General features: G+C 70.4%; 55 protein-coding genes (2 of these 55 running past the window's edge). 27 read left to right on the top strand and 28 right to left on the bottom strand.

Annotation, left to right across the window (positions count from 1 at the left end):
• Positions 1-407 carry the 5' end (the start) of a transposase gene (locus KYK13_RS38690; RefSeq protein WP_223640573.1) on the bottom strand. It extends 874 nt beyond the left edge of the window, so 407 of the gene's 1,281 nt are visible here — the first part of the coding sequence; its start codon is at positions 405-407; its stop codon lies off the left edge, out of view.
• A 74-nt stretch (positions 408-481) separates the two neighbouring features.
• Positions 482-892 carry a hypothetical protein gene (locus KYK13_RS38685; protein WP_223640571.1) on the bottom strand — a complete coding sequence of 137 codons (411 nt, stop codon included), beginning with the start codon at positions 890-892 and terminating at the stop codon, positions 482-484.
• Between the two features lie 232 nt (positions 893-1,124).
• On the opposite strand from KYK13_RS38685, the gene KYK13_RS38680 reads away from it, so the two are divergent.
• From KYK13_RS38680 to rsmG, 6 genes are all read left to right on the top strand, one after another.
• The gene (locus KYK13_RS38680; protein ID WP_223640569.1) at positions 1,125-3,938 is read left to right on the top strand and encodes a pitrilysin family protein; all 2,814 of its coding nucleotides are present in this window, start codon (positions 1,125-1,127) and stop codon (positions 3,936-3,938) included.
• Positions 3,939-3,980: 42 nt separating this feature from the next.
• Entirely contained in the window at positions 3,981-4,442 is a 462-nt protein-coding gene (locus tag KYK13_RS38675; protein ID WP_223640567.1) for a macro domain-containing protein, read from the top strand.
• Positions 4,443-4,478: 36 nt separating this feature from the next.
• A complete protein-coding gene (locus KYK13_RS38670; protein WP_223640565.1) occupies positions 4,479-5,156 on the top strand; it encodes a glutathione S-transferase family protein in 678 nt (225 codons plus the stop codon).
• Between the two features lie 125 nt (positions 5,157-5,281).
• On the top strand, positions 5,282-5,839 hold the full coding sequence (locus tag KYK13_RS38665; RefSeq protein WP_223640563.1) for a hypothetical protein: 558 nt from the start codon (positions 5,282-5,284) through the stop codon (positions 5,837-5,839).
• A gap of 475 nt (positions 5,840-6,314) precedes the next feature.
• Entirely contained in the window at positions 6,315-8,156 is a 1,842-nt protein-coding gene (gene mnmG, locus KYK13_RS38660; RefSeq protein ID WP_223640560.1) for a tRNA uridine-5-carboxymethylaminomethyl(34) synthesis enzyme MnmG, read from the top strand.
• 76 nt (positions 8,157-8,232) lie between these two features.
• Positions 8,233-8,886, top strand: a complete 654-nt coding sequence (gene rsmG / locus KYK13_RS38655) for a 16S rRNA (guanine(527)-N(7))-methyltransferase RsmG (RefSeq protein ID WP_370645255.1) — start codon at positions 8,233-8,235, stop codon at positions 8,884-8,886.
• A gap of 28 nt (positions 8,887-8,914) precedes the next feature.
• On the opposite strand, the gene KYK13_RS38650 is transcribed toward rsmG, so the two are convergent.
• Together KYK13_RS38650 and KYK13_RS38645 are read right to left on the bottom strand one after the other, a co-directional pair.
• Positions 8,915-10,057 (bottom strand): NAD(P)/FAD-dependent oxidoreductase, encoded by a 1,143-nt coding sequence (locus KYK13_RS38650; RefSeq protein ID WP_223640554.1) that lies wholly within the window; start codon positions 10,055-10,057, stop codon positions 8,915-8,917.
• A gap of 429 nt (positions 10,058-10,486) precedes the next feature.
• A complete protein-coding gene (locus tag KYK13_RS38645; RefSeq protein ID WP_223640552.1) occupies positions 10,487-11,440 on the bottom strand; it encodes an oxidoreductase in 954 nt (317 codons plus the stop codon).
• Between the two features lie 99 nt (positions 11,441-11,539).
• Between KYK13_RS38645 and KYK13_RS38640 the strand changes: the two genes are divergently transcribed.
• From KYK13_RS38640 to KYK13_RS38610, 7 genes are all read left to right on the top strand, one after another.
• Positions 11,540-11,932, top strand: a complete 393-nt coding sequence (locus KYK13_RS38640) for a VOC family protein (protein ID WP_223640549.1) — start codon at positions 11,540-11,542, stop codon at positions 11,930-11,932.
• 3,396 nt (positions 11,933-15,328) lie between these two features.
• The gene (locus KYK13_RS38635) at positions 15,329-16,120 is read left to right on the top strand and encodes a ParA family protein (protein WP_223640546.1); all 792 of its coding nucleotides are present in this window, start codon (positions 15,329-15,331) and stop codon (positions 16,118-16,120) included.
• A 116-nt stretch (positions 16,121-16,236) separates the two neighbouring features.
• Positions 16,237-17,145, top strand: coding sequence for a ParB/RepB/Spo0J family partition protein (locus KYK13_RS38630; RefSeq protein ID WP_223640543.1), 909 nt, complete (start codon positions 16,237-16,239; stop codon positions 17,143-17,145).
• Between the two features lie 3 nt (positions 17,146-17,148).
• Entirely contained in the window at positions 17,149-17,592 is a 444-nt protein-coding gene (locus tag KYK13_RS38625; RefSeq protein WP_223640540.1) for a polymer-forming cytoskeletal protein, read from the top strand.
• Positions 17,593-17,594: 2 nt separating this feature from the next.
• Positions 17,595-18,158 carry a hypothetical protein gene (locus KYK13_RS38620; protein WP_223640538.1) on the top strand — a complete coding sequence of 188 codons (564 nt, stop codon included), beginning with the start codon at positions 17,595-17,597 and terminating at the stop codon, positions 18,156-18,158.
• Positions 18,159-18,207: 49 nt separating this feature from the next.
• Positions 18,208-18,657, top strand: a complete 450-nt coding sequence (locus KYK13_RS38615; RefSeq protein WP_223640536.1) for a CoA-binding protein — start codon at positions 18,208-18,210, stop codon at positions 18,655-18,657.
• Positions 18,658-18,921: 264 nt separating this feature from the next.
• A complete protein-coding gene (locus KYK13_RS38610) occupies positions 18,922-19,119 on the top strand; it encodes a hypothetical protein (RefSeq protein WP_223640534.1) in 198 nt (65 codons plus the stop codon).
• A 78-nt stretch (positions 19,120-19,197) separates the two neighbouring features.
• On the opposite strand, the gene egtD is transcribed toward KYK13_RS38610, so the two are convergent.
• A complete protein-coding gene (gene egtD, locus KYK13_RS38605; RefSeq protein WP_223640532.1) occupies positions 19,198-20,220 on the bottom strand; it encodes an L-histidine N(alpha)-methyltransferase in 1,023 nt (340 codons plus the stop codon).
• 7 nt (positions 20,221-20,227) lie between these two features.
• Positions 20,228-21,562, bottom strand: a complete 1,335-nt coding sequence (gene egtB, locus KYK13_RS38600; protein WP_223640530.1) for an ergothioneine biosynthesis protein EgtB — start codon at positions 21,560-21,562, stop codon at positions 20,228-20,230.
• A gap of 347 nt (positions 21,563-21,909) precedes the next feature.
• On the opposite strand from egtB, the gene KYK13_RS38595 reads away from it, so the two are divergent.
• Positions 21,910-22,299: a response regulator gene (locus tag KYK13_RS38595; RefSeq protein ID WP_223640528.1), complete on the top strand. Its 390-nt coding sequence runs from the start codon at positions 21,910-21,912 to the stop codon at positions 22,297-22,299.
• A 53-nt stretch (positions 22,300-22,352) separates the two neighbouring features.
• Here the strand turns inward: KYK13_RS38595 and KYK13_RS38590 are convergent, their stop codons facing one another.
• A complete protein-coding gene (locus KYK13_RS38590) occupies positions 22,353-22,622 on the bottom strand; it encodes a hypothetical protein (RefSeq protein WP_223640526.1) in 270 nt (89 codons plus the stop codon).
• Positions 22,623-22,936: 314 nt separating this feature from the next.
• On the opposite strand from KYK13_RS38590, the gene KYK13_RS38585 reads away from it, so the two are divergent.
• The 3 genes from KYK13_RS38585 to KYK13_RS38575 all read left to right on the top strand — a co-directional run bounded on the left by KYK13_RS38585 (position 22,937) and on the right by KYK13_RS38575 (position 24,426).
• Positions 22,937-23,446, top strand: a complete 510-nt coding sequence (locus tag KYK13_RS38585; RefSeq protein WP_223640523.1) for a hypothetical protein — start codon at positions 22,937-22,939, stop codon at positions 23,444-23,446.
• Between the two features lie 85 nt (positions 23,447-23,531).
• Positions 23,532-23,912 carry a helix-turn-helix domain-containing protein gene (locus tag KYK13_RS38580; RefSeq protein ID WP_223640521.1) on the top strand — a complete coding sequence of 127 codons (381 nt, stop codon included), beginning with the start codon at positions 23,532-23,534 and terminating at the stop codon, positions 23,910-23,912.
• Positions 23,913-23,940: 28 nt separating this feature from the next.
• Entirely contained in the window at positions 23,941-24,426 is a 486-nt protein-coding gene (locus tag KYK13_RS38575; protein ID WP_223640518.1) for a cupin domain-containing protein, read from the top strand.
• 4 nt (positions 24,427-24,430) lie between these two features.
• Here the strand turns inward: KYK13_RS38575 and KYK13_RS38570 are convergent, their stop codons facing one another.
• From KYK13_RS38570 to KYK13_RS38535, 8 genes are all read right to left on the bottom strand, one after another.
• On the bottom strand, positions 24,431-25,144 hold the full coding sequence (locus KYK13_RS38570) for an immunity 52 family protein (RefSeq protein WP_223640515.1): 714 nt from the start codon (positions 25,142-25,144) through the stop codon (positions 24,431-24,433).
• A 12-nt stretch (positions 25,145-25,156) separates the two neighbouring features.
• Positions 25,157-26,497: a Tox-REase-5 domain-containing protein gene (locus KYK13_RS38565; RefSeq protein WP_223640512.1), complete on the bottom strand. Its 1,341-nt coding sequence runs from the start codon at positions 26,495-26,497 to the stop codon at positions 25,157-25,159.
• A gap of 99 nt (positions 26,498-26,596) precedes the next feature.
• Positions 26,597-26,941 carry an Ig-like domain-containing protein gene (locus KYK13_RS38560; RefSeq protein WP_223640509.1) on the bottom strand — a complete coding sequence of 115 codons (345 nt, stop codon included), beginning with the start codon at positions 26,939-26,941 and terminating at the stop codon, positions 26,597-26,599.
• Positions 26,942-27,042: 101 nt separating this feature from the next.
• Positions 27,043-27,840 (bottom strand): exopolysaccharide biosynthesis glycosyltransferase EpsA, encoded by a 798-nt coding sequence (gene epsA / locus KYK13_RS38555; RefSeq protein ID WP_223640506.1) that lies wholly within the window; start codon positions 27,838-27,840, stop codon positions 27,043-27,045.
• Between the two features lie 10 nt (positions 27,841-27,850).
• Positions 27,851-29,998, bottom strand: coding sequence for a GH44 family glycoside hydrolase EpsB (gene epsB, locus KYK13_RS38550; RefSeq protein ID WP_223640504.1), 2,148 nt, complete (start codon positions 29,996-29,998; stop codon positions 27,851-27,853).
• A gap of 59 nt (positions 29,999-30,057) precedes the next feature.
• Entirely contained in the window at positions 30,058-30,594 is a 537-nt protein-coding gene (epsC, locus tag KYK13_RS38545; protein ID WP_223640502.1) for a serine O-acetyltransferase EpsC, read from the bottom strand.
• Between the two features lie 5 nt (positions 30,595-30,599).
• On the bottom strand, positions 30,600-31,637 hold the full coding sequence (gene epsD, locus KYK13_RS38540; protein ID WP_223640500.1) for an exopolysaccharide biosynthesis glycosyltransferase EpsD: 1,038 nt from the start codon (positions 31,635-31,637) through the stop codon (positions 30,600-30,602).
• A complete protein-coding gene (locus KYK13_RS38535; protein WP_223640498.1) occupies positions 31,634-32,152 on the bottom strand; it encodes a hypothetical protein in 519 nt (172 codons plus the stop codon). The genes epsD and KYK13_RS38535 overlap by 4 nt, the downstream gene beginning before the upstream one ends.
• A 184-nt stretch (positions 32,153-32,336) precedes the next feature.
• Here KYK13_RS38535 and epsE point away from each other — a divergent pair, with 184 nt between their 5' ends.
• Positions 32,337-33,563, top strand: a complete 1,227-nt coding sequence (gene epsE, locus KYK13_RS38530) for an exopolysaccharide biosynthesis GT4 family glycosyltransferase EpsE (protein WP_223640496.1) — start codon at positions 32,337-32,339, stop codon at positions 33,561-33,563.
• Between the two features lies 1 nt (position 33,564).
• Here epsE and KYK13_RS38525 read toward each other — a convergent pair whose 3' ends face one another.
• The gene (locus KYK13_RS38525; protein ID WP_223640494.1) at positions 33,565-34,257 is read right to left on the bottom strand and encodes a DUF6445 family protein; all 693 of its coding nucleotides are present in this window, start codon (positions 34,255-34,257) and stop codon (positions 33,565-33,567) included.
• Between the two features lie 612 nt (positions 34,258-34,869).
• Between KYK13_RS38525 and KYK13_RS38520 the strand changes: the two genes are divergently transcribed.
• Positions 34,870-35,418, top strand: coding sequence for an RNA polymerase sigma factor (locus KYK13_RS38520; protein ID WP_223640492.1), 549 nt, complete (start codon positions 34,870-34,872; stop codon positions 35,416-35,418).
• 10 nt (positions 35,419-35,428) lie between these two features.
• On the opposite strand, the gene KYK13_RS38515 is transcribed toward KYK13_RS38520, so the two are convergent.
• Positions 35,429-36,700, bottom strand: coding sequence for a mechanosensitive ion channel family protein (locus tag KYK13_RS38515; RefSeq protein WP_304504079.1), 1,272 nt, complete (start codon positions 36,698-36,700; stop codon positions 35,429-35,431).
• A gap of 162 nt (positions 36,701-36,862) precedes the next feature.
• On the opposite strand from KYK13_RS38515, the gene KYK13_RS38510 reads away from it, so the two are divergent.
• From KYK13_RS38510 to KYK13_RS38500, 3 genes are all read left to right on the top strand, one after another.
• Positions 36,863-37,909: a cation diffusion facilitator family transporter gene (locus KYK13_RS38510; RefSeq protein WP_223640489.1), complete on the top strand. Its 1,047-nt coding sequence runs from the start codon at positions 36,863-36,865 to the stop codon at positions 37,907-37,909.
• Between the two features lie 77 nt (positions 37,910-37,986).
• On the top strand, positions 37,987-38,622 hold the full coding sequence (locus tag KYK13_RS38505; RefSeq protein WP_223640486.1) for a hypothetical protein: 636 nt from the start codon (positions 37,987-37,989) through the stop codon (positions 38,620-38,622).
• Entirely contained in the window at positions 38,623-39,078 is a 456-nt protein-coding gene (locus tag KYK13_RS38500) for a hypothetical protein (RefSeq protein ID WP_223640483.1), read from the top strand.
• On the opposite strand, the gene wzy is transcribed toward KYK13_RS38500, so the two are convergent.
• Positions 39,075-40,640: an exopolysaccharide repeat unit polymerase gene (gene wzy / locus KYK13_RS38495; RefSeq protein WP_223640480.1), complete on the bottom strand. Its 1,566-nt coding sequence runs from the start codon at positions 40,638-40,640 to the stop codon at positions 39,075-39,077. The two genes, KYK13_RS38500 and wzy, sit on opposite strands and share 4 nt — an antisense overlap.
• A gap of 56 nt (positions 40,641-40,696) precedes the next feature.
• On the opposite strand from wzy, the gene epsH reads away from it, so the two are divergent.
• Genes epsH through KYK13_RS38475 form a run of 4 tightly spaced genes read left to right on the top strand, consistent with a single transcriptional unit; the run spans position 40,697 to position 43,236 of the window.
• Entirely contained in the window at positions 40,697-42,007 is a 1,311-nt protein-coding gene (gene epsH, locus KYK13_RS38490; RefSeq protein ID WP_223640477.1) for an exopolysaccharide biosynthesis glycosyltransferase EpsH, read from the top strand.
• Between the two features lie 7 nt (positions 42,008-42,014).
• A complete protein-coding gene (locus KYK13_RS38485; RefSeq protein ID WP_223640474.1) occupies positions 42,015-42,317 on the top strand; it encodes a hypothetical protein in 303 nt (100 codons plus the stop codon).
• A 48-nt stretch (positions 42,318-42,365) separates the two neighbouring features.
• A complete protein-coding gene (locus KYK13_RS38480; RefSeq protein WP_223640471.1) occupies positions 42,366-42,806 on the top strand; it encodes a hypothetical protein in 441 nt (146 codons plus the stop codon).
• Positions 42,781-43,236 carry a MerR family DNA-binding protein gene (locus tag KYK13_RS38475; RefSeq protein WP_223640468.1) on the top strand — a complete coding sequence of 152 codons (456 nt, stop codon included), beginning with the start codon at positions 42,781-42,783 and terminating at the stop codon, positions 43,234-43,236. The genes KYK13_RS38480 and KYK13_RS38475 overlap by 26 nt, the downstream gene beginning before the upstream one ends.
• Before the next feature lie 3 nt (positions 43,237-43,239).
• Here the strand turns inward: KYK13_RS38475 and epsU are convergent, their stop codons facing one another.
• The 10 genes from epsU to glp all read right to left on the bottom strand — a co-directional run bounded on the left by epsU (position 43,240) and on the right by glp (position 54,699).
• Positions 43,240-44,451 (bottom strand): exopolysaccharide biosynthesis GT2 family glycosyltransferase EpsU, encoded by a 1,212-nt coding sequence (gene epsU, locus KYK13_RS38470; protein ID WP_223640465.1) that lies wholly within the window; start codon positions 44,449-44,451, stop codon positions 43,240-43,242.
• Positions 44,452-44,507: 56 nt separating this feature from the next.
• Positions 44,508-46,004 carry a PCP family exopolysaccharide biosynthesis protein EpsV gene (gene epsV / locus KYK13_RS38465; protein ID WP_223640462.1) on the bottom strand — a complete coding sequence of 499 codons (1,497 nt, stop codon included), beginning with the start codon at positions 46,002-46,004 and terminating at the stop codon, positions 44,508-44,510.
• On the bottom strand, positions 46,001-46,408 hold the full coding sequence (epsW, locus tag KYK13_RS38460) for an exopolysaccharide biosynthesis response regulator EpsW (RefSeq protein ID WP_223646949.1): 408 nt from the start codon (positions 46,406-46,408) through the stop codon (positions 46,001-46,003). The genes epsV and epsW overlap by 4 nt, the downstream gene beginning before the upstream one ends.
• 23 nt (positions 46,409-46,431) lie before the next feature.
• The gene (locus tag KYK13_RS38455; RefSeq protein WP_223640459.1) at positions 46,432-46,608 is read right to left on the bottom strand and encodes a hypothetical protein; all 177 of its coding nucleotides are present in this window, start codon (positions 46,606-46,608) and stop codon (positions 46,432-46,434) included.
• Positions 46,609-46,618: 10 nt separating this feature from the next.
• The gene (gene epsX / locus KYK13_RS38450) at positions 46,619-47,938 is read right to left on the bottom strand and encodes an exopolysaccharide export protein EpsX (RefSeq protein WP_223640456.1); all 1,320 of its coding nucleotides are present in this window, start codon (positions 47,936-47,938) and stop codon (positions 46,619-46,621) included.
• Positions 47,939-47,942: 4 nt separating this feature from the next.
• Complete coding sequence (epsY, locus tag KYK13_RS38445; RefSeq protein WP_223640453.1) at positions 47,943-48,578, bottom strand: exopolysaccharide export protein EpsY; 636 nt, start codon at positions 48,576-48,578, stop codon at positions 47,943-47,945.
• Positions 48,579-48,594: 16 nt separating this feature from the next.
• Positions 48,595-50,148, bottom strand: a complete 1,554-nt coding sequence (gene wzx / locus KYK13_RS38440) for an exopolysaccharide biosynthesis flippase (protein WP_223640450.1) — start codon at positions 50,146-50,148, stop codon at positions 48,595-48,597.
• A gap of 111 nt (positions 50,149-50,259) precedes the next feature.
• On the bottom strand, positions 50,260-51,726 hold the full coding sequence (gene epsZ / locus KYK13_RS38435) for an exopolysaccharide biosynthesis polyisoprenyl-phosphate hexose-1-phosphate transferase EpsZ (protein WP_223640447.1): 1,467 nt from the start codon (positions 51,724-51,726) through the stop codon (positions 50,260-50,262).
• Between the two features lie 292 nt (positions 51,727-52,018).
• Entirely contained in the window at positions 52,019-53,449 is a 1,431-nt protein-coding gene (fdhD, locus tag KYK13_RS38430) for a formate dehydrogenase accessory sulfurtransferase FdhD (protein WP_223640444.1), read from the bottom strand.
• Positions 53,446-54,699 (bottom strand): gephyrin-like molybdotransferase Glp, encoded by a 1,254-nt coding sequence (gene glp, locus KYK13_RS38425; protein ID WP_223640441.1) that lies wholly within the window; start codon positions 54,697-54,699, stop codon positions 53,446-53,448. The genes fdhD and glp overlap by 4 nt, the downstream gene beginning before the upstream one ends.
• A gap of 156 nt (positions 54,700-54,855) precedes the next feature.
• On the opposite strand from glp, the gene KYK13_RS38420 reads away from it, so the two are divergent.
• Positions 54,856-55,317: the 5' portion of a molybdenum cofactor guanylyltransferase gene (locus KYK13_RS38420; protein ID WP_223640436.1), read on the top strand. 150 nt of this gene lie beyond the right edge of the window; the window shows 462 of its 612 coding nt (coding positions 1-462); it begins with the start codon at positions 54,856-54,858; its stop codon lies off the right edge, out of view.

Below are 55,317 nucleotides of genomic sequence, written 5' to 3'. Positions count from 1 at the left end.
TACAGGTCATCCAGCAGCTTGCCCAGCAACGCCCGGAAGGCAGGGCCTGAGCGTGTCATGAAGGAGGACAACGTATGCGCCGACACACTGACGCCGCCGCACAACCACCAGTACGCAACGTCCGTACGCAGCCTGGCTGCAATGGCGTGAGCGCTGGAGAGGCCCTCCATCTGCCCATACACCCACAGCGCCAGCAACAACCGCGGGTCCACCGCCGCACGACCCGCGTGATGCGCGCGCGCACGGATGGCGCGCTCGAAGTCCGACATGTCCAGCGCTTCGACAGCCGCCCAGACAGCGCGCACTGGATGACCTCGGTCAACCAACTGCTCGTAGGTCCGAGCCGCCAGCACCTGCGTCCGTTTTGGCCGGAGCAAACGCACTCGAGGCCGTTTGCTCCTCGCCATGGCGATTCATGCTCGCACAGCAGCGCTTATGCATCCCTCGAATTCATTAGAATCGTTAAATTTTTCTCAGCCCCTCAGTTCTCCCCTGGGCCGTCCATGCGTTCTTCCAGCACGCCGATGCGCTCGCGGTCGGAGGTCTGGGCATCCGCGAGGTGATGCAGCGCGCGACCCATCTGACCGAACATCTTCGTCTGGTTGAGTTTGACGCCGTCCACCTCTTTCGCCAGCGTCGAGAGGTGCGTGACGAACTCCCCCATGTTGTCGCGGAACGCATCCATCTCCTGGGAGAAGACGCGGACCTGTTCAGAGAAGGCGCGAACCTGATGCGCGAAGACCTGGCTTCTCTTGAAGAGGACCCGACATTTCATGTCGACCACCTTCAAGGCCTTCTGGGTCCGCGCGTACTGCTCCTTCGACTCCTCCTGCATCTCGCGGAACTCCTGCAGCATCTGCAGCATCAGGTCCCCGCCCATCGCCTTCGCCATTCCGTTTCCCTCCCTGGTGACGCGCGAGTCTCCTACCAACCCATCCTGACATCGGATCCGCGCCAGGATACATGACAACCCGTGAGGTTGGAAATGCGGCGCAGGACCTGGAAAGGTCCACGGGTGTCCCGGTGTGGACGCCCGGCAGGGGGGCTTCGGGTTTCTTGGGATGGTAGGACCCCGTGGAGCGGTTAGAAGTCCCGTGCCCACTCCTTTGTCCCCCGAGGACCGCATGACGCGTCGTACCCCGCTCGCCCTGCTGGCCGCCTTGCTCGTGGTGGCTTCGCCCGCGTGGGCCCTGGCCCCGGCTCCCCTCCCGAAGCCCGCCGCCACCGCCCGCGCTGCCGCGAAGACGGCCGCCGTGGCCCCGGTCGCGAGCGTGGAGGGCATCACCGAATACCGCCTGCCCAATGGGCTGCGCGTCCTGCTCTTCCCGGACCCCACCAAGGCCACCGTCACCGTCAACGTCACCTACCTCGTGGGCAGCAAGCACGAGGGCTACGGCGAGACGGGCATGGCCCACCTGCTCGAACACCTGATGTTCAAGGGCACGCCCACCACCCCCAACGTGCCCCAGGCCCTCACCGAGCGCGGCGCGCGTCCCAACGGCACCACCTGGTTGGATCGCACCAACTACTTCGAGACCCTGCCCGCGTCGGACGACAACCTGTCCTGGGCGCTGTCCTTCGAGGCGGACCGCATGGTCCACAGCTTCATCGCCCAGAAGGACCTGGACAGCGAGATGACCGTGGTCCGCAACGAGTTCGAGTCCGGCGAGAACGACCCGCGCGGCATCCTCTTCAAGCGCACCATGAGCGCCGCGTACCTCTGGCACAACTACGGCAAGGCCACCATCGGGGCGAAGGCGGACCTGGAGCACGTGCCCATCGACCGGCTCCAGGCCTTCTACCGGCGCTACTACCGCCCCGACAACGCGATGCTCGTCATCGCCGGCCGCTTCCAGCCGGAGAAGGCCCTGGCGCTCGTGCAGTCCACCTTCGGCAAGCTCCAGAAGCCCTCGGAGCCCGTGCCCCTCACGTACACCCAGGAGCCCACCCAGGATGGTGAGCGCGAGGTGACGCTGCGCCGCGTGGGCGACAACCAGTGGATCACCAGCGTCTACCACGTGCCCGAGGGCGCCCACCCGGACTTCGCCGCCATCGACGTGCTCACCCAGGTGCTGGGCGACGTGCCGTCCGGCCGCCTCTACAAGGCGCTCGTGGAGACGAAGAAGGCCTCGCGCGCCGGCGCCTTCAACTACCAGCTGCGAGACCCGGGCGTCATCGGCTTCAGCGCGGAGGCCCGCCAGGATCAGCCCCTGGGCCCCGTGCGCGAGGCGCTGAACAAGACCGTGGAGGAGGCCTCGCGCACGCCCTTCACCGACGAAGAGGTGAACCGCGCGAAGACGAGCCTGGCGAAGCAGACGGAGCTGTTGCTCAACAACTCCGAGCGCGCCGCCATCCTCCTGTCCGAGTGGGCCGCCGTGGGCGACTGGCGCCTGCTCTTCCTGCACCGCGACCGCATCGAGGCCGTCACGCCCGCGGACGTCACCCGCGTGGCCGCCGCGTACCTCAAGAGCTCCAACCGCACCCTGGGCACCTTCGTGCCCACGCCCAAGCCGGACCGCGCGGAGCTGCCGCCCCCGATGGACGTGGCGAAGATGGTGGACGGCTACCAGGGCAAGGCCTCCGTCGCGCAGGGCGAGGCCTTCGACCCCTCCCCCGCCAACATCGAGTCGCGCGTGCAGCGCGGCGAGCTCCCCAACGGCGTGAAGTACGCGCTGCTGCCCAAGAAGACGCGCGGGGAGATGGTCAACCTGTCGCTGGACCTGCGCTGGGGCACCGCGGAGGCCGTGAGCGGCAAGCTGCCCGCGGCCTCCTTCGCCGGCGGCATGCTGATGCGCGGCACCACGAAGCACACCCGCCAGCAGTTGATGGACGCGTTCGACAAGCTCAAGGCCCGCGTGGGCGTGGACGGCGGCGCGCTGGGCGCCAGCATCTCCATCGAGTGCCCTCGCGCGAGCCTCCCGGAGGTCCTCAATCTGGTGACGGAGGTCCTGCGCGAGCCCGCCTTCGACGCGAAGGAGTTCGCGCTCCTCAAGCAGGAGCGGCTGGCCTCCATCGAGTCGCAGCGCAGCGAGCCGCAGCCCCAGGCCAGCATCGCGTTCTGGCGCGTGCTCAGCTCGCAGTACCCCAAGGGCCACCCGTACTACGTGCCCACGCTGGAGGAGCGCCTGGCGGACGCGAAGGCCGTCACGCTGGAGCAGGCGCGCGACTTCCACCGCCAGTTCTACGGCGCGTCGCGCGGCGAGCTCGCGGTGGTGGGTGACTTCGACGCGAAGGAGACTCCGTCGCTCGTGGGCAGCCTGCTCGACGGCTGGAAGAGCCCGGCCCCCTACGCGCGCGTGCCCCGCACGTACCAGGCCGTGGCCCCGAAGTCCGTGGTGCTGGAGACGCCGGACAAGGCGAACGCGTACTTCCTCGCGGGACAGCTGCTCCAGATTCGCGACGACGACGCGGACTGGCCCGGCATGCTGATGGGCAACTTCATGCTGGGCGGCGGCTTCCTCAACTCGCGGCTGGCCACGCGCGTGCGTCAGCAGGACGGCCTGTCCTATGGCGTGGGCAGCAGCCTGTCCGCCCAGGAGCTGGACACGGTGGGCTGGTTCCTCACCTACGCCATCTATGCGCCGCAGAACGCGCAGAAGCTGGAGGCCGCCATGCGCGAGGAGATCACCCGCGCCGTGCAGAAGGGCTTCACGCAGCAGGAGCTGGACAAGGCGCGCGCGGGCTTCCTGGAGTACCGCCAGTCCGCCCGTGCGCAGGACGGCACCCTGGCGAATCAGCTGGCGGACGGCCTGTACCTGGGGCGCACGCTCGCGTTCGACGCGGCCGTGGAGGCGAAGCTCCAGAAGCTGACCGCCGAGGACGTGCGCAAGGCCCTGGCCAACCACCTGGACTTCAGCAAGGCCACCCTGGTGCGCGCCGGTGACTTCGCGGGCGCGTCCAAGCAGCAGGCGCCGGCCAAGGCGAACGTGACGCCGTAAGGCCGTGTCTGTCATTGGGCATGGGCGCTAGAGTGCGCGCCCATGCCCGTGCAACTGGTGGAAGGCGACCTGCTGGAGCAGCCGGTGGACGCCGTCGTCAATGCGTGGAACCGGAACATCATCCCCTGGTGGCTGCTGCTGCCCCAGGGGGTGTCCGGGGCCATCAAGCGCCGGGGCGGCACGGCGCCGTTCCGGGAGCTGGCGCGCGCGGGGCCCATGCCCCTGGGGTCAGCGGTGGTGACCGGTCCGGGGAACCTGCCCTTCAAGGCCATCATCCACGTGGCCGGCATCAACATGCTCTGGCGCGCGTCCGAGCGGTCCATCCAGGACTCGGTGCGAAACGCGCTGGCGCGGGCGGGTGAGCATGGCTTGCGCTCCGTGGCCTTCCCCCTCATCGGCGCGGGCTCCGGCAGCTTCAACGAGGACCGCGCGCTGGAGCTGATGCGCGAGGTCCTGGGGGACGCCCCTGCTTTCGACGTGCGAGTGGTGCGCTTCCGCCGTTAGACGGAGGCGCGTCTCTTCACACGAAGCGAGGGTGACATGATCGACCTGTACACGTGGGGCACGCCGAACGGCTTCAAGGTCTCCGTGGCGCTGGAGGAGCTGGCGCTGCCGTACACCGTGCATGCGCTGGACATCTCCACCGGCGTGCAGAAGCAGCCCGCGTTCCTGGCCATCAATCCCAATGGCCGCATCCCCGCCATCGTGGACCGCGCGGAGGGCGACTTCGCCGTCTTCGAGTCCGGCGCCATCCTCATCTACCTGGCGGAGAAGACGGGCCGGCTGATGCCCACGGATGCGAAGGGCCGCTCGCGCGTCATCCAGTGGCTGATGTTCCAGATGGGCGGCGTGGGCCCCATGCAGGGGCAGGCCAACGTCTTCTTCCGCTACTTCCCGGAGAAGATCCAACCCGCCATCGACCGGTACCAGAACGAGACGCGCCGCCTCTACACGGTGCTGGAGAGCCGCCTGAAGGACCACGAGTACCTGGCCGGCGACTACAGCATCGCGGACATCGCGAACTGGGCCTGGGTGCGCTCGCACGACTGGGCCGGGGTGTCCCTGGACGGACTGCCGGGCGTGCAGCGGTGGCTGGCCTCCATCGAGAACCGGCCCGCCGCGCAGCGCGGACTGGACGTGCCCACGCCGCGCAAGCAGGAGGACGCGCGGACGGAGGCGCAGCGCATCGAGGGCGCGCGAAGCCTCATCCAGCGCTGAAGCCCCCTCCCCCGCCCCCGCATGGACCCGGACATCCTCGCCGGGCGTGCACATGATGGGGGCCGTTCATGGCTCCCCAGGCCGGGCCGCGCGGGCCCGCTTCGGGAGCACAGGGAGTGGATGACATGGAAGCGGTGCGGAGCCTGGGCCGGTGGGCCGGACTGTGTCTGGCATTGGGACTGTGGGGCGCGTGCACGCCGGGCGGCGGCGGCACCGTGCGCGCGTCGCGGGACAACGTGGCGCTGGATGGCTGCGCGCCGGCCACGTGCTCGCAGGCGATGGTGGCTTGTGGGCGGACGCCGGACGGGTGCGGCGGCTTCATCGACTGCGGCGACTGTCAGGCCGGAACATGCACCAGGGGGCGCTGCATGGCGCCGCCCGTGCCCGCGGAGCCGAAGAAGGATGGCTCGGGTCCCCTGAGCACCTGCACCCCCGGGTGCAGACCCAACGAGTCCTGCGTGGACAGCCGCTGCGTCTGCCAGCGCGCGACGTGCGCCACGCTGGGGCTGAAGTGCGGCACCGCGGACGACGGCTGCGGCGGCGTGGTGCAGTGCGGTGCGTGCGTGCCGGCGTGCCAGCCGGACGAGATGGAGTGCTGCGGCGCGTGCATCCCGAAGTCCGACGGACGCTGCCCGGAGAACGTGCACTGCCCTTCCCGGTCCAACCCCCCGGCCACCCGCTGACGCCGCGCGGTTCCGGGCCCCCGCGGTGAAGGGGCCTGGAGCCCGGAATGTCAGACCCCCTCGCTATACCCTTCCCCGTCGCGCACACGGGAGGTCCGCCGGCCTCGCTGGTTCGAGTCCGAAATCCCCATGCGCCCTCACCGCACGGGCAGGTCGGCTCCCGTGTGTGCGACGCCATGTGAAGGCACGAGACCGGGGGACTCGTGCGGGCAGGTCCCATGGATGCCATCGCCGTCGAAGGGCCAGAGACGCCACCGGTGTGTCAGGCGCGCCCGTGACGGATCCACGATGACTGGTGCGCGCGAGGCGGGCGGCGTTGTTACCCCTCCCACTGCCCGCCTCGCGCGCTCCCAAACTCGTGGGCATGTCTGTGTTTGGGGCACCACCCCGGCGGGTGAGGCACCGGCCGGGGGAACGGCATCCGCGGGCTCCGGCTTGCCACGGACGCGTCCGGGCGTGATACCCCCGGGACGCGATGGAACTCCGATACGACATCGTCGTGGTGGGCCTGGGCCACGCGGGCTGCGAGGCGGCGCTCGCGTGCGCGCGCATGGGCCTGTCCACCCTGGGCGTGACGCTCAAGCGCGAGCGCGCCGCGGTGATGAGCTGCAACCCCGCCGTGGGAGGCACCGCCAAGGGCCACCTGGTGCGTGAGCTGGATGCGCTGGGCGGACAGATGGGCCGCGCGGCGGACCTCGCGGGCACGCACGTCAAGGTGCTCAATCCCTCCAAGGGCCCCGCGGTGCAGGCCACCCGCGTCCTCTGCGACCGCGACGCCTACGCCGCCGGCATGCAGGCCGTGCTCTTCACGCAGCCGAACCTCACCGTGCGCGAGGGCGAAGTGGCGGCCGTGGTCGCGGAAGCGGGGAGGGTGAAGGGCGTGGTGCTGGGGGACGGCACGCAGGTGATGGCCCGCGCGGTGCTCCTCACCACCGGCACCTTCCTGCGCGCGCTCATGCACGTGGGCGAGCAGAAGGAGGTGGGCGGCCGGCTGGGAGATGAAGCCGCGCGAGGCCTGTCGGAGTCGCTGCACGCGCTGGGCTTCACGCTGGGCCGCTTCAAGACGGGCACGCCCGCGCGGCTGTCCCGCGACAGCATCGACTGGGACGCCGTCACGCCGCAGCCCGGAGACGCGGGCGTGCGGCCGTTCTCCTGGCGCACGCGGATGGAAGAAGGCCTGCCGTTCCCTCGTCAGCCCTCGGTGACGTGCGGGCTCACGGCGACGACGGAGGCGACGCATCAGTTGCTGCGCGACAACCTGCACCGCTCGCCGCTGTTCCAGGGGGACATCGTGGGGCGGGGCCCAAGGTACTGCCCGTCGCTGGAGGACAAGGTGGTGCGCTTCGCCGCGCGCGAACGGCACCAGGTGTTCCTCGAACCGGAGGGGCCCACGTCGCCGCTCGTCTATCCGGCGGGCCTGTCCACCAGCATGCCCGCGGACGTGCAGCGGGAGTTCCTGCGCACCATCCCGGGTCTGTCTCGCGTGGAGGTGGTCCGCTACGGCTACGCGGTGGAGTACGACTACGCGCCGCCCACGCAGCTGCACTCCACGCTGGAGACGAAGGCCGTCGCGGGCCTTTTCTTCGCGGGCCAGCTCAACGGCACGTCTGGCTACGAGGAGGCCGCCTTCCAGGGCTTGTGGGCCGGCATCCAGGCGGCGCTCCAGGTGAAGGGAGAACCGCCGCTCGTCGTGGGCCGCGATGAGGCACACGGCGCGGTGCTCGTGGACGACCTGGTGACGAAGGGCGTGGATGAACCGTTCCGCATGTTCACCAGCCGCTCCGAGCACCGGCTCAAGCTGCGCGAGGGCAACGCGGATCTGCGGCTCGCCCGGCACGGGCATCGCGTGGGGCTGTTGCCCAAGGAGGCCCTGGAGCGCGCCGAGGCTCGGGCCCACGCGGTGACGGAGGAGGTCGCGCGGCTCAAGCGCACGGGCCTGGCGATGCGGCTCAAGCGCCCGGAGGTGACGTACGCGCAGCTCGCGCAGGAGCGTGAGGACTTCCCGGCGCTGGCCCCCGACGTCGCGGAGGAGGTGGAGGTGGAGGTGAAGTACGAGGGCTATATCGCCCAGGCCGCCCGGGCCGCGGCGCGCGAGGCGGAGGCCTCCGACCGCTGGCGCATCCCGGACGCGTTCCGCTTCACGGACGTGCGCGGCCTGAGCACGGAGGCCGTGGAGAAGTTGTCCGCGCACCGGCCCGGGACGGTGGGGCAGGCCCGGCGGATTCCGGGCCTGACGCCTGCCGCGGTGTCCCTGCTCCTGGTCGCGCTCAAGCGGGGACAGGAAACGTCAAGTGATCAGGAGCAGGGCTGTGGATAACGTGTGGACATCTCTGGGGATCCATTTCCCCTGAGTGATTCCAAGGACTTGCAGGACCCTTCGGGGTGGAGGTGTTGTGGATAACGCGCGGTTCGCAGATCTGCTGGCCTCGGGATGCAGTGCGTTGGGCGTCTCCGTGGGACCGGACGTGGGGCCCAGGCTCCAGCAGTTGATGGCGGAGCTCTTGAAGTGGAACGCGAAGGTGAACCTCACGGCCATCACCGCGCCGGAGGAGGTGCTGGAGAAGCACTTCCTGGACTCGCTGGCGGTGCTGCCGGAGGTGAAGGGCGCGACGTCGCTGCTGGATTTGGGCGCGGGCGCGGGCTTCCCGGGACTGCCGCTCAAGCTGGAGCTGCCGGACATGGGCGTGACGCTGGTGGACGCGGTGGGCAAGAAGATCGCGTTCATCAAGGCCGCCGCCGCCAGCCTGCGCCTTGTCGGCGTGCGCGGACTTCACGCCCGGGCGGAAGGGAAGCCGGAGGCGGAGGGGATTCCGCGCGCGCAGGTGCTCATCGCGCGCGCGTTCATGGACCTGCCGGACTGGCTGAACCTGGCGCCCGCGTACGTGGAAGAGGGCGGACGCGTGGTGGCGATGCTCGGCAAGGCGCAGACGGACGCGGAGCTCCAGGCGCGCGCGGCCGAGCGCAACCTGCGCGTGGTGTCCGCCCGGGCGTACCGGCTCCCGTTCTCCGGCGCCGAGCGACAGGTCGCGGTGTTCGCGAAGCAGTAGGGGAGGGGAGGGCGCTCGGGCTCCCGTTTCAGTGCGAGCCCGCGGCCGCCAGCTCCCGCGGGATCTCCCGGAAGTGCTCCAGCACGTGCTCGAGCGCGTGCTCGGAGAGGAAGTCCATGCCCTGCATGGAGCCCTCGGCCGCGATGGCGGCGCGCTCGAACATGGCCGCCTCGTAGCCCTTCACGGCCTGGCTCCAGTCGGAGTCCGCGGCGAGCGCGAGCCCCAGCTCCAGTCCATCGAGCATCGCCATGTTCACGCCCTCGCCGCCAAAGGGCGGCATGACGTGGGCCGCGTCCCCGAGCAGCGTCACGCCCGGCCGGTGCGTCCACCGGTGGCCCACCGGCAGCGCGACGATGGGGCGCGCGGCCATCGAGTCGTTGCTCGCGTCGATGAACGTGAGCATCAAGGGCGTCCATCCCGGGAGCATCGCCTTGAGCTGTTCACGGGCGCGGGCAGGGGAGGACGTGTCCACGACCCCTTCCCGGAGCTGCGCCTCGGACACCCGGAACATGAAGTAGGCGCGCACGTGGCCGTCGCTGCTGCGCTGGGCGATGAGGCCCTGGATGCCTCCGACCACGGAGATCTTCCCGCTCGGAAGCAGCCTCGCGACCTCCGGATGCCGCGTGTCCACGTCGTCGATTTGCAGCTCGATGAAGAGCACGCCCGTGAAGAACGGCGTCGCTGGGGACACGAGCGGGCGGACCTTGGACCACGCGCCATCCGCGCCCACCACCAGGTCGAACTCGCCGAGCGAGCCCGTCGGCCCCACGACGCGGTAGCGCCCATCGGGGAGCGGCTCCACGGCGGATACCTTGCTTCCCCAGCGGATCCGTTCCGAAGGGAGGCTGTTCAGGAGGATGGCGCGCAGCTGCGTGCGGTCGATCTCCGGCCGGTCGCCGGCGCTCGCCTCGTTGTGCTGGAAGTGGAGCGTCCCCTGGGAGTCGTAGATGGCATCGCCCTGGTCGTCGTACCGGGCGACGGCGTTGAACTCCGCCTCCAGTCCGGCCTCGCGAAGCGCGCGCAGCCCGGAGTCGCCGTGCAGGTCCAGCGAACCTCCCTGCGGACGGGCGAGCGGGTGCTCATCCAGCTCGAACACCGTCGCCGTGATGCCCCGAGTGGCCAGGACCCGGGCCAACATCAGCCCGCCCGGACCGCCCCCGATGATTCCCACTGTCTTGGTTGTTTTAATAGCCTGCTATGTAAATAAAAATAGCAGACTATGCAAATGGAGCGGAGGCCTTCCGCCTGGACGTCCGGGGTGGTCACGAGCGTCCGCACGCGATGCGTGGAGCTGACGCCGCCGATGCCACACGCGGAGGGTTCGCCTGACGTTCCGCCTCGTGACGGACGCCTCCCGCAGTCCCGGGCGCGTCGAGCTCGCGCGCTTTCTTCGCAGCCGCCGTGAGCGATTGCGTCCGGAGGTGGAGGTGGGGCCCGTCGAGTTCGAGAACGTCACGCTCACGGACTCGGAACCCGATGGGCGGGAGGTTCGCGTGTCGTTCTATGCGCCGCGTCCCGGTCCCGACCCGGAGCGCGCGGGGACGCTGTTCATCCAGCCCGCATCTCCCGGTTCGGACCGCACGTCGCGCGGATCCGCGCGTCACGGATTGAAGCGGACGCCGGTCCACGCCTCGCTCGCGGTCCACAGCCGGTCGGCCCGCTTCGGATCCACGGCCCATTCCTTCACCCCGCGCCGGACGGTGGCGTCGGGAGGCGCGAGCGGCGCGATGTCGACGTTCTCGCAGTACACGCCGCCCTTGCCCGCCAGTTGGGGACTGGTCGCGCACCAGACCGTGGTCGCGGCGCCCTGCTCCGGCGTCTTCAGCGGCTCCAGCTTGTTGGAGTTTTCAATGGAGGCGCGGACCTCCTCCTCGGACATGGACCGGACCAGCTCCGTGAGGATGCCGCCGGGATGGACGGCGAACGCGCGAACGCGGTGGGGCTCGCCGCGCGCATCCAGCCCGACCGCGAAGAGGATGTTCGCGGTCTTCGACTGCCCGTAGGCGACCCACTTGTCGTAGGGGCGCTTCTGGAAGAAGGGGTCCTCGAAGTCGACGTCCGCGAAGAAGTGGCCGCGTGACGACAGGCACACCACGCGCGCGCCGTTTGCCTGCTTCAGCGCGGGCCACAGCCGGGCGGTGAGCTGGAAGTGGCCCAGGTGGTTGGTGGCGAACTGCGATTCGAACCCGCGCGCATCCCGGGTGAGCGGCGCGGCCATGATGCCCGCGTTGTTGCTCAGCAGGTGCAGCGGCCGGCCCGACTCGAGGAAGCGCGAGGCGAACGCATCGATGGATGCCGGGTCGATGAGATCCAGCTGTTCCAGCTCCACGCGCTCCATGCCCGCGAGCGCGGCGCGGGCCTTGTCGGGAGTCCGGGCAGGGACGATGACGGTGGCACCGGCGGCATGGAGCGTGCGGGTGGTCTCCAAGCCGATGCCCGCGTAGCCACCGGTCACGATGGCGACGGTGCCCTCCAGCCGGGTGTTGCCCAGAGCCTCGCGAGCGGTGGTGGTGGCGCCGAAGCCGGAGTTCAGGGGCTGCTGTTTCGTGGTCATGGGCACAAGGTGCAGGCCCACGGTCCGCGCGAAAAGAGCGTCCCTTCATCCTATGACGGGTACCACCTGGATACGGATTCCAGAACGAGAGGGTTACTCATGGACACAGTGAAGCTGCGGGTCGCGAGGCCGGCACGGGACCTGGACGCGGTGGTGCGCTTCTACCGGGACGGGTTGGGTTTCGAGGTGCTCGGGCGGTTCGAGGACCACGCGGGGTTCGACGGCGTGATGCTCGGGCATCCGGGAGCGCCGTACCACCTGGAGTTCACGGTGGAGCGAGGACACGAAGCGCCGCGAGCTCCAACCGAGGACCACCTCCTGGTGTTCTACGTGCCGGACCCGGAAGCCTGGTCCGCGCGGGTCCACCGGATGGAGGCCGCGGGCTTCGCGCCGGTGACCTCGCGCAATCCGTACTGGGACGCGAACGGGAAGACCTTCGAGGATCCGGACGGCTACCGCGTCGTCCTTCAGCAAGCCGCCTGGGCGCACTGACCGAAGCAGGGGAGGGGAACCCCAACTCGCCATGAGCTGGGGTTCCCCGCCTCGCCCGTGTGAAGCAGACACGGAGGCCCGGATGCGCACGTTCCACGTGGAACCCTCTGGGCCGGAAGGACGGGTGCGGGCCCTGGATGTCGCCAGGCCCGAACCACGCGAAGCATTCCGGGGCCGACACGTGAACGCTCGCGTAAGGCTGACCGGGCCCACGCCGACGTTGATGCGCAAGCACTGGCCGGGTCTGCATCCCGCCACACCGGCCCGCCCGATGCGCATGCGCGAAGCCGCGAGGACCGCGCTGTCATCCACGGCCCCGCTGCGTGATGCGCAGCGCTGAAGTCAGATGAAGGCACGGAGGCAGAGGCTGCGCGGTCGGCCGGTGTTCCACGTGGAACACCGGCCCGCGTCCGGTCCGTGCATGAGGGCGCGGGCGAACAAGCGCTGAAGCGGGTGATGCGGCACGCGGTGGTTCGCATGGCGCTTCGGCTTCCTGACCCGGAGCGCTTGATGATGAGCAGGGGAGGGGAGCCGCCGCTCATGCGGCATCGCGTGTTCCACGTGGAGCACGCTCTCGGATGAAGGGCCGCATGAACGGCTGCGCATCGGGCCCTCGACGCCTTCATCCGCGAACCCATGAACGGCGGAGCCGACCGGCCTTCACGCCAGGGCCCACGGTTGGTGGCGAGGGACCATGGTGGATGAAAGAGCCCCCGATGCGGGACGCCCCCTTCCTCAGCCACGGCTTGAGTCACGTGAGCCGGAAGTGGCCCTGGCGCATGAAGCTCACGGGCGCTGAGGCGTGTTCCACGTGGAACGTCCATGGCGCTCATGCGGCTGGGAAGGCAGGTCCGCGACGAGCACCCATGGGGCCGCTGAACGAGCTGATGGAAGCGAAGCCGTGTTCCACGTGGAACGTCCCGGTGGATCCACTGCCTGGAAGCAGGGAGGTCCGCGAACCGCTCATGTGCTGCTTTGACCTGAGCGTGGTTGCGAAGCCAGGCGCGTGTTCCACGTGGAACACGCGCATCGTGGATGCGGCTGGGGAAGGCAGGTCCTCAACGAGCACCCACAAGTTCGTTGAACGAGCTCATGGATGCGGACCTGTGTTCCACGTGGAACGCCCCTGCGGATCCGCTGGCTGGAAGCACCGAAGTCCGCGAGCGGCTCATGCGGCGCCAAGACCTGGGCGTGATAGCGGAGTCGTGGGCGTGTTCCACGTGGAACGTCCGCGCAGGGATGAGCCGCCTGTCCTGGGCCCGGCTGGGATGGGCATCCGCGGGTCTGCGCCGAACGGGCTGATGGAAGGTGAAGGCGTGTTCCACGTGGAACGTCCAGACGGATCCTTTGCCGCGAAGCGCCGGCCACGAGCACGGATGAGGTGCTCCTGAATTGAGTGGGGCGCTGAAGCATGGGCGTGTTCCACGTGGAACGTCCGCGCATGGATGCGGCATCCGAAGTGGGCGCCGGGATGAGCGTCAGGAGGAGTCGCTGAACGGGGCGCATGGATGCGAGCCCATGTTCCACGTGGAACGTCCGCGGATGGATGAGGCACCTGTGCTGAGCCTGACCGCGATGAGCAGCAGGGGAGGGTGGCCCGTGGTGGCCCATGGAAGCGAAGCCGTGTTCCACGTGGAACCTCTTGCGTGGTGACGATGCCGCTATCGGCGCTGCTCCACGCAGTGCTCACCGTTCTCGCGAAGCGCGGTGCTCACGACAGCGTGGGCGTGTTCCACGTGGAACGGCCCACGCTGTGGACTCGGACCTTGCGCCGTTCCTGCTCACGCCAGATGACGGGCCTTCCTTTGTGCCCCGTGCTCACGACAGCGTGGGCGTGTTCCACGTGGAACGGCCTGCGTGGATGGATCCGACCGTCTCCGGGTGAGTGGCTCACCGAAGAAAGGCGCTGACCGTTCCTGGGCGGAGCGGTGCTCGCATGCGCGAGACACCGTTCATGTGGAGCGGCTCATCGTCGATGCGCTGCCTGCGTTGAATGGGGGCAGCGAAAGCGCTGGTCGATCTTCGCGGCGTGGGCTCGCGCAGCCGCGGATGCGGTTCACACGGAGCGGCGCTCCTTCAACGTGAAGCCTGCGTTGGCGTAGCCCCCGTGAAGTGTCGGTCGACCTTTCCCGGCGCGGGTTCGCGCAGCCCGAGCGTCCTCGAGATGGAGCGGCTCACCGCCGATGCGCCGACTGCGTTGGGCATGGTCCGCGTGAAGCGGGGGCCGGCCGCTCCCAACAGGAACCCGCGCCTGCGCGCGGAGCCGCCCATGCGGAACGGCGCACCGGTGATGCGCAGCCTGCGTTGAGCGTGGTCCGCCTGAAGCGTCGGTTGGACTTTCGCGGCGAGGTGCTCGCATGCGCGAGAAGTCACCCATGTGAAGCGCTCGATGCGCTGCTGATGGTCTGCGCGATTCGCGAGAGGCGAGTGGTCCGTCCGTCCGTTCGCATCGCGGCGCTGGTAGTGGACCTCGCATCCGCGAGATGCCGTTCGCGCGGAACGACTCACCTTCAACGGGCCACTCGCTTGGGTGTGGCTCGCGCGGAGTGCCCAGGCTGTCTGTTCGCATCGCGGTGCCAGCACCAGCGGATGGGACCGTGGGCACGACCGTCATGGGCGGGAGGGACGGTGGGGTTCGCGGAGAAGTGCCGGGGCGGTTCTTCGCGGCGCGACCTTCGTCACCGCATGGCGCGTGTTCCACGTGGAACGTCCGGTGGCCCATGGCTGGGACTTCCGCAGCTCATGGTCGCGCCACCGATTCGGGGCACGGCCGTGAACCCGGTGCTTCGTCGCACGTGATGAGCAGGCCCGCGGTTCGTGCCGTGTTCCACCTCACACGCGCGACTTCGGCGCCCGATGCCGGCACCGTGCGGCGAGACCGGGCACCCGATGGCGACGCATGGTGGACGGCCGTTGTCCGCACCAGCCCGTTCCGCACCGCGAACCCCACCACCGGCTCCAAACGCGGATGCCGGACCGACGCCGGGCGCCGTGCCTCACGCGGCTCGCGCATCCGATGAGGTGCTCCCCGCGAACCGCCCGGCGTTCACGTGCTCCCACCTCATGAAGGTGGCGCGGGCCCGCTTCACGAACTTCGCCGCGCGGGACCCCCTGAAAAACCCAACACCCTTCCGCCCCGCACGGAATCACCCGCGCCAGGAGCAGCCAGGCAGGCACGCCCAAGCACCCCCATCCGCGCGAATTCCCACCCTGCACCCCCTGCCCACGGGCCCCCGAGCGAGGGGCCGGGCACGCCTCGCGGCACGGCTTGGATGGGAAATTGATCCGTCCTCGAACCCCGTGCTAGCTGGCTGATCAGGCCCCGATTCGCGCGCACGTCCGCGCGAACTGCGGGCGGGGCTCTGGCGTCAGCCGGGGCGAGAGAGGATGGGCCACGTGGGTCGTATCATCTGCATCTCCAACCAGAAGGGCGGCGTGGGTAAGACCACCACCGCCATCAACCTCGCCGCGAGCCTCGCCTCCGCGGAGCGCCGCACCCTGCTGGTGGACATGGACCCCCAGGGCAACGCCGGCAGCGGTCTGGGCCTCAAGCGCGAGAACCTCAACGGCACCGTCTACGACGCCCTCCTCGGCGGCCGCCCAGCATCCGAGCTCATCCACCCCACCGAGCTGCGCTTCCTCCAGGTCATCCCCGCCACGCCCGACCTCACCGGCGCGGAGGTCGAACTCGTCAACCAGGAGCGCCGTGAGTTCCGCCTGCGCGAAGCCCTGCTGCCGCTCAAGGACAAGTACGACTACATCATCATCGACTGTCCGCCCTCGCTCGGCCTGCTCACGCTCAACGCGCTCGTGACCGCGGACTCCGTCCTCATCCCGCTCCAGTGCGAGTACTACGCGCTCGAGGGCCTCTCCCAGCTCACGCACACCATCGACCTGGTCAAGCAGGGGCTCAACCCCTCGCTGAAGATGGAAGGCATCCTGCTGACCATGTTCGACGCTCGCGCCAACATCGCCCACCAGGTCGTGGACGAGGTGCGCGGCTACTTCAAGGACCAGGTCTTCCAGGCCGTCGTGCCGCGCAACGTGCGCCTGTCCGAGTGCCCGTCCTTCGGCAAGCCGATCATCCTCTATGACATCAAGTCCAAGGGCTGTGAGAGCTACCTGGCCCTGGGCCGCGAGCTGATGCGCCGGGACTCCCCCAAGCCGTCCAAGCGCCGGGTCGCCTGACCGGTCGCCTCCTTAATAGAGAGATGTGAATGGTGGGACCGGGTGCCCGGTTCGCCGTGAACCCGTCAGTCCCACGCGCGCCGGCTCCACGCCGGCGCGGGGAGCTCCCTACCGCCGTGCAGAAGAACGCAGACACCCAGAAGCGCGCCCTCGGCCGGGGCCTCTCCGCCCTCATCCCCCAGGCCGCCCCCGCCGCGCCGGCTCCCGCTGCTCCGCCGCCGAAGCCCGGCGTGCTCAAGCTGGCCATCGAGACCATCCACCGCGACCCGCTCCAGCCCCGCCGCCACTTCGACGAGACCAAGCTCCACGAGCTCACCGAGTCCATCAAGGCGCAGGGCCTGCTCCAGCCCATCCTCGTCCGGAAGAACCCGAACAAGGGCGGCGAGGGCTACCTCATCATCGCGGGCGAGCGCCGCTGGCGCGCCTCCCAGGCCGCGGGCCTCAAGGAAATCCCCGCCATCGTGCGCGAGGTCACGGAGGCCGAGTCCTTCGAGCTCGCCCTGGTGGAGAACCTCCAGCGCGCGGACTTGAACCCCATTGAAGAGGCGGACGGCTACCGGCGCCTGGTGGAGGAGTTCAAGCTCACGCAGGAGCAGGTGGCCCAGAAGGTGGGCAAGGAGCGCTCCACCGTCGCGAACGCGCTGCGCCTGCTGGCGCTGCCGCCGGACGTGAAGGCCATGGTGGCGGACGGGTCGCTGTCCATGGGCCACGCGCGCGCGCTGCTCGGCGTGCCCCGGCTGCCGGAGCTCCAGAGCCTGGCGAAGCAGGTGACGGAGAAGAAGCTGTCCGTGCGCGACACGGAGAAGCTGGTGCAGCAGGGCCGGTCCGCGAAGGGCGGCAAGGACTCCGGGAAGCCGGCGCCCAAGGTCAGCCCGCAGGTGAAGTCGCTCACCGAGGAGCTCCAGCGCCGGTTGGGCACCAAGGTTCGTCTGACGGAGAAAAGCCCGGGAAAAGGCACCCTGGAAGTGGACTTCTTCTCCTACGATGACCTGGACAGGCTGTTGAAGCTTCTGAGGAAGGAGTAGGGCGTGGCGCTCCTTGGCGGGAAGAAGGACGAAGCACCCAGCAAGCCCCTGTTCAAACGGGAGGAGGATTTCGTGTCAACGCGTCCGGGTGAGGTTCACACGCTTCTGGGTAAGGGAAGCGAGTTCGAGGGAAAGCTTTCCTTCGAAGGGCAGGTCCGCATCGACGGCAAGTTCAAGGGGCAGATCATCACCAAGGACGTGCTGGTGATTGGTGACGGTGCCCAGGTGAACGGGGATATCCAGGCCGGTACCGTCATCATCAACGGCACCGTGGAAGGCAACGTGCGCGCCACGCAGCTCATCGAGCTGAAGGCGACGGGCCAGATTCGCGGCGACATCGAGTCGCCGGCGCTGACCATGGAGCGCGGCGCGTCCTTCGACGGCAATTCCAAGATGCGGAGCCAGGGCAAGGGCGGCAATCCGCCTCCGCCCGGAGAGAAGAAGTAACGGTGCGCCGGTTCGCGTCCAGCGCGCGGAAGACCTCGAGGCTCATCGGGCTCGGGGTCGTCTCGCTCGGCATGCTCCTGGGAGGTGGCTGCAAGGGCTGCCACGGGGAGACGCCGTCCGCCGAGGACCTGGCGGAGGACGCGGGGCTGCGCTCGGGCGTGAAGGTGCCGCTGCCGCCGGGCTGGTCCGCGCAGGTGGCCACCGACGGCAGCTTCCAGGCGGGCCCGCCCGGCCGCCCGGTGCTGCGCGTGGATTTGAAGCCGGGGCAGGGGGAGCAGATGCCCTCCTCGGAGAAGCTGGCGGACAACGTCCGTCAGCAGATGAAGCACTTCACGCTGTCCCTGGATCAGGAGGAGGACACCGCCTCCTTCGCCCTCTTGCGCGTGACCATGGCCCCGTCCCTGGCGGATGGAGGCCTGGGCCCGGAGGCGCCCGCGTTCTTCGGCGCCCGGCGCGTGGGGGACGACCTGTTCCTCTGCGCGAGCCTGCCCGGCGCCACCAGCGAGGAAGTCCGCCTGGCCACCGAGGCCTGCCGTACCATCCAGGTCCAGGCCGCGCCCCGCTGAAATTTCGCCGTGAGGGCCGCGGTCTCCTCATCAAGGAGCGCGGGACCCCATGGACGACTGGCGCAAGAACCTCATCGAAGACGCGGAAGGTATTGGCGAGCTGCTCGCGCGCACGAAGCGCATCGCCGTGCTGGGCATCCGCCCGGAGGCGCAGGCGGACAAGCCCGCGCACGCCATCCCGAAGTTCCTGAAGGACCATGGCTTCACCGTGCTGCCCGTGCCCACGCACGGTGAGCAGGGGAGCATCCTGGGCGAGCCCATCTCCGCGTCGGTGAAGGACGTGCCCGGGGACGTGGACGTGGTGCAGGTCTTCCTGCGGCCGGACGACATCACGGCGCACGTGGACGCGATGCTGGCGAAGAAGCCGCACGCGGTGTGGTTCCAGCTGGGCATCCGCAATGACGCCGCGGCCGAGCGGCTGGCCCGCGCCGGCATCCGCGTGGTGCAGGACCACTGCATGAAGGTGGAGTGGAAGAAGCGTCACCCGGACGCTCGATAAGCGACAGCGGCGGGGTCGCCGGGAACGTCCTGCGCGGCCCGGGTGTCCCCATTACGTGAAGAGGGTGATGTTTCTGGCGGCTGCGACTGGGAGGGGATGGACTTCGGGCCCGGCCCGGAGTGCAATTCCGTCCAGGCCCCATGAGCCGAGGTCTCCAGGACTTCCCCAAAGCCGTCTGACTTCCTAACCTTGGCTTCCCGGCCTGTATCGGGCGCGAGCCCGTTCCAGGCCTTCACGCAGTGCCCCCTCGTAAGGAGTCCGCGCATGACGCTCACCGAGATGCTTCCCCTCCCCCTGGCGGTCGTGGAGATCGGGCCCCTGGGTGAGCAGCTAGCAGCGGCGGGGGGACTGGTCATCACCGCGGCCGCCGCGCTGTGGGCCGCGTGGACCCGCCCGGCCCAGCAGCCGGCGCCGGTTCCGGTGCCCGCGCGTCGGGACCCGCCGCGCCGCCGCCAGGCCTGACCGTCGCACCCGTTGTTCCCCGCGGGATTCGGGCCCGGGCCCGGCGCTCCTGACGAAGCGCCGGGCGGCCCTCGAGCCTCAACGCTTCATCGCCAGCGACAGCGCGAAGTCTCCGTCCGCGTCGGTCCACCACGCGGCCAGGTCGAGGCCCGCGTCGCCTAGCTCCGCCTGCACCTGCTCGCGGCAGAACTTGCAGCTGACCTCCGTGCGCAGACACTCTCCTTCCGCGAACTCCACGCGCCGCCCCAGGTCCTTCAGCCACACGGTCTGGGCCTTGCGTGAAATCAGCCGCATCTCGATCCACTTGTTCGCTTCATCGAACGGGGCCAGGTGCTCGAAGGCCTCCGGGTCGAAGTCCGCGTCCAGCTCGCGGTTGAGCACGCGCAGCACGTTGCGGTTGAAGTCCGCCGTCACGCCCGCGCTGTCGTTGTAGGCGGCGAAGAGGCGCTCGCGGTCCTTGAGCAGGTCCGTGCCCAGCAGCAGCCCGTCCCCGGGATTCAGTCCGGACGCCAGCTCGTGCAGGAACAGCGCGCGCTGCGCGGGCTTCAGGTTGCCGATGGTTCCGCCCAGGAAGGCGATGAGCCGCCGGCCGCCGCCCGGGATGCGGTCCAGGTGCTGCTCGAAGTCGCCCACCACCGCGTGCACGGCGATGCGCGGGTACTCGCGCGCCAGGCCGTCCGCCGCCTTGCGCAGGAAGGCCTCGCTCACGTCGAAGGGCACGAAGCGCTTGAGCTGCCCGGCCGCGTCCATCGCGTCCAGCAGGAGGCGCGTCTTCTCACTGGTGCCGCTGCCCAGCTCCACCAGCGTGTCCGCGCCGCTCAGCCGCGCCACGTCGTCCGCGTGGGCGCGCAGGATCTCCCGCTCGCGGCGCGTGGGGTAGTACTCCGGCAGGCGGGTGATGTCGTCGAAGAGCTGGCTGCCGCGCTCGTCGTAGAGCCACTTGGGGCTCAGCTCCTTGGGCCCGTGGAAGAGCCCCTCCAGCACCTCTGAACGCAGCGCGCGCCGCGCGTCCCCGGGTTGCACGTGGACGTCCACCTTCACCCCCGGCGTCGAGTAGTCCTCCGCGACGCCCGCCTCGCCCTGCTCCGTCCTCATCCTCATGTCATCCTCACCTCACGTCGCGTGCACAGCGGAAGCCGGCGAAGATCTGCCGGCGGATGGGGAAGTCCCAGTTGCGGAAGCTGTTGCGCACGGCCACGGGCGCGCTCGCCCAGGCACCGCCGCGCAGCACCTTGGACGTGTCGCCGAAGAAGACCTCCGAGTACTCGCGGTACGGAAAGGCCCGGAAGCCCGCGTACGGCTGGAAGTCGCTGGCGGTCCATTCCCAGACGTCGCCCAGGAGGCCCCAGACGCCGTCCACGCTGCGGCCTGGCGGGTGGCTGCCCACGGCAGACGGCCCCCAGCGCGTCCCGCCCAGGTTGGCGTGCGCGTCCGTGGGCGCCGAGTCTCCCCAGGGATGCGCGCGGGCGACGCCGTCACTGCCCTGCGCGGCCTTCTCCCACTCGGCTTCGGTGGGCAGGCGCTTGCCGGCCCATCTCGCGTACGCGTCCGCCTCGTACCAGGACACGTGCTGCACGGGCTCGTCCCTGGGCAGCGGCTCCACCGTGCCGAAGCGGCGGCGCAGCCAGACGTGGTGGCCCTGCGGAATCCAGAAGAGCGGGTGGCGCAGCTTCTCCGCCTGGATCCACTCGAAGCCCTTGGGGTCCCACCAGCGCGCGTCCTCGTAGCCGCCGGACTCCACGAACACGAGGAAGTCCCCCGTGGTGACGGGGTGCGCGTCCAGGAGGAAGGGCGCCACGTCCACGGTGTGCCGCGGGCGCTCGTTGTCGTAGGCCCACGGGTCGTCGCTGCCCAGGCGCACCGGGCCGCCGGGGATGAAGACCTCGTGCTGGGGCACCGCGCCGGGCCGGGGGCGGTGCGACTCCACCGGGTAGTACTCCACGTGCGTCATCAGCTGCAGCGTGGCGGCCAGCGTCTCCGCGTGCTGCTGCGCGTGCTGCGCCACCATGCCGAAGACGAAGCCGCCCTTCAGCAGCGGATCCGCGCTGTCCTCGGGCAGCGTCTCCAGGTGCGCGCCCACCGCCGCGCGCACGCGGGTGGCGTAGGCCCAGGCGGCCTCCGGCTCCAGCAGCGGCAGCGTGGCGCGCGTGTTCCGGGGGTGGCGGAAGGCGTCGTAGATGGCGTCGAACGCGGGATCCGTGAAGGCCGGGGCCCCCAGCGCGCGCAGGAGCCACTGCTCCTCGTAATTCGCCACGTGGGCCACGTCCCAGACCAGCGGGGACATGAGCGGCGAGTGCTGCCGCATCAGCTCCAGCTCCGGCAGCGGCGCGAGCATCGCCTGGATGCGCTCCCGCCCCGCCTCCAGCTCCCGCCAGGCCCGGGCCTTCCACGGCGCGGCCTCGCGGGCGCGGGCGCCTCCCTGATCATTGCTCCTCAGCGACATGGTCGGCCCAAGGTAGGAAGGGGCTCCGGGACCCGCTAACCCCCCGGGCTCCCCAGGTGTGAGGGACCCGTGAGGGAGCACACGTTTGCGAGCCTGCCTCCCCTCCACGGTGAGGCCGTGTCCTGGCCGGCCCGTTGGCAGCTGTCCGGAGATTCTGGACCCGGTATTTCGTTTCTGTCCAAATGATTTCACGCCAGACGCGGCGCGCCGTCCCCAGCAGCGCGGCGCACCCGGAGCGGGTCCAGCTGGGAGGACAGGGCCCGGGGACCACCCCCTGGGGCCGGAATCTGTCCACCAGTTGTCGGGAATTCCCTGGAAGGCGTGTCCGCGTGGGGGAGGGGGTCTCTATGCTGCGGGACATGGTCCAGCCCGCGCCGAACAAGCCCGTGCTCGTGGTGGAGGACGACGAGGATGCTCGCGCCGCCATCGCCGAAATCCTGGAAGCGGATGGCTACGAGGTGGCCGTCGCCGCCAATGGCCGTGAGGCCCTGGACGAGCTCCAGCACCTGCCTCCGCCGAGCGTCATCCTCCTGGACCTGCGGATGCCGGTGATGGACGGCCCGGAGTTCCTGCGCCACCTGCGCGCGGACTGGCCCCGGCTGAAGGCGGTGCCGGTGCTGCTCTTGTCGGGCGTGGGCGCGGAGGTGCTGCCGGACACGGGAGGCCTCTTGAAGAAGCCCATCATTCCGGACGAGCTGCTGGCCACCGTGGGCCGGCTGTCCGGCCGGAGCGCGTGACGCGAGGGGGGCCCCGAACGAGGAAGGGGTCGGCCCGAGGCGCTCCCGGGGCGTCAGCCCAGCCGCGTCACCGAGAGCAGCGTGAGCGTGCTGGCGCGAGGGTCCTTCTCGTAGATGAGCTCCAGGTCGTGGCCCTCCACGACGTGTCGCGCGGGTCCCGCCACCGAGTCCTGGGTCTTCGTCCGCTCCGCCAACCGCGCCAGGGCCAGCTGCAGGGCCTCGAAGGCTTCGGCGGACATCCGGCCCACCTCCCGCCACGCGGGCGGCGCGTAGTGGACGCGGTACGGAAGGACCAGGCGGTTTCTTGCGGAAGACTGGGACACGGGTTGGGTTCCTCGACGCAGCTTCGCACTTGCGAACCGCGTGCCCGCCCGTGGGACCCGGGAATTCCGGGCACTTTCACGGTGGGTCGGCCGTGACGTCTGAAGAACTTACGGGCCCGCCGGAAATCGTAGGGGAAGAAATGACTGCCCGTACGGCAGGCCCGGAAGGGAGGTGAAGAACCCTTGACCGGCCGTTCGGGCGGGGCTGGGGCGGGCCCGGGGGGCGGGGTGGCTGCCCCCTTCCGCTCGGGGTGCGCAGCGTTGAACAGACGGGCCCGCTTCCGGTGCCCGTGCGCGCCCGAGGAGGCAGACCCATGGCACGGAGGACTCCCACCCCCTGGTCGTTCACGAACGGGCTGCTGTTCGGCCTGTCGGCGGGCGTGTTGCTGGCGCTGGCGGAGACCGCGCTGGCGGTGGCCGCGGGGGAGGGGGCGCTCGTCCCGGTGCGGATGAGCGCGGCGGTGGTGCTGGGGCCGCCGGCCTTCACGCCGCAGGTGTCCACGGCGGTGGCGGTGGCGGTGGGCCTGGGGGTGCACCTGGTCATCGCGGCGGGCTGGGGGGTGGTGTACTCGCTGCTGGACGCGATGCTGCCGGTGGACGGCCGGGGGCGCTGGGAGTTCCAGGCGGCGGTGGGGATGCTCTTTGGCATCTTCGTGTGGCTGGTGGACTTCCAGCTCCTGGCGCGCGGCTACTTCCCCTGGTTCCTGAGCGTTTCCCAGTTCCTCCAGATTGTGTGGCACGCGGTGTTCCTGGGGCTGCCCATGGCCCTGCTCTTCACCGCGGCCGAGCGCCGGCGCGCGCCCGTGCCCGAGCCCACCCCTTGAAGTAAGGTGACAGGACCCGACCTTCAGGGTTATGTCCCACCCTGCTGCCACGGAGGCGCCTCGCACCCGGGGACGGAACAAGGGCATGGACACGGAACTGGCGGGAATCCTGGGCGCGGCGGCGCGGAGCGTGCGGGTGAAGATGGGCCTGACGCAGGCGGACGTGGCGGACCGCATCGGCATGGCGTCGGAGGTGTATGGCCGGCTGGAGCGGGGCCACATGCTGCCGAGCGTCCAGAACCTGCGCCGGCTGTGCGTCGTCCTGAACATCCCGCCGCACGACCTGCTGGGGTTGGGCGAGGAGTTCGCGGCCCCGCCGCCGAAGGAGAAGCCCCGGCCGAAGGTGGAGGAGGACGTGCCGGAGATGCGGCGGCTGATGCGCAACCTGCGGCGGCTGACGCCGGTGCAGCTGAAGCTGATGAACCTGGTGGCGTCCGCGATGCAGCAGCAGAAGAAGAAGCCCTGAGGGGGCTCGGCGTTAGACTGGGCCCACCATGGTTGAAGAGCTGGTGCGGAGGCTGGGGCTCAAGCCCCATCCGGAGGGTGGCTACTACCGGGAGACCTACCGGGCGGCATTCCAGGTCCAGACGCTGCGGGGGCGGAGGTCCGCGGGGACGGCCATCTACTACCTGCTGCAGCGGGGGGAGTTCTCCGCGTGGCACCGGGTGGTGGGGGCGGACGAGCTGTGGCTGTTCCACGACGGGGACCCGCTGGCGTTGCACCTGGTGCACGAGGACGGCCGGCTGGAGACGGCGGTGCTGGGCCGGGACGTGACGCAGGGCCATCAGCCGCAGGTGCTGGTGCCGGCGGGGGTGTTGCAGGCGGCGGAGCCGCTGGGCGCGTACACGCTGGTGGGCTGCACGGTGTCGCCGGGCTTCGACTTCGCGGACTTCGAGTTGCCGGAGGCGGAGGCGATGGTGGCCCGCCACCCGGCGCACGAGGCGCTGCTCAGAAGGCTCGCGAAGCCGGGCCCGCGCTGAACGCTCAGGAGCCCCAGGGCCGCAGCGGGGTGAGCAGCCCCGCGGCCTGGAGGCGCGCCTGGACGTCGGCGGCGAGGGCGACGTGGGCGGGGTTTTCGACGGAGAACCTCTCCTGCGTGAGGGTGATGAGCGTGCCCCGGTCCGGGATGTGCTCCACCTGCACGGGGGCGGGGAGTGGGGGCACGGGGCCGCGGAAGTCGGCGAGGTAGGTGACCCAGCCGATGAAGGTCGTGGCTGGTGGGGGGGCGACGAGGTCCCGGTGCTGTTCGGAGGTCGCCAGGGCGAACTCAGGTTCCCATGCGAGCGCCATGGCGCGCACCAGGCGAGCCTGGACGGCAGCGGTCAGGACTCGCTCCGCGACCGGGCCTCGGGCTGGCGGCTCCAGGACGCAGACCGAGTTCACATGGATGGAGGAGCCCCCGCAGTAGCCGTTGACCGCGGAGGTCTCATCCGGGTTCTCGCCCGCCCAGAGCCAGAAGCTGGAGCTGTCGCGAGACCGATTGCCCTTCCTGCCGAGGAGCTTCGTCAGCGTCGATGCATCCGTCTGGACCTGAAGCCTTCGAGCCTCGTCGTATGAGGCCGCCGCTTCATGCCAGCGGTTCCATGACGCCTCGAGCGGGCCGAGCTCCCGGAGAAAGGCTTCCAGGCGCCGAGCGCAATCCTCCACCGGTTCGGAGCGGGCCAGCCAGTAGCAGCCCGCGTAGTACGTCTCGGTCATGGCCTGGACTCCTCAGGGGATGGGAGGACGTGGAGGGATGTAGACGACTTCAATCTGGAATTGGAGGCGGCCGAAGGCCGCACGGAGGAAATCCGCGAACGGTTTCTCCGCGACGATCCAACGGATGCGTCTGCCTTCCGCCATCTGTAGCTGGCGCTGGGCCTGATCTCGAAGTCCATTGAACCCACTGAAGAACTTCTTCATCTGCGCATCGTTCTCAAGGAACTTCGCGTAGCCGGGGCCCTTGGCCTCCAGCGGCAGGTCCTCCAGCAGGTCATAGCCGTCGAAGTCGACCTCTTCGTCTCCCTGCTTGAGCCGGTACGCGGAGCCCTTCGGCGCTCCTGTCACCTGGGCCTGATAGTCGCGGGCGCGCTCGGACATCGACTCATTCACCTGCACCCACTTGCCCGGCCCTCCTGAAGCTGGCGGGCCACTCGCGGCCATGGCCACCGCCGTGGACGCGAGCGTCACCTCCACCACTCCATCCACCACCGCCACCGCGCTCACGTCCAGGACGCGCGCCACGTTGAAGCCCGCGTGGGCCGCGCCCGCGCTCACCGCGTCCGGGAAGCGAGGCATCAACGCCAGCGACGACGACAACCCCTTCGTCACGCCGTGACCCACCAGCATCGTCACCGCGAGCACGAAGGCGCGTGCCACCTCCGGCCCCAGCGCCTGAGCGAACGTGTTCGCAGCCTCCTCCAGCTCCTGGAACGTCTTCGCCCGGTCCGTGGCGTCCTTCAGCGCGCCGCACGCCCGCACCACCGCGAGGAATGACTGGACACCCACGTACGCCAGGAACACGGCGGCAATCACCGCAGCTGCCTTGGTGAACACCGGCTCCGGCGCCACCGCCAGCACCACCCATGACGTGATGGCCCCCGCCACGACGGACACGAAGAACTCCGAGCTCAACGTGTCCCGCAGCGCTTCACCGATGCTCGCGCGCAAGGGCTCCAGCGACATGCCCACCGCGAGCGTCAGCCGGTCCATGGAGCTGAAGCCCGCGCCGTCCTCCAGCAACGACAGGCAATCCCCAGAAGACTCATGCGCACGGCACCACCGTCCGTACCCATCCCGCAGCATGAACCCGAGCCCCCGGTCCAGCTCCGCTCCCTTCTTCGCGACCGCACGCACCACCCTCGGGGACCGCACCGTCAGCGGCACCTCCAATACCAACCGCGTCAATGCCTCCTCGAACTCCCGGGCACTGACCGGCACCCGCCGGTCCCCGGTGGCCGGCGCATACGTCCGAGTCCCCCGCTCCGTGCGCAGCCGCACCGTGGGCCCGCTGGCGCAGCCCGTGAGCAGCACGAACAACAGCATCCACACGCCGGCCCTGTGTGCATCCATGCCCGCAGCATGGGCCCAAAGGCACCCACGAACACAACGGGGCGGAAGGCCCGTGCGGACCTCCCGCCCCGAAGGGCACAGCGCTGCAATCACAGACGGCTAGGGGTTCTTCACCGTGAAGCTGAAGCTCTGGATGACGAAGTTGTCCACCGCGTCCGTCATCCACACGTCCACCGTGTGCGTGCCATCCAGCAGCTCGCGGGTGTCCAGCTCCGCGGTCCACGTGCCGTTCGGCTGGAGCGTGCCCGCGCGGATGCCGGACCCGTCCCGCGTGAAGGCCACGTTCTTGATGCCGCTCAGCGCATCCGTCACCCGGGCCGCCAGCGTCACCACGCCGCCCACCGTGCTGCCCGGCGCCGGCGTCACCAGCGTCGCCGTGGGCGCCTGCGTGTCGTAGCGCACCGTGCGCGTCGCGCGGACCGAGCGGCCCGCTTCGTTCGTCACGTCGATGTTGAGCGAAATGTCCAGACAGGCCCAATGGCTCTCAGACCTGTTACGTCTTTGTCAGGGAGACAACCAGGAGGGTTCTGTTCCACCCGGGTGGGTCACTCCGTGGGCTTGTTTCCCGTACGCTTCCACAGCTCGCGCAGAAGAATCACCCCGAATTGTGAGTCATTGAGGATGTATCGGCGCCACAGGCGCTTGGGCTCGTGGGTGAGGCGGTAGAGCCACTCGAAGCCGGCCCTGGCGATCCACTCCGGGGCGCGCTTGGCGGTGCCGGCGATGAAGTCGAACCCCGCGCCAATGCCAATGGCCACCGTGGGCCCCAGCTTCTGGGCCACCTGGGAAATCCACACCTCCTGCTTGGGGCTGCCCAGCGCGACGAAGAGCAGGTGCGGGTCCTTCTCCCGGATGCGCGCGACAATGGGGTCGTTCTGCGCGTCGCCCGCGTCCAGGTTCACCATGGGCGAGTCCCAGCCCACCACCTCGATGCCGGGGTACTGCGCCTGGAACTGCCTGCCCACCTTCTCCGCGACGCCGGGGCCCGCGCCCAATAGGAAGATGCGCCACCTGCGCTCGGCGCCCAGCTTCACCAGCGGGAGGATGAGGTCGGAGCCGGCGATGCGCTCCGGCAGGGACACGTCCAGCATGCGCGAGGCCCAGACGATGGGCATCCCGTCCACCACGGAGAGGGTGGCCTTCTGGTACGCCTCGCGGAAGCGCGTGTTCGTCTCCGCCAGGACGACGTGGTCCACGTTGGCGGTGAAGACGTAGCCGCCCTGGTGCGCGTCCACCAGCTCGCCAATGGCCGTGATGGCCTCCGGGAAGGTGAGCTGGTCGATGGAGAGCTGGCCGATGTTCAGGCGCGGGCGGGGAGTGGCGGGGGCGTGTGCGGTGGTCAAGGCGTCGTCTTCACTTCACCGTGAGGTCCAGCACGGTGATGGAGTAGGGGGGAAGGCGCTGCGACAGGGACTGCTCGGCCTGCTTGCCGGTGGCCTGTTCGGTGAAACCGCCCGGCGCGCCCGAGTACCCCATCACGCGCACGGTGTTGAGCGAGCCGCAGCCCTTGAGCTCCACCTGGGCCTGGGCGGCCTGCTCGGGGTCGAAGTTGAGCAGCACGGCGGTGAGCTTCTTGCCGGACGCGTCGCGGGACGCGAAGAGGCTGGTGCCCTCGGCCGCGGTGGTGGACAGGCCGTTGTCCTGGAAGCGGCCGCCCTTGCCGTCGAAGTCGCGGTACGCGCGGAACGCCCAGAACGTGGGGCTGTTCTCCGCCGGGTACTGCCAGAAGAACGCGGACGTGAGCCCCTGCTGTCCGAAGCGGCCCAGGGCCTCCGCCTGCGCCAGGCCGCCGCTCATGTGCTTCATGGCGCCGAAGTTGTACTCGCCAATGGACAGGCCCCGGCCCGGGTAGTTCTCCGCGATCCACTGCTTCACGCGGGGGATGAGCTGGATGGGCTCGGCAATCCAGGACTCGTCCTTGTAGGTCGGATCCCACAGCGCGCGCGTGGAGCGGATCCGCCGCGCGTTGGTGTCAGGGTCGGTGGCGCCTTCCAGCCCCAGGCCCACGTTGGTCTGCGGGTAGAAGTGCACGTCCACCACGTCCAGCAGGCGCACGCCGGTCTTCTTCTCGTAGTCGCGCAGCTCGCGCAGGTACCAGGGCAACAGCGGCACGTCGCCGTGCGCGCGGCGGTCCGTGTACGGCGGACGGCCGGGCGCGAAGTCAGCGGCGGACCAGAAGAAGTTCGTCCAGCCCCACTCGGCGGGACCGGCGATGACCGCGTCCGGATCCGCCTTCCGCACGACGCTGCCGTAGTCGATGGTGCGCTTGAGCAGCTCGTCGTAGCCGAGCGGTTCGGGGTGCACGTCCCGGTGCGTGGAGCTCCAGAGCGCGGGCTCGTTGTCCAGGATGTACATGTTCACGCCGCGTTTGGCGGCCTTGAGCGACTTCACCCACTCGCCAATGAACTCCGGCGGGGCCTGCACGCTCGTCGCGGTGGGCGCGCCGGGCACCAGGGGCGTGCCGTCGCGGCGCACGCCGTTGCCGCCCGCGGGCTCCGTGGCGTCCTGGGCCTGCTGCGGGCCGAACTCGGAGACGGGGAAGCCCACGGAGGACGTGTCCTTGGCCACCCAGCCGATGAGCGGCAGCGTGAGCGCGGACTGCACGTTGTGCTGGCGGTTGGACTCCAGGAAGTCATCCGCGCTGAAGCCCAGCGGCACGTTGCGGAAGTACCAGTCATTGCCGGTGTTCCACGCGCGGCCCAGCTTCCAGTTGTAGCGGGACGTGGGGTTGCCGCCCCAGCGGCGGATGGTGGCGCCCAGCTTCCACTGGTGCGTGTCCGTGGTCTCCTTGTTGCCGTCCAGCGCGATGCCGTAGATGAGCGGGCTGATGGGCTTGGACGGCGCGGTGCAGTCGATGAGCATCTTCGACTCGCGGCCGTCGCCCCGGCCCATGCGCCCACCGCCCGCGGCGCGCGCGGCGGCCACGTCCGGGGCCAGCGGCACCAGGGCCACCTTGTCGAAGAGCACCCAGTCCCGGGCCACCTCCTTCGACGCGCGGAACACCAGGCGGTCGAAGGGCTCACCGCGCGGGTTGAGGACCTCCATGGGCACCACGACCTCCGCCCACTCGCGGTCCTTCTTGACGATGAACTCCGGGCTGATCCGCACGTGCGGGAACATCGCGGCGCCGGGCGCGTCCAGGCGCACGTCGAGGAACTCGCCGTAGGACTCCGGCGCCGTGAAGCGGAAGCTCAGCGCGCCGTACGCGCCCGGGAGCTTGGGCCGGTAGAGGATCCACCCGCCGTAGTTGAACATCCGCAGGCGCGCGGGCGCGCCCTGGGGCAGCTCGCGAGGCGCCCAGCCGATGTCCTTCCATCCCGCCTGGAGGCCCCCGTCATAGACGGCCACGGTCTGCGTGGCGGTGGGCGGTGCGGCCGGCTGCGTGGCGGCGTCCTTCGACGCGTTCTGCTGCGCCATGGCCACGCCGGCGCCGCCGCCCAGCACCGCGCAGGTGAGGATGACGGTCCGCTTCCACCGCGCGTGCTTCGTCCTGTCTGCCATGACCTTCCTCAACGCATCCCCCGGAGCGAACCCCGGCACAGCGGACCCACCCACGACCGTTACAGCGGGACCTCGTCCAGGTCCTTGCGCGGGAACACGCGCGCGGGGATGCCCACCGCCACGCTGTCCGGCGGCACGTCCTGGAGCACCACGGCGTTCGCGCCGATGCGCGACCGCGCGCCGATGCGCACCGGCCCGAGGATGCGGGCGCCCGCGCCAATCCAGACATCGTCCTCGATGACCGGATAGCCGTTGTCCTTGGCGGTGCCCACGGTGTTGTTGCCGTAGAAGCGCACGCGGTCGCCGATGCGCGCGTCGCCGCCAATCACCACGCCCAGGCTGTGCACGAAGTACACGCCCCTGCCCAGCGTCACGTCCTTGCCAATCTCGATGCCCATCACCGCCGTCTGGGCCACGCGCAGCACGTGGTTCACCAGCGGGATGCGGAAGGCCAGCGCCGCCTCGCGCGCGCGGTTGAGCGCGGTGATGCGGTACGAATCACTGGTCAGCACCACCTTGGCGATGGACTTCGCGTCCGATGTCCCGGTGGCCGCCTTGGCCATCTCCAACGCGTCCGAGACGAGGGCTCCGAACATGGCTTTCATCCTTGGGGCTCTCCCCGGCCCTGCAGGTAGCGGGCGAAGCCCCGGGCCACGCCCATCCAGCCGCCGGCCTCCGTGCGGGCGCCGCGCAGGTACTCCATGCCGTACGCCACGGAGGTGCCCGCGAACGCGGCGCCCGTGAGGCCCAGCTTGTCCGCCACGCTGGAGGCCTTCACCACGGCCTCGGTGAGCCGGCGCGACGCCTCCGGCGCCACCACCGCGGAGGCGAGCAGCGGGCGCGACAGCAGGTTCGTCTCGAAGAAGAGGCGCCAGGGGTTCACGCCCTTCACGTCCGGGTGCTTCACGGAGACGTGGGTGTCGAACATGCCGTAGCGGTGGGCGCGGCGGATCCACTTCTCGAAGCTGACGTGGTCGCTGCCGTGCAGCACGTAGGCGTCCGGCGCGAAGAGGAACGCGCAGCCGGCCTTCTCCAGGCGCACGCCCAGCTCCACGTCCTCGGACTGGCCCAGCGTCTTGTCGAAGCCGCCCACGCCCACGTAGTCCGCGCGGGGGAAGGACACGTTGCCCGTGTAGAGGTGGTTGCCGCGCGCCTTCGCGCCGGGGGCGGACAGCTCGTCCGCCATGCGGTTGTTGAGGTACGCGTACCAGCGCTCGAAGAGGGGCATCTCTCCGATTTCGGGGTCCGGCCGGATGCGGCCCAGCACCACGTTGCGCGAGCCGGGCGGGTGGTGGGCCAGGTGGCGCGCGAGGAAGTCGGAGGCCACCTGCATGTCGTCATCCGTGACGAGCACCGTGGCGGCCCGGGCGGCCAGCACGCCCCGGTGCCGCGCGGCGGCGGCGCCCGCGTTCGCTTGCACCTCCACACGCAGGGTGTAGGGCAGCTTGAGCGCCAGGAGCGGGCCCTTCACGTCGGAGGCGGAGCCGTCGTCCACCACCACCACCTCGAAGTCCTCGGGCGGCAGCGTCTGGCCGGCCAGCTGCTGGAGCAGGCGGGTGATGAGGGGGAGCCGGTTGTACGTGGCGATGACGACGCTGAGCCGGGGAGCCGGGCCAGCGGGGGAGTCGGAAGGGCTCATGGCTTCTTCTTGGCGGCGGCGGCGCGCTTCTGCTTCTTCGTCTGACGCGGGAAGGTGACGCTGCCGGCGAAGCGGTCCTCGCCCACCAGGGAGAGGGTCTTCTGCGCGGAGCCGAAGTCCGTCTCGCCCAGGGTGACCACCAGCAGGGCGGTGTCCGCGGCCATGGCCAGCGGGATGCTCGCGGGGTGGGAGATGAGCGAGTCGATGACCACGATGACCCGCTCCCCCTGCTCCACGCGGCGGCGCACCTCCAGGACCATGCGGGGGGCGCCGGCGGGCTCGATGCCGGTGGCGTCCACCAGGCGCAGGGGCGGCTCCGGGTAGGGCGAGCCGGCCTCCATCAGGGCCTGGCCCGCGTCCAGCGCGGGGGCGCCAGGGTGGGCAGGGACGACGACCAGGTAGCTCCAGCCGCGGCGGTCCAGCGCGAACCACAGCCGCGACAGCTCCGGCGAGGGCGCGGCGCTCGCGGGCGGGGTCTCCTCGGTGGACGGCGGGGGGCTCGAATCAGCGGACATGGGAGCGCGGACGGTATAACGCAATGAGGCGTCATGACCCAACGACCCGGGCGGGCGGGCAAGCGGAGGAGCGCGCCGACGGCCTGCTGTCACGCCTGACACCCCCTTGTGTCATGGCGAAGGCCCGGGGCCGCCGGGGGGCGTGCCGAGGGGCGCGGGAGATGCGGCGTGGTATTGAAGAGGGGTGCAGAAGATCGGCTACCTGATTCCTGAGTTCCCCGGACAGACCCACATCTTCTTCTGGCGCGAGCTGCAGGCGCTGCCGGGGAAGGGCGTGTCACCGGAGCTGGTGTCCACCCGTCCGCCGCCCGCGCGCATCATCAGCCACAGCTGGGCGCGCGAGGCCATGGCGCGCACGGAGTACCTGGCGCCGCCGCCCCCGCTGGGCGTGGCGCGGGCCGCGCTCGAAATCGCCCGGGCCCTGCCCACGGGCTGGGGGCGGGTGCTGGCCTCCATCGCCCGCGCGGAGGGCCTGGACGCGAAGGGCCGCGCGCAGCTGGTGGCGTTCGCGGTGATGGGCGGGCGGCTGGCGTCGCTGGCGCGCGAGCGCGGCTGGACGCACGTGCACGTGCACTCCTGCGCCAACGCGGCGCACGTGGCCATGTTCGCGCACCTGCTGTCGGGGCTCACGTACAGCATGACGCTGCACGGGCCGCTGGATGATTACGGGCCGAACCAGCGGGAGAAGTGGCGCCACTCGAAGTTCGCCTTCGTCATCACGAAGAAGCTGCTGGGCGAGGTGCGCCAGGAGCTGGCGGGGAGCCTGCCGGACCAGCTCGAGCTGGCGCCCATGGGCGTGGAGCTGTCGCGCTTCCAGCGCACGGTGCCCTACGAGCCGTGGTCCGGCGAAGGCCCGCTGCGGCTCTTCGCGTGCGGCCGGTTGAACCCGTGCAAGGGGCACGCGGACCTCATCGACGCGGTGGGGATGCTGCGCAAGAAGGGCATCGACGCGCGGCTGTCCATCGCGGGCGAGGACGAGGCGGGCGGCACCACGTACCGCAGGGTGCTGGAGGCGAAGCTCGCGCAGGACGGGCTCACGGACGCGGTGACGCTGCTGGGCGCGGTGAGCGAGGACGTGGTGAAGGACGGCATCCAGCGCTCGCACATCTTCGCGCTGGCGAGCCTCCAGGAGCCGCTGGGCGTGGCCATCATGGAGGCCATGGCCATGCGCGTGCCGGTGGTGGTGACGGGCGCGGGCGGCGTGAAGGAGCTGGTGGACGACGGCGTGGACGGCGTGCTGGTGCCGCCGCGGGCGCCCGCGGTGCTGGCGGAGAAGCTGGAGACGCTGGCGCGCGACCCGGCGGAGGCGGTGCGGCTGGGCGAGGCCGGCCGCCGCAAGGTGGAGGAGCAGTTCAGCAGCGAGCGCAGCGCGGACATGCTCGCGAGGATGCTGGGCGCGCGGGCGGCTTGAGTCAGCGCACGGCCTTCCAGAAGAACAGGGCGGTGGCGCGCTTGTTCCGCTTGTCGCCCTGCCCGAAGTACGCGGTCGCCGAGTGCACGAAGTCGGCTCGGTAGACGATGAGGCGGTTGAAGACGTTCTCCACCTCCACGTCCTGCGCCCACGCGTTGGCGGGCAGCTTCGTCACGCCGAAGGCCTGGGTGAGGTTGACGCAGCCGGGAGGGCAGGTGTTGCCGCCCAGCCCGCCGCCGGGCATGCGCAGCCGGTAGAAGGACGTGCCCACGTGCTTCACGGGCGGCTGCGGGTGCAGGTAGATGACGCCCGCGAAGTCGCACAGCGCCAGCGAGTCCACGTGCGGCTTCGCGGTGGACTCCTTCTCCCCCACGAGCTGCACGTGGTTGTGGGACAGCGCGCCCTGCGCCGGGGCCTCCTGCTTGAGGGCGCGCACGCCGGCCTGTTCGCAGATCCACTTCTCCACGGGGGCCAGCTCTTCCGGCGTGAGCGCGTGCGGGGCGCGGATGCCGGGCCAGATTTCCGGCCGCCACGGGGCGCCCATCGTCCAGTCCTCGCGGGCCAGGTTGCGCTCGTAGACCTCCAGCGCGTTGGGCAGCACGTTGTCCTTGATCCAGTAGTCCCGTCCCAGCTTCGGCTTCCGGTAGGGAAGCACGTCGCGGACGGCCAGCTCCGGGCGCCGTGGTGGAATCATGAGCGATTGCCGCCTTCCTGCCTCACGGCGGGCTCCGGGCTCGCACGGGAAGCGAGGGTGCGGCTCCGCTCGTCGGGGTACGGGACGTGTCAGCAAGAACCCTGCCGCGTCTTCACGTGCGCCCGAGGCGCGCGGCCGGGGCGTTCTGCCCCATCCGGCCGGGATGCGGATGGCAGCGGGGCGTTTTGCCCCACGCTCCCGGTGAAACATGTTTCAGCTCCGGGCCTCCCTTGATGCTCGCGGCGCCCGCCGTCACGGTGAGCGTTCCCTCCCCGGAACGCAGGCAGCGCAGGTCCAGAGCCGCCGTGACGACCGCGAGCTCACCCGGCGCCGCGGGGCCATCACCCTCCGGGGCAGGTGCCCGCTGGTTCACGCGGAATGATCCACTCGGACAGGTCCACGCGCGACGGTGTCTGGGAGCGCGCCATCCCTGCCCCCCAGGGACATCCGAAAGACAGACAGTGGATGCAATCGTGACGGTGAGGGCGGAAATCACTGGGTGGGATGGGATTTCCAGACACTCTGAGGAATTCCTGGATAATTTGGTCTGCCCGGTTTGAAAGCCTTTGCCATCATGGCCCTGCACGGAAACGGAGCTCGGGGGGCACTTCCATGGCTGATAAAGAGATGCAGACGTTCGCGGCGCTGGTCATCCAATTCCGTTCAGGGCTCTTGAAGCACGCCCAGCGCATCCTGGGGAACGCGGCGGACGCGGAGGACCTGGTGCAGCACGCGCTGGACGAGGCGTGGAAGGAGCGGCTGCACCTGCAGGGGCCGGAGGCCTTCCGGGCGTGGACGGGGCGGGTCATCAACACGCGGGCCATCAGCCTCTTGCGTCACCACCGCGCGGAGCAGCGCAAGGCGGTGAACGCGGGGTGGGTGACGGTGCTCGCGGATGATCCGGAGACGAGCGAAGGCGGCGAGCTCTGGACCTTCATCCACGAGAAGGACCTGCGCGAGGCGGTGGAGCGCCTGCCGCCGCAGCAGCGGGAGGTGTTCCACCTGCGCGCGCAGGGCCGGTCCTACGTGAGCATCGGGGCCCAGGTGGGCCGCTCCACGGGCACGGTGGGCTGGTGGCTCCACCAGGTGCGCGAGCAGCTGCGCGAGCGGCTCCAGCCCATCGCGGAAGAGCGCCGGCTCTCCGTGGGCGCGTGGCACTGAAGGCCGAGGCTCAGCGCTGCGGTTCCACCCGGGCGTTGTTGCCCATGCGCGCGGCCATCAGCGCCGGCCCCGCGGCCTTCTCCTCCGGGAAGGGCAGGGGCGTGGCCTCCGCGCGCAAGAGCGGCAGCCCGTGCGGCTGGGCCTGCAGGAAGGCCACCAGCTTCTCCCGCACCAGGCAGCGCAGGTCGAACGCCTTGCCCGAATCCGCCGCGCTCACCAGGGCGCGCAGCTTCATGGTGCGCTCGCTCAGGTCCGTCACCTGGAGCCCCTGCACCTTGCCGTCCCACAGCCCGTTGGACTCCTGCTCCAGGATGCGCTTGAGCTCCGCGCGCACCGCCGGCACGTCCGTGCGGAAGTCCACGTAGAGCTCCGCCGTGCCCAATATCTCCGGCGACACCTTGCTCCAGTTCTGGAAGGGCTTCTCCAGGAACTGCGTGATGGGGATGACCAGCCGGCGCAGGTCCCACACCTTCACGACGACGTAGGTGAGGGTGATCTCCTCCACCCAGCCCCACTCGTTCTCGATGATGACCGTGTCGCCAATGCGCATGGGCTGCGTGATGGACAGCTGGATGCCCGCGAGCAGCGTGGACAGCGACTTCTGCGCGGCCAGCCCGATGGCCAGGCCCGCGATGCCCGCGGACGCCAGCAGGGACACCCCCACGTTGCGCACCGCCTCGAACTGGAGGAGCAGGAGCGACGCGGCCACCAGCACCACCGCCACCTCCACCACGCGCCGCAGGATGGCCAGCTGCGTGCGCAGCCCGCGCACCCGCGCCACGTTCGCGCCCTCCGGCGACTTCGCGACCCGCTCCTCCACGAACCGGGCCGCCCGGCTGAGGAAGCGCAGCGCGAACAGCGCCACCGCCGCGATGATCACCGAGCGCGCCCCCAGGTCCACCGCCGCCTCGGCCTCGGGCGGCATCCGCAGGAACCGCACGCCCGCCGCCACCAGCATCCCCGCCAGCACGTAGCGGATGCTCCCCCGTCCCGCCTCGAGCAGCTCGTCATCCCAGCCGGACTTCGTCAGCCCCACCGCCCGGGCGCCCACGCGCAGCGTCACCGCCTCCACCAGCCGCCCCATCGCCCACGCCCCCACCAGCACCCCCGCCAGGCCCAGCCACTGCCACGTCTGGAGCACCCACAACGGGCGCATGAAGAACACCGGCGGCAGCAGCTCCAGCAGCGACGCCCCCTGCTCCGGTGCCCCCACGTCGGCGAAGGCCCCCGCGGGCCCCAGCAGCAACACCCCCCACATCCACGGCGGCACGAAACGGCGCACGGCACTCTCCCTCTCGCTAGATGATTTGAGGGCAAACAATCACCCTGGGAGCGGCCTGTCCAGAGGGGATGACGCAGACCGCCAAGGGCCGGACGCGGTGCGGGCGGGCGGTGAGGCGCCGGTCCGGGTGCGTCATGGCGTCATGGTAGGTTCCGCACCCCCATGTCCGCTCCCGCTTCGTCGTTGAAGGCCGTCATCGCCGCGCTGTCCGGCAACGTGCTGGTCACGCTCATCAAGTTCATCGCCTTCTTCCTGTCGGGGTCGGGGGCGATGTTGTCGGAGGCGATCCACTCGGCGGCGGACACGGGCAACCAGGTGTTGTTGTTCCTGGGGTTGAAGCGCGCGGCGCGCGTGGAGGACGACTCGCACCCGTATGGCTACGGCGGCGAGCGCTTCATCTTCGGCATCCTGTCCGCGTCCGGCATCTTCTTCGTGGGCTGCGGGGTGACGGTCTACCACGGGGTCCAGTCGCTCCTGCATCCGCACATGGCGGAGACGGGCGCGGTGACGTTCGCGGTGCTGGGGCTGTCGTTCCTCATCGAGGGCGGCGTGCTGCTGTTCGCGGTGCGGGGGCTGCTCCAGCAGGCGGCGGGCGAGCCCTTCTTCCGCTTCGTGAGGACGAAAGCGGACCCCGCGTCGGTGGCCATCCTGTTGGAGGACGGCGCGGCGGTGCTGGGCCTGCTGCTGGCGACGGCGGGCATCGCGCTGGCGCACGTGACGGGCAACCCGCTGTGGGACGCGGCGGCGTCCATCACGGTGGGCGTGCTCTTGGGGCTCATCGCCCTCTACCTGATGGTGGAGAACCGGGAGCTGCTGCTGGGCCGCTCCGTGCCGGCGGACGTGGAGCAGCGCTTCGAGGACATGCTGCGAGCGCGCCCCAGCCTGGCGGACCTGCACGACGTGAAGACGCGGCAGCTCACCCCGGAGGTCTACCAGTTCAAGGCGGAGCTGCGCTTCAGCGAGTCCTTCGTCGCGGCCCGGCTGGCGGAGGCCCTGCCCGCGCAGGGGCTGCCTCCGCCCGGACCGGAGCGCGAGCGAGCCCTGACCGACGCGGCCCGCCACGTCATCCGGACCCTGAGCGAGGAGATTGACGCGATTGAGGCGGAGGTCCGCCGCGCCATCCCCCAGGCGAAGCACATCGACCTGGAGCTGGAGCACCTGACCGCCGCCGCCGCCGAGGCCGCCGAGCTGCGCGCCAGGACAGGGTAGGCCTTGATTTCTGGTTTTGTTGTTTAGGCTGTGCTATTCGTTTTCGCTGTTCCCCTGGATGGGAGCGGTGAGACGGAATGCGCGGACGGAATGCATGGAGCGTGGGCGTGGCGCTGCTGGTGGGCTGCGCTGGCACGTCCTACTTCCAGAGCGGCAGGGAAACCCTCTTCGGCCAGAAGGGCGCGAGGGTCTGGGTCAAGGGGCCCTGGCCCGCCGTGCATCCCTCCAGGGACGTGGACGAGGTCATCGACCAGCTCTGTCCGGCGGTGATGGCGCTGGACCGGGCCCGGGAGCGGGACTACGGCCAGGAGTACTGCGGGCTCATCTATTCGCTGGGCGGCGGGGAGTACTACGCGAGCTGGCCCTCGCCGCTGGGGCGCACGACGCTGGTGGGCGCGGACCTGCACCGCAAGAGCTGCAGCGTGCCCAGCGTGGTGAAGGACGACCGGGGCCTGCCGTCCACGCTGGCGGACTTCCACAGCCACCCCTGGTTCCCGTCGGGAATGTCACAGGAGGACCGCTGGAGTCAGTCACAACGTTGGACCTTGCGGGTCCAATTTGATTCAGGATGCACCGTGACGAAGCTGGTCCCCTACAAGGGCGAGCACCGTCCGGGAGAGGTCTACTTGCGGCAGGGCAAAGCGTGGAAGCTCATCGGGTACATCCATGAAGCGGACAAGGACACGGGCTTCATCACGCCCGTGGAGGAATAGATGCGGCGCCAGGGTTCGTCATTGCGGCGGGTGTTCGTGACGCGTGGGCTCGCGGCGCTGCTGGCGTTGCCCCTCTGCGGCTGCGCGCTGTTCACGCGGCCGATACGGCCCCCGCATGCGCCTCCGGAGGAAGCGGCCGGCTTCCAGTTCCCGCTGGACCTGCCCGCGGAAGGCAGGACGCGGACGCCCGCCGCGGTCGCGGCCGCGACGCAGTTGGCGATGGATGACTTCCGCCCGCTGGACCTGAAGCCCCACAAGAACGCGACCGCGGACGAGCTGTGCCTCTACCGGCGGGACTCCTTCGACGTGTGGACGGCGCCCGGCCCGGAGGGCGTGATGTTCGTGCGCTTCGTGCCCCGGCAGGACGCGTGCAACTCCGAGGGCCCCGTGACGGACGCGAGCGCCACGTACGCCATCGACACGCGCCAGTGGCGCATCCTCTCCGTCCAGCGTTAGGCCGGCGTGGCGCTCGAGGGCGGCACCTCTTCCGGTGCCGCGCGCGTCAGGCCCAGCACCTTCTCGCGCTGCGGCCACGGCCACGCGCCGGTGACCATGGCCAGCTTGCCCGCGAGCACCGACGCCACGGCCACCTCGAACGTGCAGATGTACGAGATGATGCCCATGTCGCCGAACACCTGGTTCAGGTACGACGCGATGACGCCCACGATGACCAGGCACGCCGTGCGGTGCTCCGCCGCGTGCGCCCGGTGGTACGAGCGCGCCGCCAGGTACACCGTCACGACCAGGTACATCCACACCATCGTGTAGCCGAACCACCCTCCGAAGGCCAACAGGCCCAACAGCGAGTCGTGCGGGTGGAACCGGTATGTCGGGAACACGAACGCGATGTTGGGGAGCGGGTAGGGCTCCAGGAACTCGTGCCCGTAGCCCGTGCCGAACACGGGGTTGGTCGCCCACGTCGCGATGAGGTTGAGGTTCTCGATGTCGCGGTAGTCCAGCTCTCCTTCGGCGTGCTGGCCCTCGATGATGGAGCGGAAGGTCTGCACCGGCTTGAACACGCTGCTGCTGGAGCCCCACCCCACCAGCATGTACACGACCAGGAGCGGCGAACACGCGATGAGCGCGCGCGTGACGAGCTTCTTCAGCGGCGTCCACGGGTTGAACAGGTACGCCGCCGCCAGCCCGCCCACGAGGCTCACGTACGCGAGCCGGCGATCGTTGAAGAACATCCCGATGAACACCAGGAGGATGATCAGGATGCCCCGGATGGCGTGACCGGACTTGGGCCGCTCCAGCCACCGCGCGATGCACACGGTGATGGCGAAGATGAACGTCATCGAGTCCGAGTGGCAGGTGGTGTACTCCACCTCCAGCCCCTGCGCGGGGACGATGACGAGCGCGAAGTAGGTGCTCACCGCGGACTTGGTGAGCGCCGCCGCGGTGATGGTCTTCGCCACCGCGGGCCAGTCCTGCGGCCCGCGCAGGCTGTAGTGATACATCATCCCCACCAGCGGGAGCACCGCGGCCTGGTGCCACTGCCACAGCGAGTTCTTGATGTCCCCGCCCCGCGCGATGCCCCACACCTCCATCCACATGATGGCCATGAAGGACATCGTCAGCGTCACCACCAGCGGCCGGGGGATGGGCACCACCGGCGGATCAATGGTCGACTTCGTGGCCCGCCGGTAGATGCCCAGGCCAATGGCGAAGATGATGAGCCCGTCCACCAGCGGGAACCGCAGCGCGCCAATGCCCACCAGCTCGTGCATCTGGGTGAAGAGCAGCTTGCCGAAGGGGAACATCGGCGAGGGCCAGAACATCGACTGGGGTCGCTCGGGCGTGTAGTCCGCCGCCAGCACCAGGTAGAGCACCGCCAGCGCGAAGTAGCGCAGCGGCAGCTTCAGGATGACCCACACCACGGTGAACGCCAGCACCGGCGCCATCGTGACAATGGGGTCACCGTTACCCACGGCCGCCGCACCGAGGGTGACGGCGCCCAGGCCCACGACCATGACGATGTACTGGAGCCAGGCGGCGAGCGAGGGTTTGAAGGCCATTCGAGCGAGGGGGAGGCTATATCCCGGGCCCGGCTTGGGATAGATGCGGAAGGCGTATGGCTGGCACCCGACCCCGCGTCCTCCTGATTGCTGAGCTGTGCAACCCAGACTGGGTGAGCGTCCCCCTGGAAGGCTGGTCCCTGGCCCGAGCGCTCGCAGAGGTGGCGGACGTGCATCTGGTCACCCAGGTGCGCAACCGCGAGAACATCCTCAAGCAGGGGCTGGTGGAGGGGAAGGACTTCACGGCGTTGGACTCCACGCCGGTGGAGCGCCCGCTGGAGAAGGTGGGCGAGGTGCTGCGCGGCAAGGCGGGCGTCGGCTGGACGACGGCGACGGCGCTGAGCGTGCTGCCGTACTACTACTTCGAGGAACTGCTCTGGCGGCGCTTCGGGGACCGCATCCGCGCGAAGGAGTTCGACGTGGTGCACCGCTACACGCCCATCAGCCCCACGACCCCCAGCACGTTGGCGGCGCGGTGCGCGGACGCGGGGGTGCCCTTCATCATGGGCCCCATGAACGGCGGCCTGCCGTGGCCCAAGGGCTTCGGGGACGCGCGCCTGCGCGAGCGCGAGTGGCTGAGCTACGTCCGGGACGTCTACAAGCTGATGCCCTTCTACAAGTCGACGCGGCAGAACGCGGCGGCGCTGATGATGGGCTCGCGGGCGACGCGCGCGCAGCTGGCGCAGGAGTACCAGGACAAGGTGGTCTACATCCCGGAGAACGCCATCGACGTGCGGCGCTTCGGATCCGCGAAGGCGGAGCCGCCGAAGCCCGGCGAGCCGCTGCGCGTGGCGTTCGTGGGGCGCTTCGTGCCGTACAAGGGCATGGCGATGCTCATCGACGCGGCGGCGCCGCTGGTGCGCGAGGGCAAGGTGCAGGTGGAGCTCATCGGCGACGGCGCGGAGATGCAGAACCTGCGCGCGCAGGTGGCCCAAGGCGGGCTTGAGGGCGGCGTGACGTTCGCGGGCTGGGTGAAGCACCAGGAGCTGCAGGGCCGCCTGTCGAAGAACCACATCTTCGGCTTCCCGAGCGTGCGCGAGTTCGGCGGCGCGGTGGTGGCGGAGGCGATGGCGCTGGGGCTGGTGCCCATCGTGATGGACTACGGCGGTCCGGGTGAAATCGTCAGTCCGTCCACGGGCTTCGCCATCCCCATGGGCTCGCCGCAGGAGATCGTGGAGCGGGTGCGCGGAGTCCTGGAGAGGCTGGTCGCGGATCCGTCCGTGATTGGCCCCATGGGAGAGCGCGCGCGCACGCGCATCTTCAAGCACTTCACGTGGAAGGCGAAGGCGGAGCAGGTGCTGGAGGTGTACCGCTGGGTTTCCGGCGAGCGAGGCCAGCCGGACTTCGGCATGCCGCTGGCGGACTGAAGCCGGGATGAGCGCCTCCCTGCTTCACCGCGTCGTCCGTGGCTTCGCGGTGTACGGCCTGTGGGTCACGCTGCCGTTCGCCACACCGTGGACGGCGGGGGCGCTGCTGGACGTCCTGCGCCGGGTGCACGAGGGCCTGGCGCCGAGCGGTGACGCCATGCCGCCCTTCACGCCCATGCACCTGTTCCTCGTCGCCCTCTTCGGAGTGATGGCCGTCAGCTGGGCGCTGGAGGCTGCGGGCATGCTCGTGCAGGGCGCGCTCCTGCTCGGCGCACGGCGGCGCGAAGCGGCTGCCGCGCTCGGGACCTGAACGGGGGACTTGCCTCTGCACCAAGGTGCAGGGGTTAGCGTCCTTCGCATGAACCCTGAACCCTCCCTGCTTCGCCGGGTCGTCCTCGCCAGCGCGCTGTATGACCTCGTCGTCACCGCCCCCTTCGCCACGCCGTGGACCGCCGAGGCGGTGCTCGAGGGCATCCGCTCCGCGCACCACACACTGGGCCTGGGCGGTGAGCCGCTGCCCGCGTTCACGTTCACGCACCTGTTCTTCGTGGCCCTCTTCGGCACCATCGTGACGCTGTGGTCCGTGGTGCGGCTCGTCCATCCCACCGCGTTCAACGGCGCCATCGATACGGCGGGCAGGGCGCTGTTCTCCACGTGGATGGCGTGGGCACTCACGCAGGGGGCCACACGGGTGGTCGTAGGGTTCCTCGTGCTGGAGCTGGCGTGGATGTTCGCGCAGGGCGGTGCCATCCTCGGCGCCAGGAGGTGGCGTGATGGCATCCCCGCGACGGCCCGCTGAAGCAGCCCCCTTGCGCATTGGCGCGCTCGCGCGTGAATCCGGCGTGAAGCTGTCCACGCTGCGCTTCTACGAGCGCCGCAAGCTGCTCCTGCCCATGGACCGCAGCGAGAGCGGCCAGCGCCTCTACGGCCCGGACGCCGCCATCCGGGTGCGCTTCATCCGCCGCGCCCAGGAGCTGGGCTTCACGCTGAAGGAAGTGGCCGCCGTGCTCGCCCTCAGCGACCGGCGCGGCACGCCCACCCGCGACGTGACCCGCTTCGCCGAGGCGAAGGTCCAGGCCATCGACGCGCGCATCGACGACCTGCGCCGCATGCGTCGCGCCATCACCACCCTGATGGCCGAGGGCTTCTGCCCGCCGGACACCATATGCCCCATCCAATCGTCACTCGGGGCACCCATGCCTCCGGCGAAGCGGAAGCCCCGCGCCTGAGCGCTACCGCCGCTCCGCCTCGCGCGTGGTGCGCACCCACTCGCCGCGCTTCTCCGCGCCGGGGCCGCGCACCATCAGCCACACCTTCCACACCACGTAGAGGGGCGCCCACGCCAGGTCCAAGAGCCCGCGCGCGCCCACACCGGACACCCACCAGCCGCGCAGCACGTACAGCCCCAGCGACATCAGGCCGAAGGACGCCAGCAGGGAAGCCGTCACCGCCGTGCCGCCAGACAGCCACGCCACCGCGGCCGCCAGCACCGAGCCCGCCACCGTCGCCAGCACCAGCTGACTCAGGGGCGGCACCAGCACGTCCATGGCCAGGTCCATCAGCAGCCCGCTCTTCTCCTTCAGCGCGTCGTTGAGCAGCGGCCACCCGTGCAGCTTGCGCATCTGCGCGCGGCCACCCTCCCAACGCTGACGCTGCGAACGGCTCTGCTTCTCCGCGGTGACCATCTCGCCCAGCACCTCCGCCTCCCAGGCGTAGTGCACGCGGTGCCCCGCGCGCGCCAGGCGGATGCCGTACTCCAGGTCCTCCACCACGCTGAACGCGTCGTGCGGCACCTGCTTCAGCACCGCGTGCGTGAAGCACATGCCGTTGCCGCGCAGGCCGCAGGAGACGCCCATCCGCTCACGCCCCATGGAGCGCACGCGGTGGAACATCCCCAGCGCGATGGTCATCAGCCGCGTGCGCCAAGACGCCGTGGGGTTCATCACGCCGTAGTGCGCCTGCACGCCGTGCGCCCCGTCCTCCAGCCGCCGGGAGAACGCGTGCAGCAGGTTCGCGGACACCACCGTGTCCGCGTCCACCACCACCACCGCGTCCGCGAAGCCGTCGCGCTGGCTGTGCTCGAAGGCGTGCGCCAGCGCGTAGCCCTTGCCGCGCTTCACCGCGTCCTGGCGCTCCAGCACCGTGGCGCCCGCCTCGCGCGCCTTCTGGGCCGTGGCGTCCGAACAGTTGTCCGCCACCACGATGATGCGCCGCAGGTGCGCCGGGTAGTCCACCGCGGACAGGTTCGCCACCGTCCGGGCAATGCCCAGCTCCTCGTTGTGCGAGGGGATGATGACGTCGAACTTCCGCACCGCCGGCGACGGCGGCACCGGCGCCGCCTTGCGCCCCGACATCAGCGTCAGCAGCAGCAGGTAGCCGCAGCCCACCACCACCGGCAGCAGTCCCACGCACAGCGCCACGTCCACCCAGAACCAGACCGTCACGACAGTGTCACCCCCGCGCCCGCGTCCTCTTCAAGGACCGCCGGGCGCACGAACCTTCAGCGCCGTTCCAGCTCCGCCAGCACCGGCAACTTGAGCAGCCGCTCCACCTGCCACTTCTCCAGGACGCGGCGGCGCAGGATGTCCAGCGCCACCGCCGCGAACACCGCCAGCACCACCCCGCCCACCACGCCCGCGATGGCGATGAGCTTCGGGTTCGGCTTCGTCGGCTTCTCCGGGAAGAGCGCCGGCAACAGCACGCTGTAGCGGTGCTTCATGGACGCCTTCGAAATCTCCAGCTCCGTCTGCGCCTGGTCCAACCGGCGCAGCTTCTCCTGGTGCCGCATCACCACCATGCGCATCCGGTCCGTGGCCACCGCCACCTCCGGATCATCCGGCGTGCCCAGCATCGCGCCCGCCAGCGGCCCGCCCATGCCCGCCAGGCTCGTGCCCTCCGTCGCGGAGTCCACGTCCGTGCCGCCCATGCGCAGGTACTCCTGGATGAGCGACTGCTCCTCGGTGCGCAGCGACGTCAGCTGCGGCGAGTCCGCCTGCATCGCGGCCACGCGCTGCTCCAGGTCGACAATCACCGGGTGCTGCGGGGAGAAGACGACGCGCTGCTCGGCCAGCTGCGCGCGCAGCTCCGTGAGGCGGCGGGCGCGGTACTCCTCCACGTCGCGGATGGCGCGGCGCTTGGCCTGCACCAGGAACTTCAGCTGCGCGAGCGCGTGGTCCGTCTGCAACAGCGCCTGCCGCGCGCTGGCCGCCTTCGGATCCGCCTCCTTCTTCTTGCGGCGCGCCTCCGCCTGCTTCACCGCGCGCTCCAGGTCCGCGATGGCCTGCTTGATGTTCGCGGCCTCGTTGGCCACCTGGCCCTGGAGGATGTTCACGGACTCGGCGATGGCGCTCATCTCCGACTCGTGGCGCATGTCCAGGAAGTTCTGGGACGCGGCCTCCACGATGTTGAAGGCCAGCTGCGGGTCGCTCCAGTCCACCCCGATGGTGACCGTGCCGCTGCCGCCCTCCGCCATCACCGTGAGGCTGGTCTCCAGCATCGCGATGAGCGCCTCCTCCTTCTCCTCGTTCGTCATGGGAGGCGGCGCCTTCTTCAGGTACTGCTGCTTCAGGCGGCTGAGCGGCGACCGCATCAGGTCCCAGTACTCGATGAGCTTCGCGTTCTTCACCACGGACTTGAGGTTTCCGCGGCTGAGCACCATCTCCCACGCGGCGCGCGTGGGTTGATCCGCCTCCACGGGGATGGAGCGGCCCGGGTTCACCAGCGAGGAGATGATGAGGTTGCGGTACGTCAGCATCCGCGTCTCGACGTGGTACTTGCGCGGCATCAGCTTCGCCGCCACCGACCCCAGGCCGGCCATCACCGCGACGATGCACAGCCCCAGGAACCAGTGCCGGAAGATGGCCCTGCGCACGAAGCCCAGCCCGTCGAAGAGAAAGCCCCAGTCGATGAGGTCCGCCGGCGCGTTCGTCTCCTCGCGCTCGGGGACGTACGGCGGGGGCGGGGCCGAGCGAGGCGTGCGGGGGGCGGGCGTGGTCACGCGCTGCTCCGGGGCGCGGCGGCCTTGAGCACCTGGCGCACGCGCTTCTCCAGCTCCTCGGGCGTGAAGGGCTTGCCCAGGTAGCCGTTGGCGCCGGCCTCCTCCGCGTAGGCCTTGTCCTCCGGCAGGTTGCGCGCGCTCACCATCAACACCGGCACGTGCTTGATGGCGGGCGTGCGGCGGATGTGCTCGCAGACGTCGTAGCCGGACACGTCCGGCAGCGTCAGGTCCAGGCACACGAGGTCCGGCTTGAGCGCGCCGCTCGTCAGGTACTCCATGGCGGCCTTGCCGTTGGGCTGCTCCACCACGTTCTTCACGCCCATCTGCTGGAGCATGTCACGCAGCATGACGCGGAACATCGGAGAGTCCTCCACGAGGAGGACGGTGAGCTGTTGGAGCTCCATCACGTCTGATGCCTTTCCTTCCCTCACCCGAACCCGTACTTGGGCACGAGGACGAGCACGCCATATGCGTACGCCATGTTGAAGAGGGCCACCCACAGGATGGCCTTCTTCATCCCCCGCCAGGGATGCGCATCGCGCGCGGCCGCACCGGGCAGCGCGACAGTGGCAACGAGGACGGACAGGAGGATGAGCTTCGCCATGGCGGGAGCCTCAGAGGATACCTGTTTTCTGGAAGGTGAGTCCCAGCGTCGCGGACCACACCGTGCGGGCCGCCTCCACGTCGGGCGAGCGAGTCCACGCCGCGCGGGTGTCCACCTCCAGCGTCACCCAGCGGTTCACCGTCCAGCCCGCACCCACACCGCCCACCACCTGCCGGTCCCCCACCGCCCCACCCACCGCGAAGGCGCCGCCGCCCGTCCCGGAGAAGCGGAAGCGCGGGCTCAGCGCCCAGGTGCCGTTCAGCGTCAGGTCGGCCCTCGGGTACACGAGCCCCGTCAGCCGGTCCACGAAGGGCGTCACCCGCGCGGCGAGCCGCCCGTTGAAGTCCGCCGTCCGCGACGGGACCCGGTGGGACACCGCCAGCGTCAGGTCCGGCAGCAGCTCCAGCCGCCGCGGCGGCTCCTCCACCGGCGCGCCCCCGACCTGGAGGGTCGTCAGCCGCCGCCCACCTGACGGGGTGGCATCCGGCGTCGCGGGGGCGTTCGCGGTGCCGTCCGCCGTCGCGCGCACGGAGTACGCCACGCCCACGCCCACGCCCGCCTCCACCGACGTGCGCCGGTCCAGCCGGTGCGTCCAGGCGCCGGTGAGCGTGGTCACGGAGGCGCGCGCGCCGGTGGAGAAGCGCGAGTCCGTGAAGGCCAGCGTCGTGGCCAGGGTGTGCCGGGGCGCGGGGGAGTTTCCCAGGGACAGCTGCGCGCGCGGACCGTACTGGAAGGGCACCGCCTTCTTCGCGGTGTCGTCCAGGCCGCCGCTGGCGGAGAAGCCCAGGCTGCCCGAGAGCCGCCAGCCGGGGCCCAGCCACACCGTCTCCGCCGCCAGCGTGGTCAGCGAGGACAGGAAGAACACCGTGTCCACGCCCTCCGGCAAGGGCTGGATGGGGACGTCCGTGAGGGGCGGCGTGTCCCCGGGCGCCGTCGGGTCGTCGCCCACGCTGCCGCCCAGGGGCAGGTTGGTGAAGAGGTTCACCTGGCCCAGCACGAACTCCTGGGTGCCGTGCAGGGTGAGGCCGCGCGAGGGGCGCCAGTCCCCCAACAGCCGCCCCACGTGCTGCACCTCCGTGCGGGGGTGGGTGGTGGCCTCGCGGAAGGAGATGCGCGGCGCGTACTGCACCTGGGCCACCGCGCTGCCGTCGTCGTACTTGAGGCTCAGCGTGGGGACGAGGTCCATGTCCGCCGCCACCGGGGCCACGGCCTCGCCCGTGGCCTGCGCGTCCATGGAGCGCGCGCGGGTGTCCACGCGGGCCGCGGCACCGTAACTCACGGAGGCGGAGGCCACCTCCAGCCACACGCTCGCGAGGGCCGCGTCCAGCATGTGGCTATTCCACCACCACCACGTCGCCAGGGCGCAGGCGGAAGGCGGCCGCGCGGCCCTCGCCCCGGATGATGTCCTCGTAGCGCACGCGGATGCGCGTGGGCTGATCCGCCTGCGGGTCGTCCCGGCGCAGCACGAAGATGCGGTCGCGGTGGGCGTAGTCCGTGAAGCTGCCGGCGGCGCCCAGCGCCTGGAGCAGCGTCGCGCCCGGGTCCAGCACGTGCGCGCCCACGTTGGCCACCTCCCCCAGCATCGTCACGGACATGGGGCGCGCCTCCTCCAGCGACACCGTGACCACGGGGTGGTTGATGAAGTCCTTGAGCCGCGTCTGGATCTGCTGCGCCAGCAGCGCCGGCGAGTGGCCCGCGGCCTCCACGTCATCCAGGAAGGTGAGGCTGATGTTGCCGTCCTCGCGCACCCTGGCGCGCGTGGTGAGCGCCTCCTGGCCAAACACCTTCACGTTGAGCACGTCGCCGGGGACGATGCGGTAGGCCTCGTCCGACGCGACGGGCTTCTCCTGGTACTCGTCCACCCAGGTGTACCTGCCCAGGCCGGCGCACGCGGGGACGAAGAGCAGCAGCCCGGCGCACGCGAGCGCGCGGAGGGCGGGGCCGCGGAATCGGGACGGGCGGGTGGGCATGGCGCTCAAGGGCTCCTCACGCGGCGGGGGCGGCCGACACGGCCACCTCGGCACCATTACCACCGCGCTGCCTCGCCATGCGCACCACCTGAACCAACTCGGCCGGACGCACCGCGCCGCTGCCCAGCACGCCCACCACGTACGCGGCGGCCGTCAGCCCCAGCCGGGGCCACGGCTGCACGCCCGCCCCGGACAGCACCCGGTCCAGCACCACGCACGCGACGCACACCGCGGCCGTCTTCGCCACCATGAGCAGCGAACGCCGGTCGAAGGAGTTCCTTCCCATGCGGCTGAGGAACAGCACCGTGACGATGACCTCCGTCAGGAACATGGACAGCGCCGTGGCGGTGGCGCCGCCGGACGCGCCGATGCGCCCGTACAGCCACGGGATGAGCACCAGGTTGAGCAGCGGGTTCACCACCGCGCCCAGGGTGGCCGCCAGCGTCACCCACCACTCCTTGTTGGACATGGTGAGCCAGATGCTGCTGACCATGGTGACGTAGGCCATCACGAAGATGGGGGACAGGACGCGCAGGGGCAGCGCCGCGGGCTCGAAGCCGGGGCCGCACATCAGGCGCACCCACAGGTCCGCGCCCAGCACCATGGCCATCATCACCGGCACGGTGAACGCGAGCACGCCCTCCAGCGAGCGGCGCGTCAGCCGCGACAGCTCCTCCGCAGAGCGGGCCGCCGCGCGCGACATCATGGGCATCAGCACCCAGCCGAAGATGGGGGAGATGAGGAACGTGAGCCCCGCGATGCTGAACGCACCGCCGTACCAGCCCACCTCCTCCTTCGACGCGAGCTTGCCGAGCAGCGACATGTCCGTGCGCCCGTTGCACGCCAGCGCCGCCGCGGTGAGGAAGAACGGCAGGCACGCCTTCATCACCTTCTTCGTCGCCGCCAGGTCGATGCGGAACTGCAACCCCAGGTGCTCCTTCGCCAGCTTCCAGCCGATGATGAGCTTCACCGCCTCCGACAGCACCATGGGCACGGCCAGCCACTGCAGGCCCACGCCGAACGCGGCCATCAGCGCGAGGCCCCCGCCCCACACAATCTTGGTGATGACGTTGGAGACGGACAGCCCCGCGACCTTGCCCTTGGAGTGCAGCAGCGCGGCCATGGACGCGTTGATGACGATGAGCGACTGGGCCACCGCGAACCACTGCACCAGGTGCTGCACCTCCGGGGGCTCGCCCGTGTGGTGGAGCACCAGCGCCAGCGCCACCATGAGGATCAGCGTCATCCCCAGGCGCAGGAGCATCGTGGCGCCGAAGAAGTCGCTCGCGTGCTCCGGGCGGACGGGCACCTCCTTGCGGATGTACGTCTCCAGGCCCAGGTTCGTGGCCACGAAGAACGTGGCGGCGAACGCCTCCGACCAGTTGAAGTAGCCGAACGCCTCCGGCCCCAGGTAGCGCGGCATCAGCGCGCGGATGCCCAGCGCGATGGCGTACGTCACCATCAGCGAGCCACCGAGCTGCAGGGTGCTGCGAACCGCGCCGCGCACTTCGTTCGCACGGGCGCCGTCGTCGACTTCAGCGGAAGGGGAGGTCGGACTGTTCACGGTCATGGATGATGCGGGCCTGCTGGGCTGCTGCACGCCAAGGGGGGAAGGCCCGCCCCATGGAAAAACGAACGGGCCCGGCGCGTCAACGCCGGGCCCGGAATGACACCCCGGCTGCTAGCTTGCTCCGCGACCGGTGATGACCACCGGCACCGTCTGCAGGAGCAGCCGCAGGTCGCCGGTGAGGCTCCAGTGGTCGATGTACTGCATGTCCAGGTACATCCACTGCTCGAAGGAGATCTGGTTGCGGCCGGACACCTGCCAGATGCAGGTGAGGCCCGGACGCACGGACAGGCGGCGGCGCTGCCACGTCTCGTACTTCGCCACCTCGCTGGGCACCGGCGGGCGCGGACCCACGATGCTCATCTCACCCCGGAGCACGTTGAGGAACTGGGGCAGCTCGTCGATGGAGAACTTGCGGATGAAGCGACCGATGCCGGTGATGCGCGGGTCGTTCTTCATCTTGAAGACGGGGCCGGTCTGCTCGTTCTGCGCGGCCAGCCGCTCCTTGAGCTCCTCCGCGTTCACCACCATGGAGCGGAACTTCAGCATGTAGAACGGCTTGCCGTGCTGCCCGGTGCGCAGCTGCTTGAAGAAGATGGGGCCGCGCGAGGTGAGCTTGATGGCCGCCGCCACCACCGCGAACAGCGGCAGGAGCGCCCACAGCGCCACCGCGGAGACGGCGATGTCGAACAGGCGCTTCATGGCCATCTGGTGCGGCTTGGGCGCCACCGCGGCGAAGTGCAGGTAGCCGTCCGCCACCGCGCGGGACTCCACCGGGCGGGCGCGGTCCAGGCGGAACGAGTGCGCCGGCAGCGCGAACGGCACGCCGAAGCGCTCCGCCAGCTTGATGGCCGCCTGCATGGACTCGCCCTGCTTGAGGGTGTTGCCCGCGATGTAGACCTCGCTGACGGGCAGCGTGCGCAAGAGGCGCTCCAGCTCGTCCGCCGGCCCCAGCACGTCCGCCGGCAGGCTGTCGCCGGAGGCGTGGTCCTCGGGGAAGCGCACGTAGCCCAGGATCTTGTGGCGGCCGCGCGTGAGCAGGTCCTCACCCGTGTAGCGGCCCATGGCGCCGGTGCCCACGATGAGCACCTCCTCCGTGGGCGCCTCCTGCGAGGCCACCTGGCGGAAGACGCCCAGGCGCAGAATCAGCGCCACCGGCCAGAAGACGAAGAGCAGCGGCGCCAGGCCCACGTGCGCGGCCGTGGGCATCGCCAGCTCCAGCAGCGCCTGGATGGTGACCACCGCCAGCGTGGTGACGGACACCAGCGCCACGTGGTCCAGCTTGCTGCGCTCGGCGAAGCGCGAGTCGTACAGGCACAGCGCCGTGCCCGTGATGAGCCACACCAGCACCGCCGTCACCACCATGCTGGGCAGCTCCCAGCTCATGGGGAACGTCAGCCCGCCGCGCATCCACGCGGAGCCCAGCAACACCCCCACCAGCAGCGCCACGTCCACGGTGAGGTTCAGCTTCGCCGCGAAGCCAGGGGCCAGTCGCGGCGGGTCGGTGACCTCGGCCGTCACCTCCGTTGCCCTGGAAGCCTTCACCTCGGCGCTTGCAGTCGCACTGCTCATCGTGCCCACCCCCCTCTGCCCACTGTTCTGGTTTCGCAGAGGATGCCGTCTAGACTAGAAAAGTTTAACCAGGAGGAAATGCAGATTGCCAAATAGTGCGTCGCGGCGCAACCACTGCTCAGCAAGAAAGACATGACTTCGTGTGAAAACTTGGCGAATTCAACGTCACGTCTCGCGCGGGTCCACTTTGACAGGGAATTGAAGTCTGGCTGGACCTTCGGATCTCCAGGTGCCCCGGAGTGCACCGGCCCGGGGCCGAGTGCATGTACGATGCCGGTCTGACAGTTGGATGCCTCCCCCTCTACCGGGACGCGTCATGGCGGAAGTCATGAGGAAGTCCCGTGGGTTGGGGTTGGAGCTCCAGGCGTTCTGCCGCCGTGTAGACGTTGCAGCGGCCGTTCCTTGAGAACGCGGCGAGCGTCACGCCAGCACGCAGGGCCAGGTCGATGGCCAGGGAGCTGGCCGCGGACACGCTGACGATCACCGGGATGCGGGCGCGGGCGGCCTTCTGGACGATTTCGAAGCTGGCGCGGCCGCTGACGGCGAGGATCGCGGGCGCGGTGGGGAAGGGTGGGGTGGGCAGCCGGCGCGGAGCGCGCACGGCGCCGGCCAGGACCAGGGCGCCCACCGCCTTGTCCACGGCGTTGTGGCGTCCCACATCCTCGTGGGCGGCGAGCAGCGCGCCGTTCGCGTCCAGCACGGCGGCGGCGTGCACGCCCCCGGTCAGCTCGAAGGTGTGCTGGATGGCGCGCAGGCATTCGGTGGCGCGGGCCACGGTGTGGGCGGAGAGGACGGGGCCGGGGGCGACGGGGGCGCAGGAGGCCATCAGGTCGTCCACGCTCCGGCGGCCGCACACGCCACAGGCGGAGGTGGTGAGGGTGCCGCGGCGGGTGGTCTCCACGCGCTCCAGGTCGAGCCGGGCGCCGGCGGCGGGGACGACCTCCAGCGCGTTGCCGTAGCCCTCCTCGCCGGGGTGGCCGCAGTGGAAGAGGCTGCCCAGGTCTTCGCCGTCCTCCAGGATGCCTTCGGCGAAGAGGAAGCCCACGGCGAGCTCGCGATCATGGCCGGGGGTCCGCATGGTGGTGGCGACGGGGTCTCCATTCACGCGGATTTCCAGCGGCTCCTCCACGGCCACGCGGTCGTCCTCGGCTGCGCGGAGCGTGTCCCCGTCGAAGCGGCGCACGGCGCGGTGGGTGACGCCGCGCGGCTCGGGCGGAGAGGCCTTGGGCGTCGCGGATTGCTCACGCAGCCACGCGGTGAGGAGGTCCGCGACGGCGTGCGCGGTGGCCGGCACGCGCGGGCGCGAGGCCGCGGCGGGCGGGAGCGCGGGGGCGTCCGTCGCCACGGCGAGCACGTCCGGGCGGGAGGCCGCGAGCGGCGCTTCCAGGCCCTCGCGCCACACCTCCAGCTTGGGGAGGGGGCCGTCCTTCCAGCCCTCCACGAGCACCAGGTCCACGCGGTTCGCGTCGCGAGCGAGGAGCGCGGGGGACAGGGGCTGCCGGGTGGTGAGCTGCGTGCCGTCCGGCGTGGCGAAGCCGGTGAGCACGGCGCCCGCGGCGTCCAGGCGCGCGGTGTCGCTGCCCGGGCGGTGGAGCGGGTGCGCGTCCGAGGAGTGCTTCACGTACGCCACGCGCAGGCCGCGCGAGGCCAGCTCCGGCAGCAGGCGCTCCAGGAGCGTCGTCTTGCCGGCGGTGGAGTGGCCGATGAGGGCGAGCGCGGGAGGCGGCTTCACGCGGACTCCACGGGGAGGAAGTCCGGCGAGTCGAAGAGCTGCACGTCCACGGACTCGCCCTGGGCGAAGTCGGCGCGGCCGGCGGGGAGCACGGCCCAGCCCCGGGCCGCGACGTTCTGGAGAATCTGTCCGGCGCCCTGGGGACGCAGGCGCGCCCGGGGGTCGGCGCCGGGCCCGGCCGGTTCGAGCGCCGCGACGGTGACCAGGTAGGTGAGGCCGGCCTGCTTGTGCCGGGGCTCGGAGAGGCGGGCGCGGGTGACGCGGCGCTGTTCGAGGACGCCCTGGTGCTTGAAGAGGAGGGGCCGCGCGAACTGGTCGAACGCGACGGTGGCGGCGCCGGGGTTGCCGGGCAGGACGACGACGGCGGTGGAGCCCAGGCGGGCCACGGCCACGGGCTTGCCGGGCTTGAGCGCGACGCCGTCCACGAGGAAGCGCGCGCCCATGCGGGTGAGGACGCGCTTCACGCAGTCCTTGTCGCCCACGGACGCGCCGCCGGTGGTGATGAGCACGTCGACCTGGGGGGCCAGCTCCTCCAGCCGCGCGAGCAGCTCCGACTCGTCGTCGCGCGAGCGGGCCAGGTGGGTGACGTCCGCGCCGGCCTCGCGGGCCAGGGCGGCCACGAGGAGGCGGTTGCTTTCGAAGACCTGGTGGGGCGCGGCGGGCTGGCCGGGGGGAACGAGCTCGTCTCCGGTGGCGACGACGGCGACGCGCGGCGCGGGGCGCACGAGCGCGGTGTCTTCCCCCAGCGACGCGAGCACGCCGAGCACGGTGGCGTCCACGCGCTGGCCGGCGGAGAACAGCGGCGCGCCGGGCATCACCTCTTCCCCGGCGCGGCGCAGGTCATGGCCGGCGGGGACGGTGACGAAGATGTCCACGTGGGTGCCGTCGTCGGAGGGGCGCGCGGCCTCCTGGCGGACGACGGCGTCGGCGCCGGGGGAGAGGGGGGCGCCGGTGAAGACGCGCGCGGCCTCGCCGGGCTGGAGGGCGCGGCGCGGGAGGTGGCCGGCGTAGACGGTGTCGACGATGCGCAGGCGCGCGGGGTGGTCGCGGTTGGCGCCCCGGGTCTCCTCGGCGCGCACGGCCCACCCGTCCATGGCGGAGTTGTCGCAGCCGGGCAGCGCGCGTGACGCGGCGAGGCCCGCGGCGAGGAAACGGCCATGGGCTTCCATCAGGGGAAGGCGGACGGGGGCCGCGGGCGCGATGGCGTCGAGCGCGGCCAGTCGCGCGGCAGGGAGGGGAGTCAGCGGCATGCGTCGGGGCGGGGGCGGTGGACTCTATGACGGGCTGCGCGTGCCTTGTCCACGGGGGGCATGGGTGGCGTGTTTGCTCCCTCCCCCTGGGGCCTGGCGAAACCCGGGAGATGAAGCGTTTCCCGGCCGGATGGGAGGTGTGTAGGGTCGGCGGACATGGACGGCTCCGCGACCTTTCCCGACGTGACGCTGGCCATCCTGGCTGGGGGACAGGGGACCCGGTTGGGAGGCGTGCCCAAGGGGCTGTTGAGCGTGGCGGGGCTCACAACCATGGAACGGCTGCGGGCGCTCGGGTCGCATTTCGCGGACATGGTGTTGGTGGCGAATGTCCCGGAACCGTATGCCCGCTTCGGGATCCGCACGGTGGCGGATGTCGTGAAGGGGAAGGGCGCACCAGGAGGGGTCCACGCGGCGTTGGGGGCGGCCCGCACGCCCTGGGTGTTCGCGGTGGCCTGCGACATGCCGTTCGTGACGGAGGCCGCGGCGCGGCGGGTGCTGGACGCGCGGGGGGCGGATGTGGACGCGGTGTGCATCGAGCACGAAGGCCGGTGGGAGCCGTTGTTCGCGGCGTATCGCGCGGAGCTGGTGACGCGGTGGGGGGAGGCGCTGGCGGAGGAC

It is taken from the genome of Corallococcus sp. EGB (assembly GCF_019968905.1).
Lineage (GTDB): Bacteria > Myxococcota > Myxococcia > Myxococcales > Myxococcaceae > Corallococcus.
Note: the sequence above shows the minus strand (reverse complement) of the source record. Positions and strands in the feature narration are given on the sequence as shown.

What these genes read in the sequence shown, in the direction of transcription:
- epsW (WP_223646949.1), bottom strand. Translation starts at nt 46,408, where the DNA reads ATGGAGCTCCAACAGCTCACCGTCCTCCTCGTGGAGGACTCTCCGATG.
- epsD (WP_223640500.1), bottom strand. Translation starts at nt 31,637, where the DNA reads ATGAGCCCTTCCGACTCCCCCGCTGGCCCGGCTCCCCGGCTCAGCGTC.
- KYK13_RS38670 (WP_223640565.1), top strand. Translation starts at nt 4,479, where the DNA reads ATGATCGACCTGTACACGTGGGGCACGCCGAACGGCTTCAAGGTCTCC.
- KYK13_RS38525 (WP_223640494.1), bottom strand. Translation starts at nt 34,257, where the DNA reads ATGATTCCACCACGGCGCCCGGAGCTGGCCGTCCGCGACGTGCTTCCC.
- KYK13_RS38480 (WP_223640471.1), top strand. Translation starts at nt 42,366, where the DNA reads ATGAACCCTGAACCCTCCCTGCTTCGCCGGGTCGTCCTCGCCAGCGCG.
- KYK13_RS38615 (WP_223640536.1), top strand. Translation starts at nt 18,208, where the DNA reads ATGGACGACTGGCGCAAGAACCTCATCGAAGACGCGGAAGGTATTGGC.
- KYK13_RS38485 (WP_223640474.1), top strand. Translation starts at nt 42,015, where the DNA reads ATGAGCGCCTCCCTGCTTCACCGCGTCGTCCGTGGCTTCGCGGTGTAC.
- KYK13_RS38575 (WP_223640518.1), top strand. Translation starts at nt 23,941, where the DNA reads ATGGTTGAAGAGCTGGTGCGGAGGCTGGGGCTCAAGCCCCATCCGGAG.
- egtB (WP_223640530.1), bottom strand. Translation starts at nt 21,562, where the DNA reads ATGTCGCTGAGGAGCAATGATCAGGGAGGCGCCCGCGCCCGCGAGGCC.
- KYK13_RS38665 (WP_223640563.1), top strand. Translation starts at nt 5,282, where the DNA reads ATGGAAGCGGTGCGGAGCCTGGGCCGGTGGGCCGGACTGTGTCTGGCA.
- KYK13_RS38595 (WP_223640528.1), top strand. Translation starts at nt 21,910, where the DNA reads ATGCTGCGGGACATGGTCCAGCCCGCGCCGAACAAGCCCGTGCTCGTG.
- KYK13_RS38685 (WP_223640571.1), bottom strand. Translation starts at nt 892, where the DNA reads ATGGCGAAGGCGATGGGCGGGGACCTGATGCTGCAGATGCTGCAGGAG.
- epsB (WP_223640504.1), bottom strand. Translation starts at nt 29,998, where the DNA reads ATGGCAGACAGGACGAAGCACGCGCGGTGGAAGCGGACCGTCATCCTC.
- KYK13_RS38680 (WP_223640569.1), top strand. Translation starts at nt 1,125, where the DNA reads ATGACGCGTCGTACCCCGCTCGCCCTGCTGGCCGCCTTGCTCGTGGTG.
- KYK13_RS38585 (WP_223640523.1), top strand. Translation starts at nt 22,937, where the DNA reads ATGGCACGGAGGACTCCCACCCCCTGGTCGTTCACGAACGGGCTGCTG.
- epsX (WP_223640456.1), bottom strand. Translation starts at nt 47,938, where the DNA reads ATGCTGGACGCGGCCCTCGCGAGCGTGTGGCTGGAGGTGGCCTCCGCC.
- KYK13_RS38520 (WP_223640492.1), top strand. Translation starts at nt 34,870, where the DNA reads ATGGCTGATAAAGAGATGCAGACGTTCGCGGCGCTGGTCATCCAATTC.
- KYK13_RS38455 (WP_223640459.1), bottom strand. Translation starts at nt 46,608, where the DNA reads ATGGCGAAGCTCATCCTCCTGTCCGTCCTCGTTGCCACTGTCGCGCTG.
- KYK13_RS38535 (WP_223640498.1), bottom strand. Translation starts at nt 32,152, where the DNA reads ATGTCCGCTGATTCGAGCCCCCCGCCGTCCACCGAGGAGACCCCGCCC.
- glp (WP_223640441.1), bottom strand. Translation starts at nt 54,699, where the DNA reads ATGCCGCTGACTCCCCTCCCTGCCGCGCGACTGGCCGCGCTCGACGCC.
- KYK13_RS38675 (WP_223640567.1), top strand. Translation starts at nt 3,981, where the DNA reads ATGCCCGTGCAACTGGTGGAAGGCGACCTGCTGGAGCAGCCGGTGGAC.
- KYK13_RS38570 (WP_223640515.1), bottom strand. Translation starts at nt 25,144, where the DNA reads ATGACCGAGACGTACTACGCGGGCTGCTACTGGCTGGCCCGCTCCGAA.
- KYK13_RS38500 (WP_223640483.1), top strand. Translation starts at nt 38,623, where the DNA reads ATGCGGCGCCAGGGTTCGTCATTGCGGCGGGTGTTCGTGACGCGTGGG.
- KYK13_RS38505 (WP_223640486.1), top strand. Translation starts at nt 37,987, where the DNA reads ATGCGCGGACGGAATGCATGGAGCGTGGGCGTGGCGCTGCTGGTGGGC.
- KYK13_RS38580 (WP_223640521.1), top strand. Translation starts at nt 23,532, where the DNA reads ATGGACACGGAACTGGCGGGAATCCTGGGCGCGGCGGCGCGGAGCGTG.
- KYK13_RS38475 (WP_223640468.1), top strand. Translation starts at nt 42,781, where the DNA reads ATGGCATCCCCGCGACGGCCCGCTGAAGCAGCCCCCTTGCGCATTGGC.
- egtD (WP_223640532.1), bottom strand. Translation starts at nt 20,220, where the DNA reads ATGAGGATGAGGACGGAGCAGGGCGAGGCGGGCGTCGCGGAGGACTAC.
- wzx (WP_223640450.1), bottom strand. Translation starts at nt 50,148, where the DNA reads ATGACCGTGAACAGTCCGACCTCCCCTTCCGCTGAAGTCGACGACGGC.
- KYK13_RS38640 (WP_223640549.1), top strand. Translation starts at nt 11,540, where the DNA reads ATGGACACAGTGAAGCTGCGGGTCGCGAGGCCGGCACGGGACCTGGAC.
- KYK13_RS38565 (WP_223640512.1), bottom strand. Translation starts at nt 26,497, where the DNA reads ATGGATGCACACAGGGCCGGCGTGTGGATGCTGTTGTTCGTGCTGCTC.
- mnmG (WP_223640560.1), top strand. Translation starts at nt 6,315, where the DNA reads ATGGAACTCCGATACGACATCGTCGTGGTGGGCCTGGGCCACGCGGGC.
- KYK13_RS38610 (WP_223640534.1), top strand. Translation starts at nt 18,922, where the DNA reads ATGACGCTCACCGAGATGCTTCCCCTCCCCCTGGCGGTCGTGGAGATC.
- wzy (WP_223640480.1), bottom strand. Translation starts at nt 40,640, where the DNA reads ATGGCCTTCAAACCCTCGCTCGCCGCCTGGCTCCAGTACATCGTCATG.
- epsY (WP_223640453.1), bottom strand. Translation starts at nt 48,578, where the DNA reads ATGCCCACCCGCCCGTCCCGATTCCGCGGCCCCGCCCTCCGCGCGCTC.
- KYK13_RS38510 (WP_223640489.1), top strand. Translation starts at nt 36,863, where the DNA reads ATGTCCGCTCCCGCTTCGTCGTTGAAGGCCGTCATCGCCGCGCTGTCC.
- KYK13_RS38645 (WP_223640552.1), bottom strand. Translation starts at nt 11,440, where the DNA reads ATGACCACGAAACAGCAGCCCCTGAACTCCGGCTTCGGCGCCACCACC.
- epsC (WP_223640502.1), bottom strand. Translation starts at nt 30,594, where the DNA reads ATGTTCGGAGCCCTCGTCTCGGACGCGTTGGAGATGGCCAAGGCGGCC.
- epsH (WP_223640477.1), top strand. Translation starts at nt 40,697, where the DNA reads ATGGCTGGCACCCGACCCCGCGTCCTCCTGATTGCTGAGCTGTGCAAC.